This window comes from Pseudomonas sp. FG47, from assembly GCF_057809115.1.
Genome location: NZ_JBMDJI010000002.1, coordinates 1 through 57,092, shown reverse-complemented (window position 1 = coordinate 57,092; position 57,092 = coordinate 1). Strand labels below are relative to the sequence as shown.

53 protein-coding genes and 1 pseudogene (1 of these 54 running past the window's edge) are annotated in these 57,092 nt (G+C 64.5%); 35 read left to right on the top strand and 19 right to left on the bottom strand.

Features of this window, described 5'->3' with window-relative positions:
* The 4 genes from ACODS5_RS03010 to ACODS5_RS02995 form a co-directional block, all read right to left on the bottom strand.
* On the bottom strand, positions 1–381 hold the 5' end (the start) of the coding sequence (locus ACODS5_RS03010; protein ID WP_489107868.1) for an OmpA family protein. 390 nt of this gene lie to the left of the window's left edge; the window shows 381 of its 771 coding nt (coding positions 1–381); it begins with the start codon at positions 379–381; its stop codon lies beyond the left edge, outside the window.
* Positions 382–391: 10 nt separating this feature from the next.
* Positions 392–787 (bottom strand): DUF4398 domain-containing protein, encoded by a 396-nt coding sequence (locus ACODS5_RS03005; protein WP_489107867.1) that lies wholly within the window; start codon positions 785–787, stop codon positions 392–394.
* Positions 788–1,069: 282 nt separating this feature from the next.
* Entirely contained in the window at positions 1,070–1,558 is a 489-nt protein-coding gene (locus ACODS5_RS03000) for a PaaI family thioesterase (protein ID WP_134693180.1), read from the bottom strand.
* A gap of 130 nt (positions 1,559–1,688) precedes the next feature.
* On the bottom strand, positions 1,689–3,074 hold the full coding sequence (locus tag ACODS5_RS02995; protein ID WP_489107866.1) for an amino acid permease: 1,386 nt from the start codon (positions 3,072–3,074) through the stop codon (positions 1,689–1,691).
* 253 nt (positions 3,075–3,327) lie between these two features.
* Between ACODS5_RS02995 and gcvA the strand changes: the two genes are divergently transcribed.
* Together gcvA and ACODS5_RS02985 are read left to right on the top strand one after the other, a co-directional pair.
* Entirely contained in the window at positions 3,328–4,224 is an 897-nt protein-coding gene (gene gcvA, locus ACODS5_RS02990) for a transcriptional regulator GcvA (RefSeq protein ID WP_134693182.1), read from the top strand.
* A 123-nt stretch (positions 4,225–4,347) separates the two neighbouring features.
* A complete protein-coding gene (locus ACODS5_RS02985; RefSeq protein WP_489107865.1) occupies positions 4,348–5,598 on the top strand; it encodes a 2-aminoadipate transaminase in 1,251 nt (416 codons plus the stop codon).
* 3 nt (positions 5,599–5,601) lie between these two features.
* On the opposite strand, the gene ACODS5_RS02980 is transcribed toward ACODS5_RS02985, so the two are convergent.
* Entirely contained in the window at positions 5,602–5,904 is a 303-nt protein-coding gene (locus ACODS5_RS02980) for a hypothetical protein (RefSeq protein WP_489107864.1), read from the bottom strand.
* Positions 5,905–6,062: 158 nt separating this feature from the next.
* Here ACODS5_RS02980 and ACODS5_RS02975 point away from each other — a divergent pair, with 158 nt between their 5' ends.
* Positions 6,063–6,491 (top strand): hypothetical protein, encoded by a 429-nt coding sequence (locus tag ACODS5_RS02975; protein WP_134693184.1) that lies wholly within the window; start codon positions 6,063–6,065, stop codon positions 6,489–6,491.
* 67 nt (positions 6,492–6,558) lie between these two features.
* Positions 6,559–8,670, top strand: coding sequence for an elongation factor G (gene fusA / locus ACODS5_RS02970; RefSeq protein WP_489107863.1), 2,112 nt, complete (start codon positions 6,559–6,561; stop codon positions 8,668–8,670).
* Between the two features lie 130 nt (positions 8,671–8,800).
* On the opposite strand, the gene ACODS5_RS02965 is transcribed toward fusA, so the two are convergent.
* Positions 8,801–10,243, bottom strand: a complete 1,443-nt coding sequence (locus ACODS5_RS02965) for a SulP family inorganic anion transporter (RefSeq protein WP_489107862.1) — start codon at positions 10,241–10,243, stop codon at positions 8,801–8,803.
* 155 nt (positions 10,244–10,398) lie between these two features.
* Between ACODS5_RS02965 and ACODS5_RS02960 the strand changes: the two genes are divergently transcribed.
* From ACODS5_RS02960 to ACODS5_RS02865, 20 genes are all read left to right on the top strand, one after another.
* Positions 10,399–11,163, top strand: coding sequence for a secretin N-terminal domain-containing protein (locus tag ACODS5_RS02960; protein ID WP_256660306.1), 765 nt, complete (start codon positions 10,399–10,401; stop codon positions 11,161–11,163).
* A 490-nt stretch (positions 11,164–11,653) separates the two neighbouring features.
* A complete protein-coding gene (gene aceA / locus ACODS5_RS02955; protein WP_134693187.1) occupies positions 11,654–12,979 on the top strand; it encodes an isocitrate lyase in 1,326 nt (441 codons plus the stop codon).
* Positions 12,980–13,244: 265 nt separating this feature from the next.
* Positions 13,245–13,907 (top strand): lysoplasmalogenase, encoded by a 663-nt coding sequence (locus ACODS5_RS02950; RefSeq protein ID WP_134693188.1) that lies wholly within the window; start codon positions 13,245–13,247, stop codon positions 13,905–13,907.
* Between the two features lie 381 nt (positions 13,908–14,288).
* Complete coding sequence (locus ACODS5_RS02945; RefSeq protein WP_043209159.1) at positions 14,289–14,702, top strand: NADH-quinone oxidoreductase subunit A; 414 nt, start codon at positions 14,289–14,291, stop codon at positions 14,700–14,702.
* A gap of 9 nt (positions 14,703–14,711) precedes the next feature.
* Positions 14,712–15,389 (top strand): NuoB/complex I 20 kDa subunit family protein, encoded by a 678-nt coding sequence (locus ACODS5_RS02940; protein ID WP_008096180.1) that lies wholly within the window; start codon positions 14,712–14,714, stop codon positions 15,387–15,389.
* A gap of 79 nt (positions 15,390–15,468) precedes the next feature.
* Positions 15,469–17,250 (top strand): NADH-quinone oxidoreductase subunit C/D, encoded by a 1,782-nt coding sequence (gene nuoC, locus ACODS5_RS02935; protein ID WP_023630474.1) that lies wholly within the window; start codon positions 15,469–15,471, stop codon positions 17,248–17,250.
* A 2-nt stretch (positions 17,251–17,252) separates the two neighbouring features.
* Entirely contained in the window at positions 17,253–17,750 is a 498-nt protein-coding gene (gene nuoE, locus ACODS5_RS02930) for an NADH-quinone oxidoreductase subunit NuoE (RefSeq protein ID WP_012313767.1), read from the top strand.
* The gene (gene nuoF, locus ACODS5_RS02925; protein ID WP_134693189.1) at positions 17,747–19,108 is read left to right on the top strand and encodes an NADH-quinone oxidoreductase subunit NuoF; all 1,362 of its coding nucleotides are present in this window, start codon (positions 17,747–17,749) and stop codon (positions 19,106–19,108) included. The genes nuoE and nuoF overlap by 4 nt, the downstream gene beginning before the upstream one ends.
* A gap of 132 nt (positions 19,109–19,240) precedes the next feature.
* Positions 19,241–21,955, top strand: a complete 2,715-nt coding sequence (nuoG, locus tag ACODS5_RS02920) for an NADH-quinone oxidoreductase subunit NuoG (RefSeq protein WP_489107861.1) — start codon at positions 19,241–19,243, stop codon at positions 21,953–21,955.
* Positions 21,952–22,959, top strand: a complete 1,008-nt coding sequence (gene nuoH / locus ACODS5_RS02915) for an NADH-quinone oxidoreductase subunit NuoH (protein ID WP_134693191.1) — start codon at positions 21,952–21,954, stop codon at positions 22,957–22,959. Before nuoG ends, nuoH begins: the two co-directional genes overlap by 4 nt.
* A gap of 11 nt (positions 22,960–22,970) precedes the next feature.
* Positions 22,971–23,519, top strand: a complete 549-nt coding sequence (gene nuoI, locus ACODS5_RS02910) for an NADH-quinone oxidoreductase subunit NuoI (RefSeq protein ID WP_003251442.1) — start codon at positions 22,971–22,973, stop codon at positions 23,517–23,519.
* 10 nt (positions 23,520–23,529) lie between these two features.
* Entirely contained in the window at positions 23,530–24,030 is a 501-nt protein-coding gene (gene nuoJ / locus ACODS5_RS02905) for an NADH-quinone oxidoreductase subunit J (RefSeq protein ID WP_023631348.1), read from the top strand.
* 3 nt (positions 24,031–24,033) lie between these two features.
* A complete protein-coding gene (gene nuoK, locus ACODS5_RS02900) occupies positions 24,034–24,342 on the top strand; it encodes an NADH-quinone oxidoreductase subunit NuoK (protein ID WP_023631349.1) in 309 nt (102 codons plus the stop codon).
* Positions 24,339–26,192: an NADH-quinone oxidoreductase subunit L gene (gene nuoL, locus ACODS5_RS02895; RefSeq protein ID WP_489107860.1), complete on the top strand. Its 1,854-nt coding sequence runs from the start codon at positions 24,339–24,341 to the stop codon at positions 26,190–26,192. Before nuoK ends, nuoL begins: the two co-directional genes overlap by 4 nt.
* A gap of 40 nt (positions 26,193–26,232) precedes the next feature.
* Positions 26,233–27,765 carry an NADH-quinone oxidoreductase subunit M gene (nuoM, locus tag ACODS5_RS02890; protein ID WP_134693193.1) on the top strand — a complete coding sequence of 511 codons (1,533 nt, stop codon included), beginning with the start codon at positions 26,233–26,235 and terminating at the stop codon, positions 27,763–27,765.
* A 7-nt stretch (positions 27,766–27,772) separates the two neighbouring features.
* Positions 27,773–29,242 (top strand): NADH-quinone oxidoreductase subunit NuoN, encoded by a 1,470-nt coding sequence (nuoN, locus tag ACODS5_RS02885; protein ID WP_102685131.1) that lies wholly within the window; start codon positions 27,773–27,775, stop codon positions 29,240–29,242.
* Positions 29,243–29,372: 130 nt separating this feature from the next.
* Positions 29,373–31,424 carry a TonB-dependent receptor family protein gene (locus ACODS5_RS02880; protein WP_489107859.1) on the top strand — a complete coding sequence of 684 codons (2,052 nt, stop codon included), beginning with the start codon at positions 29,373–29,375 and terminating at the stop codon, positions 31,422–31,424.
* Positions 31,425–31,841: 417 nt separating this feature from the next.
* Positions 31,842–31,988, top strand: coding sequence for a hypothetical protein (locus ACODS5_RS02875; RefSeq protein ID WP_167659509.1), 147 nt, complete (start codon positions 31,842–31,844; stop codon positions 31,986–31,988).
* A gap of 51 nt (positions 31,989–32,039) precedes the next feature.
* The gene (locus ACODS5_RS02870) at positions 32,040–33,035 is read left to right on the top strand and encodes a class I SAM-dependent methyltransferase (RefSeq protein ID WP_489107858.1); all 996 of its coding nucleotides are present in this window, start codon (positions 32,040–32,042) and stop codon (positions 33,033–33,035) included.
* Positions 33,032–34,246 (top strand): YcaO-like family protein, encoded by a 1,215-nt coding sequence (locus ACODS5_RS02865; RefSeq protein WP_489107857.1) that lies wholly within the window; start codon positions 33,032–33,034, stop codon positions 34,244–34,246. Before ACODS5_RS02870 ends, ACODS5_RS02865 begins: the two co-directional genes overlap by 4 nt.
* A gap of 1 nt (position 34,247) precedes the next feature.
* Here the strand turns inward: ACODS5_RS02865 and ACODS5_RS02860 are convergent, their stop codons facing one another.
* Positions 34,248–35,309, bottom strand: a complete 1,062-nt coding sequence (locus tag ACODS5_RS02860) for an AI-2E family transporter (RefSeq protein ID WP_489107856.1) — start codon at positions 35,307–35,309, stop codon at positions 34,248–34,250.
* A 123-nt stretch (positions 35,310–35,432) separates the two neighbouring features.
* Here ACODS5_RS02860 and trhP point away from each other — a divergent pair, with 123 nt between their 5' ends.
* The 6 genes from trhP to ACODS5_RS02830 all read left to right on the top strand — a co-directional run bounded on the left by trhP (position 35,433) and on the right by ACODS5_RS02830 (position 41,417).
* Positions 35,433–36,767, top strand: coding sequence for a prephenate-dependent tRNA uridine(34) hydroxylase TrhP (gene trhP / locus ACODS5_RS02855; protein ID WP_489107855.1), 1,335 nt, complete (start codon positions 35,433–35,435; stop codon positions 36,765–36,767).
* Positions 36,768–36,846: 79 nt separating this feature from the next.
* Positions 36,847–38,574, top strand: coding sequence for a copper resistance system multicopper oxidase (locus ACODS5_RS02850; protein ID WP_489107854.1), 1,728 nt, complete (start codon positions 36,847–36,849; stop codon positions 38,572–38,574).
* Positions 38,567–39,454 (top strand): copper resistance protein B, encoded by an 888-nt coding sequence (locus tag ACODS5_RS02845; RefSeq protein ID WP_489107853.1) that lies wholly within the window; start codon positions 38,567–38,569, stop codon positions 39,452–39,454. Before ACODS5_RS02850 ends, ACODS5_RS02845 begins: the two co-directional genes overlap by 8 nt.
* Positions 39,455–39,477: 23 nt before the next feature.
* On the top strand, positions 39,478–39,906 hold the full coding sequence (locus ACODS5_RS02840; RefSeq protein WP_134693201.1) for a DUF411 domain-containing protein: 429 nt from the start codon (positions 39,478–39,480) through the stop codon (positions 39,904–39,906).
* Complete coding sequence (locus tag ACODS5_RS02835; RefSeq protein WP_134693202.1) at positions 39,906–40,343, top strand: YqaA family protein; 438 nt, start codon at positions 39,906–39,908, stop codon at positions 40,341–40,343. The genes ACODS5_RS02840 and ACODS5_RS02835 overlap by 1 nt, the downstream gene beginning before the upstream one ends.
* A gap of 75 nt (positions 40,344–40,418) precedes the next feature.
* Positions 40,419–41,417, top strand: a complete 999-nt coding sequence (locus ACODS5_RS02830; protein ID WP_134693203.1) for an alpha/beta fold hydrolase — start codon at positions 40,419–40,421, stop codon at positions 41,415–41,417.
* A 36-nt stretch (positions 41,418–41,453) separates the two neighbouring features.
* Here the strand turns inward: ACODS5_RS02830 and ACODS5_RS02825 are convergent, their stop codons facing one another.
* From ACODS5_RS02825 to ACODS5_RS02800, 6 genes are all read right to left on the bottom strand, one after another.
* Complete coding sequence (locus ACODS5_RS02825; RefSeq protein ID WP_134693204.1) at positions 41,454–42,032, bottom strand: DinB family protein; 579 nt, start codon at positions 42,030–42,032, stop codon at positions 41,454–41,456.
* Between the two features lie 11 nt (positions 42,033–42,043).
* Complete coding sequence (zapE, locus tag ACODS5_RS02820; RefSeq protein WP_489107852.1) at positions 42,044–43,135, bottom strand: cell division protein ZapE; 1,092 nt, start codon at positions 43,133–43,135, stop codon at positions 42,044–42,046.
* 106 nt (positions 43,136–43,241) lie between these two features.
* Positions 43,242–44,390, bottom strand: a complete 1,149-nt coding sequence (locus tag ACODS5_RS02815; RefSeq protein WP_489107851.1) for a PQQ-dependent sugar dehydrogenase — start codon at positions 44,388–44,390, stop codon at positions 43,242–43,244.
* A gap of 21 nt (positions 44,391–44,411) precedes the next feature.
* Positions 44,412–44,726 (bottom strand): hypothetical protein, encoded by a 315-nt coding sequence (locus tag ACODS5_RS02810; RefSeq protein ID WP_134693206.1) that lies wholly within the window; start codon positions 44,724–44,726, stop codon positions 44,412–44,414.
* Positions 44,727–44,917: 191 nt separating this feature from the next.
* Positions 44,918–45,892, bottom strand: coding sequence for an agmatinase (speB, locus tag ACODS5_RS02805; protein ID WP_134693207.1), 975 nt, complete (start codon positions 45,890–45,892; stop codon positions 44,918–44,920).
* 19 nt (positions 45,893–45,911) lie between these two features.
* Positions 45,912–46,991, bottom strand: coding sequence for an extracellular solute-binding protein (locus tag ACODS5_RS02800; protein WP_134693208.1), 1,080 nt, complete (start codon positions 46,989–46,991; stop codon positions 45,912–45,914).
* Between the two features lie 102 nt (positions 46,992–47,093).
* Between ACODS5_RS02800 and ACODS5_RS02795 the strand changes: the two genes are divergently transcribed.
* Positions 47,094–47,996 (top strand): LysR family transcriptional regulator, encoded by a 903-nt coding sequence (locus ACODS5_RS02795; protein ID WP_489107850.1) that lies wholly within the window; start codon positions 47,094–47,096, stop codon positions 47,994–47,996.
* A 36-nt stretch (positions 47,997–48,032) separates the two neighbouring features.
* On the opposite strand, the gene ACODS5_RS02790 is transcribed toward ACODS5_RS02795, so the two are convergent.
* From ACODS5_RS02790 to ACODS5_RS02780, 3 genes and pseudogenes are all read right to left on the bottom strand, one after another.
* Entirely contained in the window at positions 48,033–50,447 is a 2,415-nt protein-coding gene (locus ACODS5_RS02790) for a TonB-dependent receptor (protein WP_489107849.1), read from the bottom strand.
* Between the two features lie 120 nt (positions 50,448–50,567).
* Positions 50,568–51,443, bottom strand: coding sequence for a FecR family protein (locus ACODS5_RS02785; protein WP_256660308.1), 876 nt, complete (start codon positions 51,441–51,443; stop codon positions 50,568–50,570).
* Positions 51,444–51,447: 4 nt separating this feature from the next.
* Positions 51,448–51,954, bottom strand: a pseudogene (locus ACODS5_RS02780) (RNA polymerase sigma factor); the annotation flags it as partial.
* A 128-nt stretch (positions 51,955–52,082) separates the two neighbouring features.
* Between ACODS5_RS02780 and ACODS5_RS02775 the strand changes: the two are divergent.
* On the top strand, positions 52,083–52,553 hold the full coding sequence (locus ACODS5_RS02775) for an LEA/WHy family protein (protein ID WP_489107848.1): 471 nt from the start codon (positions 52,083–52,085) through the stop codon (positions 52,551–52,553).
* 3 nt (positions 52,554–52,556) lie between these two features.
* Here ACODS5_RS02775 and ACODS5_RS02770 read toward each other — a convergent pair whose 3' ends face one another.
* The gene (locus tag ACODS5_RS02770; protein ID WP_489107847.1) at positions 52,557–53,483 is read right to left on the bottom strand and encodes a carbon-nitrogen hydrolase family protein; all 927 of its coding nucleotides are present in this window, start codon (positions 53,481–53,483) and stop codon (positions 52,557–52,559) included.
* A gap of 87 nt (positions 53,484–53,570) precedes the next feature.
* Between ACODS5_RS02770 and ACODS5_RS02765 the strand changes: the two genes are divergently transcribed.
* Positions 53,571–54,479, top strand: a complete 909-nt coding sequence (locus tag ACODS5_RS02765; RefSeq protein ID WP_489108021.1) for a LysR substrate-binding domain-containing protein — start codon at positions 53,571–53,573, stop codon at positions 54,477–54,479.
* A gap of 1 nt (position 54,480) precedes the next feature.
* On the opposite strand, the gene ACODS5_RS02760 is transcribed toward ACODS5_RS02765, so the two are convergent.
* A complete protein-coding gene (locus tag ACODS5_RS02760) occupies positions 54,481–54,744 on the bottom strand; it encodes a hypothetical protein (protein WP_134693215.1) in 264 nt (87 codons plus the stop codon).
* Between the two features lie 131 nt (positions 54,745–54,875).
* Between ACODS5_RS02760 and ACODS5_RS02755 the strand changes: the two genes are divergently transcribed.
* The gene (locus ACODS5_RS02755) at positions 54,876–55,196 is read left to right on the top strand and encodes an ElaB/YgaM/YqjD family protein (RefSeq protein WP_134693216.1); all 321 of its coding nucleotides are present in this window, start codon (positions 54,876–54,878) and stop codon (positions 55,194–55,196) included.
* A 4-nt stretch (positions 55,197–55,200) separates the two neighbouring features.
* Here ACODS5_RS02755 and ACODS5_RS02750 read toward each other — a convergent pair whose 3' ends face one another.
* The gene (locus tag ACODS5_RS02750; protein ID WP_134693217.1) at positions 55,201–55,818 is read right to left on the bottom strand and encodes a MiaE family protein; all 618 of its coding nucleotides are present in this window, start codon (positions 55,816–55,818) and stop codon (positions 55,201–55,203) included.
* Between the two features lie 156 nt (positions 55,819–55,974).
* Here ACODS5_RS02750 and ACODS5_RS02745 point away from each other — a divergent pair, with 156 nt between their 5' ends.
* Positions 55,975–56,838 (top strand): universal stress protein, encoded by an 864-nt coding sequence (locus tag ACODS5_RS02745; protein ID WP_489107846.1) that lies wholly within the window; start codon positions 55,975–55,977, stop codon positions 56,836–56,838.
* The last annotated feature ends 254 nt before the right edge of the window (positions 56,839–57,092 follow it).

Below are 57,092 nucleotides of genomic sequence, written 5' to 3'. Positions count from 1 at the left end.
GGCCTTGAGCGCATTGAGCTGGGCGGTACGCACCTGCAGACGTGCTTCGGCGCGACGGGCCTCGATCCCGCGCATGCCGGCCTCGGCCTGGCGCAGGCGGATGGTGGCTTCGGCCGTCTCGATCTGGCGTTTGGCCAGGTAGGCCAATTGCCCGACCTCGGGCGCCTTGCGATCGCTCAGCGAGACCGCCTCGGCCTTGCCCAGCGCGGCTTGCGCCTGCTGGGTCTCGAGGGCAGCCATGCGGTGCGCCTGCGGTTTGCCCTGCAACGCCGTGAAGGCTTCACGGGCCTGCACCAGGTCTGGATTTTCCGGAGTGGCGGCGCAACCGCCGACCACCAGGGCAAGCACGGTCATGGCCGGCAACAGATAACGTTTCGACATGTTCGGCTCCTTATTGGCCAGGCTGGGTCGGCACGGCATTCGGCTCGCTCAGCAATTCATGCTTGAGCACATCGATGCCTTTTTCCGCCGTGTTCAACTGCTCTTCGGTACGCGACGCCCGGGCCTTGGTTTCCGCCAGGCGGGCATCGGCCTCGGCCTGCTGGGCCAAGGTCCGCACCTGTTCGTAGTGTTTTTCGCCCAGGGCGCGGTCCATCGCACCGAGCTTGTCCTGGGCAGCGCGCATCTCTAGCGGCGCGTACTGGGTTGCATCGGCGGCGACGGCGCGGTGGACGGCGCTGCGGGTGAGTTCGACCTGTTCGGTGGGTACCACCACGCTGGCACAGCCGCCCATGATCATGAGCACACCGACCAGCGGCAACGTCTTGCGATTGAAACGGACACGCATGGAAAAGCTCCTTGGCTGCGCTCGCGCTCAGGGTGATCGGCGAACATCGCTGATCACGGCAAAGCACGGGAAATGTCTGAGCGGCTCATCAAGAAAGCGACCGCACTCGTATGTCGAATGCGTTCGCACTAAGGAAATCGAGAGCGCTCATGACAGACTGCTGCAAAAGCTGGGTAAGACTATTCCCAGCGAACAGCCAGCCGAATAGGACTTTTCAACAGTGGGCTATAAGGATTTTCAACAAGGGGAGCGGCGCTGGAGCACCGCTCGATGACCTGACGCTCAGCGCTGGCCATGGGCCTGAAGCTTGAGTTGTTCGGTATCGACCCGCACGAACACCGAGTCGGCGCGCACGGTCAGCACATCGCCGGCCCAGACCTCGCAGATCACCCGGCTCTTGCGCCCGAGCTCGCCCTCGACACGCGCCTTGAGCAGCAGCTCGACGCCCATCGGCGTGGGCTTTAGGTAGCTCAACCCGAGTTGACCGGTAACGCAGTCGATGCGCGGCAGGCTGCCCGGCTCGCGGCCTTCGGCGCGGTAGTGGTAGGCCATGGCGGCCCAGTTGGAGTGGCAGTCGACCAGCATCGCCAGCAGACCGCCGTAGACCAGCCCGGGCCAGCCGGTGAAGGTCGCGTCCGGGGTGTGCCGGCACAGCAGGTGGATACCGTCGGCGTCCCAGTGGCTCTGCACATGCAGGCCGCTGGGGTGGGCACAGCCGCAGCCATAGCAGATACCGTCGGGAGCGGCGCGGTGTTGCAGGGAGTCGGTCATGGGCGTCCTTTGCTTGTTGGTGTTGGGGCAGGTAGCGCAGACCGATGGTAGCGCCCCGCCCCACCTGCGCCAATGAGCAATGTAGGAGCCAGCTTGCTGGCGAACCAGGCAACGCGGTGCACGGCAGCTTTCAGGCGTTGAGCAACACGCCGACCCGGTTGCGCCGCTGGGTCAGCGACACCAGCAAGATGAACAAGGTAACCCCGGCCGTCATCAAGGTTTCGTAGCGATAGGCGTCGCTGAACAGCATGTAGCCCAGCACCATCAGGATGGTGCCGATCACCAACCAGGTCAGCCAGGGGAACAGCCACATTTTCAACTCCAGCGCGCGCCCTTCACGCTCGGCGCGGGCGCGCATGCGCAACTGCGACACGGCGATCACCAGGTATACCAGCAAGGCGATGGCGCCGGTGGTGGACAGCAAAAAGCCGAAGACCTTGCCGGGAAACACATAGTTGACCAGGCATCCGGCAAAACCGGCGAGGGTCGAGAGGATCACCGCCACGGTCGGTACGCCGGCGCCGGAAATGCGCTTGGTCATTTGCAGCGCCTGGCCACGCGCGCCCAGCGAATAGAGCATCCGCGAAGCCGTGTACAAGCCGGAGTTCATGCAACTGGTGACCGCCACCAGCACCACCAGGTCTACCAGCAGCTTGGCGCCAGGCACGTTGAGCACTTCCAGCACCCGCTGGAACGACCCCACCGCCTTGAGCCCCGGGTCGTTCCACGCCACCAGCGACACCACCAGGAAGATCGACGCCAGGTAGAAGATGGCGATGCGGTACACCACCAGGTTGGTGGCGCGGCGGATCTTGTCCTTGGGGTTGGCGGTCTCGTCGGCAGCGATGGTGACGATCTCCGCGCCGAAGAACGAGAAGATGGTGATCAGCACACCGCCCAGCACAGTGCCAAAGCCGTTGGGCATGAAGCCGCCGTTGTCCCACAGGCGGCTGACCCCGGACACCTCGGCCAACGGCCAGGCACCGAACACCGCCAGGCTGCAGACCAAGATGAAGGCGATGATCGCCACCACCTTGACCAGGGCGAACCAGTATTCGAAGGCGCCGAAGTTCTTCACGCTGACCAGGTTGGTAGCCGACAGCAACAGCATGATCAGGAAGGCGAACAGCCAGGACGGCACGCCAGGGAAGTAGGCATGCAGGATATCCGCGCCGGCAATCGCCTCGACCGGGATGATCAGCACCCAGAACCACCAGTACAGCCAGCCGATGGTGAAGCCCGCCCATGGCCCGATGGCCTGCGAGGCGTAGGTCGAGAATGAGCCGCTGTTGGGGTTGGCGATGGCCATTTCACCTAGCATGCGCATCACCAGCAGCACCAAAAGGCCGGTCATGGCGTAGGAAATGAGGATGGCAGGGCCTGCGGTGGCAATGGCGTTGGAGGAGCCGATGAACAGCCCCGCGCCGATGATGCCGGCAATCGAGATCATCGACACCTGGCGCGAGGTCAGGCCGTGTTGCAGGGCGCGCTGTTTCTTGTTGTCTGGCGATGCCATGGGGAACCCTCGAGTGGGTCGGCCGCCGCGGGGGCGACTGAAGTTGGAGCAACATTCAAGACTGTTTGAGTTGCACGTTGTTGTTCTTGTCAAACGCCGGCAATGGGCCAAGCCGCCTTTGCAAATAACCAGTTGTCAGCGTTGATGCAGGTCAGTATTAATCTATAGGCACGCGCCAACAAACGACCTTTTCGAAGCACATCATTCCCTTAAAGAATGAATTCCTTCCGTTTTTGCAGGGTAACGCCTCGTCATGTCCAAACGCCTGATGCCTTCGACCACCGCCCTGCAATGCTTCGAGGCGGCCGCCCGCCATCTGAGCTTCACCCGCGCGGCGCAGGAACTGCACCTGACCCAGAGCGCCGTCAGCAAGCAGGTGGCGCAGCTCGAGGACATGCTTGCCCACCCATTGTTCCAGCGTATTCGCCGGCGCCTGCAACTGACCCCCGCGGGCGCGCTGTACCTCACCGAGGTGCACAAGATCCTCACCCAGATCGACATCTCCAGCCGCTACATCCTCAGCTACGGCGACGAGACCGAGGTGCTGCGCATCGCCACCCAGCCGACCTTCGGTGCGCGCTGGCTGGTGCCCAGGCTCAAGGGTTTCGGCGACCGCCACCCGCGCATCCACCTGGACATCCGCAACGAGCTGGAACCTTTCGACCTGGTGCAGGCCAAGGCCGATGTCGCGTTCTTCTTCGGCCAGGGCACCTGGCCGGGGGCGACCTGCATCGAGCTGTTCAGCGAGGCGGTGATACCGGTATGTGCCCCAACGCTGCTGGCGCAGCGGCGCTTTGCCAGCGCTGGCGAGCTGGCCGAACACCGCCTGCTGCAATGCGCATCGCGCCCGGAGGCCTGGCATGAATGGTTCCTCGGCCTGGGGCTGCACAGCCAGAACAGCTACCACGGACCACGCTTCGACACGTTCTACCTGTGCATTCGCGCCGCCATCGCCGGTTGCGGCGTCGCCCTGATCCCGCGCTACCTGGTGGCCGAGGAGCTGGCCGAGGGCAAGTTGGTGGTGGCCTGGGACCACCCGCTGGCGAGCAACGGCCGGCATTTCATGGCCCATGCCGAGCATGCCGCCGAGGTGCCCAAGGTGCGGGCGTTCGTCGAATGGATTCGCGAGCGAGTGGCGCAGGCCGATTGAAAGCCGTCGCGGGACACGAAATATCATGAATTTAAGGAATGACCGCAATCCAATAATTCGTTTGCGCAATATATCCGCGGCACGCTTGGATATTAATCAACTCGAACAACAGGCCACTCGCGCATGTACCAGGAAAGTATCAGCCAGTCCATTGCCATCGTTCATCCGATCACACTTTCCCATGGCCGTAATGCCGAAGTCTGGGATACCGAAGGCAAGCGTTATATCGACTTCGTCGGCGGTATCGGCGTACTCAACCTGGGCCATTGCAACCCTGCGGTGGTCGCGGCCATCCAGCAGCAAGCCACGCGCCTGACCCATTACGCCTTCAACGCCGCCCCCCATGGTCCCTACCTGGAACTGATGGCATGCCTGAGCACGTTCGTGCCGCTCAGCTACCCGCTGGCCGGCATGCTCACCAACAGCGGCGCGGAAGCGGCCGAGAATGCCTTGAAAGTTGCCCGCGGCGCCACCGGCAAGCGGGCCATCGTCGCCTTCGACGGCGCTTTCCATGGCCGCACCCTGGCCACCCTCAACCTCAACGGCAAGGTCGCCCCGTACAAGCAGCGGGTTGGCGAACTGCCCGGCCCGGTGTACCACCTGCCCTACCCCAGCGCCGACACCGGGGTGACCTGCGAACAGGCACTCAAGGCCATGGAGCGGCTGTTCAGCGTCGAGCTGGCGGTGGAAGACGTGGCCGCGTTCATCTTCGAGCCGGTGCAGGGCGAAGGCGGCTTCCTCGCCCTCGACCCAGCCTTCGCCCAGGCCCTGCGCCGCTTCTGTGACGAGCACGCAATCCTGATCATCATCGACGAGATCCAGTCCGGCTTCGGCCGCACCGGCCAGCGCTTCGCCTTCACCCGCCTGGGGATCGAGCCGGACCTGCTGCTGCTGGCCAAGAGCATTGCCGGCGGCATGCCCCTGGGCGCGGTGGTCGGCCGCCGGGAGATCATGGACTCGCTGCCCAAGGGCGGCCTGGGCGGCACTTATTCGGGCAATCCGATCGCCTGTGCGGCGGCCTTGGCGAGCCTTGCGCAGATGACCGACGACAACCTCGCCACCTGGGGCGAACGCCAGGAGCAGGCCATCGTCGCACGCCATGCACGCTGGAAAGCTGCAGGATTGTCCAGCTCGCTCGGCCGTCTGACCGGCGTCGGCGCCATGCGCGGTCTGGAGCTCGTCAACGGCGATGGCAGCCCAGCACCGGCACAATTGGCCAAGGTGCTGGAGGCAGCGCGTGCCAAGGGGTTGTTGTTGATGCCCAGTGGCAAGGCGCGGCATATCATCCGCCTGCTGGCGCCGCTGACCATCGAGGCCGAGGTGTTCGAGGAAGGGCTGGATATCCTCGAGCAGTGCCTGGCTGAACTGGGGTAAGGCTTACAGGCCCAGCTCTTCGGGGGTGGGCATGTCGCATTCGAAGGCGATCCAGCCGCCTTCGAGTTCGGCATGGCCGTTGACGATCAGGCCGTAGTAAGTAAGGCCATTTTCCAACGTGACGCAGATGTGCGTGGCGCCTTTTTCTGGTGCCGCGAGCGTTCCGACGAAATACACCTTCTTCAGCACTTCGGTTACCGCCTCGAGGCCCACGCGCATGTTGCTGTTTTCCGAAGCCTCGGTGTCGCCCCCACGGTCTTCGGCGCTGACGGTCACGGTGGCGATGTAGGGGTACTTGCTGCTCAAGCGGGGTTACCTCGGGGTAGGGTGCGAAAATTGGCGCTAGGGTACGGCAGACGGTGGTTGTTGTCTCTAGCGGCCTCGTGGAAGGTACGGCATGGCCTCCCCCGCCCCGATCTGTTAGGGTGCCCGCCGATGCACGCCACACCACGCGAGGATACCGAGTGAGCGCAGAACTTCCCCTGATCGCCGACCTGTTCGAGGTCGACAAACGCCTGACCCTCAAACCCGTCGTGGACTTCAACGCCTACCTGCGCAACGCCTTCGGCGACGGCCCCTGCCGCTGCCACCGCTGCGTCGAGGGCAATGCCGACGAGAGCACCTACAGCCACCGCCACAGCTTCGAACTGGAAGGCCGCACCCTGCACCGACGCTTTGCCAGTACTGCCGGCAGCGACGTGTTGATGGTACTGAAGAAGGCGTGGCTGTCCTACACCAAGGCCGAACTGATCACCGTCGGCGCGTTGGACATGACTACCCTCAAGGCCTTCACCGACGTGGCCCTGCACGAACGCCTGCTGGCCCTGTTGCCGGCCAGCGGCCTGGCACGTGAAGCCGAGGGCCAGTGGCAACTGCAGGTACTCGCCGACTGACGGTCACCCCGGCAGGATTCTCCCGCTCTGCTACCTTGGGAGAATCCTCACCCGCAGGTGACCCGCCATGGCCCGCACGACTCCCATCGAGCTGTACCGCAATATCGGCATTGTCGCTCACGTGGATGCCGGCAAGACCACCACCACCGAACGGATCCTGTTCTACACCGGGGTCAACCACAAGATGGGCGAGGTGCACGACGGCGCCGCGACCATGGACTGGATGGCTCAGGAGCAGGAGCGCGGCATCACCATCACCTCGGCGGCCACCACGGCCTTCTGGCAGGGCTCGACCAAGCAGTTCGAGCACAAGTACCGCTTCAATATCATCGACACCCCCGGCCACGTCGACTTCACCATCGAGGTGGAGCGCTCGCTGCGCGTGCTCGATGGCGCGGTGGTGGTGTTCAGCGGCGCCGACGGCGTCGAGCCGCAGTCCGAGACGGTGTGGCGCCAGGCCAACAAGTACCATGTCCCGCGCCTGGCCTATATCAACAAGATGGACCGCCAGGGCGCGGACTTCCTACGCGTTGTGAAGCAGATCGACCAACGCCTGGGCCACCACCCGGTACCGATCCAGCTGGCCATCGGCAGCGAGGAAAACTTCATCGGCCAGATCGACCTGGTGAAGATGAAGGCCATCTACTGGAACGACGCAGACAACGGCACCAGCTACCGCGAAGAAGAGATTCCCGCCGAACTGCAGGCACTGGCGGACGAATGGCGCGCGCACATGATCGAAGCCGCCGCCGAGGCCAATGACGAACTGACCGTGAAGTTCCTCGAAGGTGAAGAGCTGAGCGTCGACGAGATCAAGGCCGCCCTGCGCCAACGCACCATCGCCAACGAAATCGTCCCGACCATCCTCGGCTCGTCATTCAAGAACAAGGGCGTGCCGCTGATGCTCGACGCGGTGATCGACTACCTGCCCGCCCCGTCCGAAATCCCGGCGATCAAGGGCACCGACCCGGACGATGAAGAGAAGCACCTGGAACGCCACGCCGACGACAAGGAGCCTTTCTCGGCCCTGGCCTTCAAGATCGCCACCGATCCGTTCGTCGGCACCCTGACCTTCGCCCGGGTATATTCGGGCGTGCTCAGCTCGGGCAATGCGGTGCTCAACTCGGTCAAGGGCAAAAAGGAGCGCATCGGCCGCATGGTGCAGATGCATGCCAACCAGCGCGCCGAGATCAAGGACGTGTGCGCCGGCGATATCGCCGCACTGATCGGCATGAAGGACGTGACCACCGGCGACACCCTGTGCGACATGGACAAGCCGATCATCCTTGAGCGCATGGATTTCCCCGACCCGGTGATCTCGGTGGCGGTGGAGCCGAAGACCAAGGGCGACCAGGAGAAAATGGGCATCGCCCTGAGCAAGCTGGCCCAGGAGGACCCGTCGTTCCGGGTCAAGACCGACGAGGAAACCGGCCAGACCATCATCTCCGGCATGGGCGAGCTGCACCTGGACATCATCGTCGATCGCATGCGCCGCGAGTTCAACGTCGAGGCCAATATCGGCAAGCCGCAGGTGGCCTACCGCGAAAAGATCCGCAACACCTGCGAGATCGAGGGCCGCTTCGTTCGCCAGTCCGGCGGGCGCGGCCAGTACGGTCACTGCTGGATCCGCTTCGCCCCGGGCGACGAAGGCAAGGAAGGCCTGGAGTTCGTCAACGAGATCGTCGGCGGCGTGGTGCCTCGCGAGTACATCCCGGCGATCCAGAAAGGCATCGAGGAGCAAATGAAGAACGGCGTGCTCGCCGGCTACCCGCTGATCAACCTCAAGGCGGCGGTGTTCGACGGCTCGTACCACGACGTCGACTCCAACGAGATGGCCTACAAGATTGCCGCCTCCATGGCCACCAAGCAGCTTTCGCAGAAAGGTGGCGCGGTGTTGCTGGAGCCGGTGATGAAGGTCGAGGTGGTGACGCCCGAGGAGTACCAGGGCGATATCCTCGGCGACCTGAGCCGGCGCCGGGGCATGATCCAGGATGGCGACGAGACCCCGGCCGGCAAGGTGATCCGTGCCGAGGTGCCGCTGGGCGAAATGTTCGGCTACGCCACCTCGATGCGCTCGATGACCCAGGGCCGGGCGAGTTTCTCGATGGAGTTCACCCGCTACGCCGAGGCGCCGGCGAGCATTGCCGATGCCATCGTCAAGAAAAACCGCGGGGAGTAAGCCTTTCTCCTATAACGGCCCTATCGCCGGCAAGCCGGCTCCCACAGGTACTGCACAGTTCTTGAGTGCAGTGACAATCCTGTGGGAGCCGGCTTGCCGGCGATAGGGCCGGTGCAGGCAACCATTGCGTTCAATGCTGCTCCCCTGCCCGCTTCAACAGCTTCTTGCAGCGCTCGGAAAGATGCACCACCCGCAACTGCTTGCCCGCCTTGGCATAGCGCTCGCGCAGGGTTTTCAGCGCCGCTACCGCCGAATAATCGACAAAACTCAGGTGCTGGCAATCCAGCGTGACCTTTGCCGGGTCGTTGGCCGGGTCGAACTGGTTGAGAAACGGCGTGGTCGAGGCGAAGAACAGCGTGCCGTGCACCTGGTAATGCTTGCTCCCCTCGGCGTCCTGATGACTGTCGGCATACAGCTCGCGCGCGTGCTGCCAGGCAAAATTGATGGCCGCGATGACGATACCGAACAGCACCGCCGTGGCCAGGTCGGTGAACACCGTGACCACGGTCACGGCGATAATCGCCAGCACATCGCTCACCGGCACCTTGTGCAGCACCCGTAGCGACGCCCAGGCGAAGGTCTGCTGGGCCACCACGAACATCACCCCGACCAGCGCCGCCAGCGGAATACGCTCGATCAACGGTGACAGGAACAGCACGAACAGCAGGATCATCACCCCCGCCACCACGCCCGACAGTCGGCCACGGCCATTGGAACTGAGGTTGATCACCGTCTGGCCGATCATCGCGCAGCCGCCCATGCCGCCACACAGACCCGAGACCATGTTGGCCGCGCCCAGGGCCACGCACTCGCGGTCCGGGTAACCGCGGCTTTCGGTGACCTCGTCGGTGAGGTTGAGAGTCAGCAGGGTTTCCAGCAGGCCGACCATGGCCATCAACACCGCATAGGGGGCGATGATCTTCAGGGTCTCGAGGTTCCACGGGATATCCGGCAGGGCCAGCGACGGCAAGCCGCCGGCGATGTGCGCCATGTCGCCGAGGGTGCGCGTTGGCAGCCCCAGCAGGTACACCAGCAGGCCAACACCGAGGATCGCCACCAACGCCGGCGGCACCGCGCGGGTCAGTTTGGGCAGTACGTAGACCACCGCCATGGTCAGCGCCACCAGGCCGATCATCAGGTACAGCGGCGCACCGCTGAGCCAGTGTTCACCGTCCTTGAAATGCTCCAGCTGAGCCAGGGCGATGACGATGGCCAGGCCATTGACGAAGCCAAGCATCACCGGGTACGGCACCAGGCGCACCAGCTTGCCCAGGCGCAGCGCGCCGAACAGGATTATCACCACCCCGCCCAGCAGCACCGTGGCCAGCAGGTACTGGGCACCGTGCTGCACCACCAGGGCGACGATCACCACCGCCATGGAGCCGGCAGCGCCGGAAATCATGCCCGGGCGGCCGCCGAACAGCGCGGTGAGCGTGCAGATGATAAAGGCGCCATACAGGCCCATCAGCGGGTTGAGGTGAGCCACCAGGGCGAAGGCGATGCACTCCGGCACCAAGGCGAACGAAGTGGTGAGGCCGGCGAGCAGGTCGGCGCGTAGGCGTGCGGGTTTCATGGAGATCCTGTAAACAACCCCGCGCAATAGGGCCGCGAGGGGTGAGCTTGAAATCGAGGACCGGGATGTTACGGAATTTGTCTGACAGCAGCCACCGCGCATTAATTCATCCCGCTGTGATTCACACCCGGCAAGATGCCGACAAATTTGCCATCATGTTCACTCCACCCGCGGAGATCATGGACATGCCGCTACGCCCCCTCCTCGCCTCGCTGCTGCTGGCCGCCAGCCTGACCGCCCAGGCCGCCACCGAGGTCATCCCGCTACAGCACCGCAGCAGCGCCGAACTGCTGCCTGCCGCCCAGTCGTTTCTCGGCAAGGATGGCACGGTCAGCACCTTCGAGGACAAGCTGATCGTCAACGCAGCGCAGCAGCGCATCGACGACCTGCGCGCCCTGCTGCAACAACTCGACACCGCGCCCAAGCGCCTACTGATCAGCGTCGACAACAACGACAGCAACTTCCAGGACAACCGCGGCAACGCGCGGGTCATCCGCTACGGCACCGCCAACCGCGAAGGCGGCATGCAGCAGGTGCAGGCTAGCGACGGTCAGCCGGCACTGATCCAGGTGGGCCAGAGCATCCCCGTCACCAGCACCGCCACCGACGGTTACGGGCGCATCCAGAGCAACACCGAATACCGCAATGTCACCCAGGGTTTCTACGTCACGCCACGCCTGAGCGGCGACACGGTTCGTCTGCAAATCAGCACTAATAATGATCGAATGAGCCAGGAACGTGCCGATGTAGTGAAAGTGCAGAGCACCGACACGACCGTCACCGGCAAGCTCGGCGAGTGGATCACCCTGGCCGGGTTCAATCAGCAGAGTCAATCCGAACGCAGCGCGTCAAGCCTCAGTTACAGCACCCAGCGCGGTGAAAACATGACTTTGCGGGTCAAGGTCGACCTGGTCGACTGATCCCAGGCAAATCAAGGCCTCGACCAAGGGCCTTGAAACTGACCGCCAAGTCGCGTTAGACCAAAGATGTAGTAACACAAAAAAAGCACTACAAAACATTTGACAGGCTCTTTTTGGCAAGGGCATGATGGCCTCGCTCCCGCTAATCAGAGGCCCTGGCAAGGGTCTTCGAGGTGCGCTCCTCCCACCGTGGAGGCACCTCGTGTCCATACGGCCCACAAGGCGGTTCGACGGGATTGCGACTGCAACGAAGAAGTTGTCCCGAGGGACGGAAGCGCATCACCGCAGTTCTGGCAATCGCGTCGCACCGCAGCAAGGCATCCACGAGCCAACCTGCAGGGCACACCTTCGCCTGGCCTGCCCACCCTTCCCCTTCGCACTTCCCCGTTCGCCGCCGCACTCCCCCGGACAGCACAGCCTGGCCCTCTGACCCGCGTATCCGAGCATCAGCACAATTACACTCAAGATCGATGCGACGAGGTTTATTTCCATGGCACTGACACGCGAACAGCAAATTGCAGCCCTCGAGAAAGACTGGGCCGAAAACCCGCGCTGGAAAGGCGTGACCCGTACCTACACCGCCGCCGATGTCGTTCGCCTGCGTGGCTCGCTGCAACCGGAGCATACCCTGGCTCGCCAGGGCGCAGAGAAACTGTGGAAGCTGGTCACCCAAGGTGCCCACCCGTCCTTCCGCCCAGAAAAAGATTTCGTCAACTGCATGGGCGCCCTGACCGGCGGCCAGGCAGTGCAGCAGGTCAAAGCCGGCATCCAGGCCATCTACCTGTCCGGCTGGCAGGTTGCCGCCGACAACAACTCGGCCGAGTCGATGTACCCCGACCAGTCGCTGTACCCGGTTGACTCGGTGCCGACCGTGGTCAAGCGCATCAACAACTCGTTCCGTCGCGCCGACCAGATCCAGTGGAAAGCCGGCAAGAACCCGGGCGACGACGGCTACATCGACTACTTCGCGCCGATCGTGGCTGACGCCGAAGCCGGTTTCGGCGGCGTACTGAACGCCTACGAGCTGATGAAGAACATGATCGAAGCAGGCGCCGCCGGCGTGCACTTCGAAGACCAACTGGCCTCGGTGAAAAAATGTGGCCACATGGGCGGCAAGGTCCTGGTACCGACCCAGGAAGCCGTGCAGAAGCTGGTAGCCGCACGCCTGGCCGCCGACGTTGCTGGTGTACCGACCATCATCCTGGCCCGTACCGACGCCAACGCCGCCGACCTGCTGACCAGCGACTGCGACCCGTACGACCAGCCGTTCGTGATCGGCGAGCGTACCCGTGAAGGTTTCTACAAGGTACGCGCCGGCCTCGACCAGGCCATCTCCCGCGGCCTGGCCTACGCCCCGTACGCCGACCTGATCTGGTGCGAAACCGCCAAGCCGGACCTGGACGAAGCCCGTCGCTTCGCCGAGGCGATCAAGAAGGAATACCCGGACCAACTGCTGTCGTACAACTGCTCGCCGTCCTTCAACTGGAAGAAGAACCTGGACGACGCCACCATCGCCAAGTTCCAGCGCGAGCTGTCGGCCATGGGCTACAAGCACCAGTTCATCACCCTGGCTGGCATCCACAACATGTGGCACGGCATGTTCAACCTGGCGCACGACTACGCCCGCAACGACATGACCGCCTACGTCAAGCTGCAGGAGCAGGAGTTCGCCGACGCCAGCAAAGGCTACACCTTCGTGGCGCACCAGCAGGAAGTCGGCACCGGCTACTTCGACGACATGACCACCGTGATCCAGGGTGGTGCTTCGTCGGTTACCGCACTGACTGGTTCGACCGAGGAAGAGCAGTTCCACTGATAGCTGTGAACTGTTGAACAAGGCCCGGAATTCGCGAGAATTCCGGGCCTTTTTCATTTCCAGGCCAAACGCTGCCTCCTGTAGGAGCGGCCTCGTGTCGCGAAAGGGCCGCAAAGCGGCCCCGGCGATCTTTGCATGAAGGCTGAGATCCTAGGTCTGCTGCGCAACCCTTTCGCGGCACAAGGCCGCTCCTACAGGGGTCGCATTACCAGCAAAACCCAGGATCAGGTCTAAGCTTGTGGCTACCCCACAGCAAGGACTGCCCATGCCCCGCCCTGGCCACCTGCTCATCGTCGCCATCGCAGCCGCCGCCTTCTATCTATATGCGCTGGCCAGCGACAACGCCCTGCTTGGCCTGCTGGTCAAACCCATTCCGGTGCTCGCCCTGATTGCCTGGCTGAGCACCTTCCCCGCCACACCCTACCGGCGCTGGATCATGATCGGCCTGGCCTTCTCGGTGCTCGGCGACATCCTCCTGGCCATCCCCCGCGACCTGTTCGTGTTCGGCCTGACCGCGTTCCTTTGCGCCCACCTGGCGTACCTTCGCGGTTACTACAGCCTGACCCAACGCCCGGCCTATCCCTCACTGGCCCTCGCACTGCTGGTAGGCGCCTCGCTGCTCGGCCTGCTCGCCAGCCACGGCCTGGGCCCACTGCTGATCCCGGTGGCGCTGTATGCCCTGGCGATCGGCTGCATGCTCTGGCGCGCCTTGGCCTGTGGCGGACTCGCGGCGCTGGGCGCTTGCGCCTTTGTGTTCTCCGACAGCCTGATCGGCATCGACCGCTTCGTCAGCCCGTTCGCCGCCGCCGAGTACCTGATCATCCTCGCCTACTGGCTTGGGCAGTGGCTGATTGCCACGTCCGTGACCCGCAGCGCAAACGATAAAGTATTGATCCAGGGCGGTGCACCTGGCAGCGCAAAATGCTAGAACGAGGGTTTTTCCCATTGGCAAGGGGGCGCGATTGGCCGACGAACTTTGCAAGGCTCAGAAAGGCTAAAACAATACAGCTCAAGTTAAATGATATTAATTATCATTACACAATTAGCCAGCCGTTACGCCATGCAAGAAACATAATTAACAAAACCGCATGCAATGCCCGAAAATCAAGGCTTTCAGCCAGTTACGAACGATTTTTGTTTTTAAACCTACGAATAAATTTGCAACGGAAATTTTACTTGCTCAGGGTTTACCCATAAAATCAGCGCGATTGATTCAGCTGCGACATTTGGTCACTGCGTCTGCGACACCACGTCGCCGCTCTACTTTTTACAGACTGCAGAGCTGGGTCTCTGTATAAGGATTTCAAGCATGTCAGATTCGGTAGGTCTCATCGCCCACAACTGGGGCTTTGCCATCTTCCTCCTGGGTGTCGTCGGCCTGTGTGCCTTCATGCTCGGCCTGTCCAGCCTGCTCGGTAGCAAGGCCTGGGGTCGCGCCAAGAACGAACCCTTCGAATCCGGCATGCTGCCCGTCGGCAGCGCCCGCCTGCGCCTCTCCGCCAAATTCTATCTGGTCGCGATGCTGTTCGTGATCTTCGATATCGAAGCCCTCTTCCTGTATGCATGGTCTGTGTCCGTCCGCGAAAGCGGCTGGACCGGATTCGTCGAAGCACTCGTTTTCATTGCAATTCTGTTGGCTGGTCTTGTCTACCTATGGCGCGTCGGGGCGCTCGATTGGGCTCCCGAAGGTCGCCGCAAGCGGCAAGCGAAGCTGAAACAATGAGGCTTTGGCATGCAATACAATCTCACCAGAATCGATCCGGATGCACCCAACGAGCAGTACCCGGTCGGTGAACGGGAAACCGTCACCGATCAACTGCTAGAGGACCAGGTCCACAAGAACATCTACATGGGGAAACTCGAGGATGTGCTGCGTGGCGCGGTCAACTGGGGTCGCAAGAACTCCCTCTGGCCGTACAACTTCGGCCTGTCCTGCTGCTACGTGGAAATGACCACGGCCTTCACGGCACCCCACGACATCGCCCGCTTCGGCGCCGAAGTCATCCGGGCCTCGCCGCGTCAGGCCGACTTCATGGTCATCGCCGGTACCTGCTTCGTCAAAATGGCGCCGATCATCCAGCGCCTGTACGAGCAGATGCTCGAGCCGAAGTGGGTCATCTCCATGGGTTCGTGCGCCAACTCCGGTGGCATGTACGACATCTACTCGGTCGTTCAGGGGGTCGACAAGTTCCTCCCCGTGGACGTCTACGTGCCTGGCTGCCCGCCGCGCCCCGAGGCATTCCTGCAAGGCTTGATGCTGCTGCAGGAGTCGATCGGCCAAGAACGACGCCCGCTTTCCTGGGTGGTTGGCGATCAAGGCATCTACCGTGCCGAGATGCCCGCCCAGAAAGACCTGCGTCGCGAACAGCGCATTGCGGTTACCAACCTGCGCAGCCCCGACGAAGTCTGATCCAGCGACCTGCCGCCCGCTCCCGAAGGAGCCGGCGGCCTGGCTTCATTCTTAACGTTGACCCAAAGCGACCGAGACCATGACAGCGGACAACGCTATTTATATTCCGCCTTACAAGGCTGACGACCAGGATGTGGTCGTCGAACTGCACAACCGATTCGGCGCCGACGCTTTCGTCGCCCAGGAAACCCGCACCGGCATGCCGGTACTGTGGGTAAAGCGTGCCCAGCTCAAGGAAATCCTCACCTTCCTGCGCAACGTCGCCAAGCCGTACAGCATGCTGTACGACCTGCACGGCGTCGACGAGCGCCTGCGCACCCAGCGCCGCGGCCTGCCGGCCGCCGACTTCAGCGTGTTCTACCACCTGCTGTCGGTCGAGCGTAACAGCGACGTGATGATCAAGGTGTCGCTGAGCGAAGGCGACCTCAACCTGCCAACCGTCACCGGCATCTGGCCCAACGCCAACTGGTACGAGCGTGAAGTCTGGGACATGTTCGGCATCGACTTCGCCGGCCACCCGCACCTGAGCCGTATCATGATGCCGCCGACCTGGGAAGGTCACCCGCTGCGCAAGGACTACCCGGCCCGCGCCACCGAATTCGACCCCTACAGCCTGACCCTGGCCAAGCAACAGCTTGAAGAGGAATCGGCACGTTTCAACCCGGAAGCCTGGGGCATGAAGCGTTCGGGCGCCAACGAGGACTACATGTTCCTCAACCTCGGCCCCAACCACCCTTCGGCCCACGGTGCCTTCCGTATCGTCCTGCAGTTGGACGGCGAAGAGATCGTCGACTGCGTCCCGGACATCGGCTACCACCACCGTGGCGCCGAGAAGATGGCCGAGCGCCAGTCGTGGCACAGCTTCATCCCCTACACCGACCGTATCGACTACCTCGGCGGGGTGATGAACAACCTGCCGTACGTGCTCGCGGTGGAGAAGCTGGCCGGCATCCAGGTGCCGCAGAAGGTCGACGTGATTCGCATCATGCTCGCCGAATTCTTCCGCATCACCAGCCACCTGTTGTTCCTGGGTACCTATATCCAGGACGTCGGCGCCATGACCCCGGTGTTCTTCACCTTCACCGACCGCCAGCGCGCCTACACCGTGATCGAGGCGATCACCGGTTTCCGCCTGCACCCGGCCTGGTACCGCATCGGTGGCGTCGCCCACGACCTGCCGCGCGGCTGGGACAAGTTGGTCAAGGACTTCGTCGAATGGCTGCCCAAGCGCCTCGACGAATACACCAAGGCCGCCCTGCAGAACAGCATCCTCAAGGGCCGTACCATCGGCGTTGCCGCGTACAACACCAAGGAAGCCCTGGCCTGGGGCACCACCGGTGCCGGGCTGCGTTCCACCGGTTGCGACTTCGACCTGCGTAAAGCCCGCCCGTACTCCGGCTACGAGAACTTCGAGTTCGAAGTACCGCTGGCCCACAACGGCGATGCCTACGATCGCTGCATGGTCCGTGTCGAGGAGATGCGCCAGAGTATCCGCATCATCGACCAGTGCCTGCGCAACATGCCGGAAGGCCCGTACAAGGCGGATCATCCGCTGACCACGCCGCCACCGAAAGAGCGCACCTTGCAGCACATCGAAACCCTGATCACGCACTTCCTGCAAGTCTCGTGGGGCCCGGTCATGCCGGCCAACGAGTCGTTCCAGATGATCGAGGCGACCAAGGGCATCAACAGTTACTACCTGACGAGCGATGGCGGCACCATGAGCTACCGCACCCGGATCCGTACCCCGAGCTACCCGCACCTGCAGCAGATCCCTTCGGTGATCAAAGGCAGCATGGTCGCGGACTTGATCGCGTACCTGGGCAGTATCGACTTCGTTATGGCTGACGTGGACCGCTAAGCATGAACAGCACGCTTATCCAAACCGACCGTTTCGCCCTGAGCGAAACCGAGCGCTCGGCCATCGAGCACGAGATGCACCACTACGAGGACCCGCGCGCGGCGTCCATCGAAGCCCTGAAGATCGTCCAGAAAGAGCGCGGCTGGGTGCCGGACGGCGCCATCTACGCCATCGGCGAAGTGCTGGGCATCCCCGCCAGCGACGTCGAGGGCGTGGCCACCTTCTACAGCCAGATCTTCCGCCAACCCGTTGGCCGCCACATCATCCGCGTGTGCGACAGCATGGTCTGCTACATCGGCGGCCATGAGTCGGTGGTCAGCCAGATCCAGAGCGAGCTGGGCATCGGCCTCGGCCAGACCACCGCGGACGGGCGCTTCACCCTGCTGCCAGTATGCTGCCTGGGTAACTGCGACAAAGCCCCGGCGCTGATGATCGACGACGACACCTTTGGCGACGTACAGCCCGCTGGCGTCTCCAAGCTGCTGGAGGGCTACGTATGACCATCACTTCCTTCGGCCCGGCCAACCGCATTGCGCGCACCGCCGAAACCCACCCGCTGACCTGGCGCCTGCGTGACGACGGCGAGCCGGTCTGGCTGGCCGAGTACGAGTCCAAGAACGGCTATGCCGCCGCGCGCAAGGCGCTGGCCGAGATGTCCGCCGACGACATCGTGCAGAGCGTCAAGGACTCCGGCCTCAAGGGCCGTGGCGGCGCGGGCTTCCCCACTGGCGTGAAGTGGGGCCTGATGCCCAAAGACGAATCCATGAACATCCGCTACCTGCTGTGCAACGCGGATGAAATGGAGCCCAACACCTGGAAGGACCGCATGCTGATGGAGCAACAGCCCCATCTGCTGGTCGAGGGCATGCTGATCAGCGCCCGCGCGCTGAAGGCCTACCGTGGCTACATCTTCCTGCGTGGCGAATACACCACCGCAGCGAAGAACCTCAACCGCGCCATCGATGAAGCCAAGGCAGCGGGCCTCTTGGGCAAGAACATCCTCGGTTCGGGCTTCGACTTCGAGCTGTTCGTGCACACCGGAGCCGGGCGCTACATCTGCGGTGAAGAAACCGCGCTGATCAACTCGCTCGAAGGCCGTCGCGCCAACCCGCGCTCCAAGCCGCCCTTCCCTGCCGCCGTCGGCGTGTGGGGCAAGCCGACTTGCGTGAACAACGTCGAGACCCTGTGCAACGTGCCGGCCATCGTCGCCAACGGCAACGACTGGTACAAGTCGCTGGCCCGCGAAGGCAGCGAAGACCACGGCACCAAGCTGATGGGCTTCTCCGGCAAGGTGAAGAACCCGGGCCTGTGGGAGCTGCCGTTCGGCGTCACCGCCCGCGAGCTGTTCGAAGACTACGCCGGCGGCATGCGCGACGGCTTCAAGCTCAAGTGCTGGCAGCCAGGCGGCGCCGGTACCGGCTTCCTGCTGCCCGAGCACCTCGACGCGCAGATGTACGCCGGTGGCATCGCCAAGGTCGGCACCCGTATGGGTACGGGCCTTGCCATGGCGGTCGACGACAGCATCAACATGGTCTCGCTGCTGCGCAACATGGAAGAGTTCTTCGCCCGCGAGTCGTGCGGCTGGTGCACCCCCTGCCGTGACGGCCTGCCGTGGAGCGTGAAGATGCTCCGCGCCCTGGAGAAAGGCCAGGGCCGCGCCGAAGACATCGAGACGCTGCTGGGGCTGGTCAACTTCCTCGGCCCAGGCCGTACCTTCTGTGCTCACGCACCAGGTGCCGTCGAGCCATTGGGTAGTGCCATCAAGTACTTCCGCTCGGAGTTCGAGGCCGGTGTCGCGCCGCAAAGCGCCGGCGCCCTGCGCCCGGACCTGGCGAAACCGATTGTGGTAGGCGCATAACAAGATAGACCGCGGGTGGTCCGTGCCACCCGCCAGCCTGCCGGCCGGCCCGCATGAAGCGTGGCGTGCCACAGGCTCACCGATTTCCATTAGCCACGCCCGCTCACGCGGGCCAACGAAGAACTTTGAACAATGGCCACTATCCACGTAGACGGCAAAGCGCTCGAAGTCAACGGTGCGGACAACCTGTTACAGGCGTGTCTGTCGCTCGGCCTCGACATCCCCTATTTCTGCTGGCACCCGGCGCTCGGTAGCGTCGGCGCCTGCCGGCAGTGCGCGGTCAAGCAGTACACCGACGAGAACGACACCCGTGGTCGTATCGTCATGTCCTGCATGACCCCTGCCTCCGACGGCACCTGGATCTCCATCGACGATGAAGAGTCCAAGGCGTTCCGCGCCAGCGTCGTCGAATGGCTGATGACCAACCACCCGCACGACTGCCCGGTGTGCGAGGAAGGCGGTCACTGCCACCTGCAGGACATGACGGTAATGACCGGCCACAACGAGCGCCGCTACCGTTTCACCAAGCGTACTCACCAGAACCAGGACCTTGGCCCGTTCATCGCCCATGAGATGAACCGCTGCATCGCCTGCTACCGGTGCGTGCGCTACTACAAGGACTACGCCGGCGGCACCGACCTGGGCGTGTATGGCGCCCACGACAACGTATACTTCGGTCGCGTCGAAGACGGCGTGCTGGAAAGCGAGTTCTCCGGCAACCTCACCGAGGTCTGCCCGACCGGTGTGTTCACCGACAAGACCCACTCCGAGCGCTACAACCGCAAGTGGGACATGCAGTTCGCCCCGAGCATCTGCCATGGCTGCTCCAGCGGCTGCAACATCAGCCCCGGCGAGCGCTATGGCGAACTGCGCCGCATCGAGAACCGCTTCAACGGCTCGGTGAACCAGTACTTCCTGTGCGACCGTGGCCGTTTCGGCTATGGCTACGTCAACCGCAAGGATCGTCCACGCCAGCCACACCTGGCCGATGGCACCAAGCTGTCCCTCGACGCCGCCCTGGACAAGGCCGCCGACCTGCTGCGCGGCCGCACCATCGTCGGCATCGGCTCGCCACGCGCCAGCCTCGAGAGCAACTACGGCCTGCGCGAGCTGGTCGGTGCCGAATACTTCTACTCGGGCATGGAAGCCGGTGAGCTGGCCCGCGTGCGCCTGGCGCTGAACGTGCTGAACAGCAGCCCGCTACCAGTGCCGACCCTGCGCGACATCGAAGACCACGACGCCGTGTTCGTGCTCGGTGAAGACCTGACCCAGACCGCCGCCCGTGTCGCCCTGGCCGTGCGCCAGGCCACCAAGGGCAAGGCCGAGGCCATGGCCGACGCCATGCGCGTGCAGCCTTGGCTGGACGCCGCGGTGAAGAACATCGGCCAGCACGCGCTGTACCCGCTGTTCATCGCTTCGCTGGCTGAAACCAAGCTCGATGACGTGGCCGAAGAGTGTGTGCACGCCGCTCCCGCCGACCTCGCCCGCATCGGTTTCGCCGTGGCCCACGCCATCGACCCAAGCGCCCCAGCCGTCGAAGGCCTGGACGCCGAAGCCAAGGCCTTGGCCCAGCGCATCGCCGACGCCCTGGTCGCGGCCCAGCGCCCACTAGTCGTCGCCGGTACCTCACTGGCCGATCCTGCGCTGATCGAAGCCGCCGCCAACATCGCCAAGGCTCTCAAGCTGCGCGAGAAGAACGGTTCGCTGAGCCTGGTCGTGCCTGAAGCCAACAGCCTCGGTCTGGCGATGATGGGCGGTGAGTCCGTCGATGCGGCGCTGGACGCCGTGATCAGCGGCAAGGCCGACGCCATCGTCGTGCTGGAAAACGACCTGTACGCCCGCGTACCGGCCGCCAAGGTCGAGGCAGCCCTGGCCGCGGCCAAGGTGGTGATCGTTGCCGACCACTCGAAAACCCCGACTGTCGACCGCGCCCACCTGGTACTGCCGGCCGCCTCGTTCGCCGAAGGCGACGGCACCCTGGTCAGCCAGGAAGGCCGTGCCCAGCGCTTCTTCCAGGTGTTCGACCCGCAATATCTGGACAGCAGCATCCAGATCCACGAAGGCTGGCGCTGGATGCACGCCCTGCGTGCCACCCTGCTGAACAAGCCGGTGGACTGGACCCAGCTCGACCACGTCACCAGCGCCTGCGCCGAAGCCACCCCGCAACTGGCCGGCATCGTCAACGCAGCGCCAAGCGCCGCGTTCCGCATCAAGGGCATGAAGCTGGCCCGTGAGCCGCTGCGCTACTCCGGCCGTACCGCCATGCGCGCCAACATCAGCGTGCACGAGCCGCGTACCCCGCAGGACAAGGACACCGCGTTCGCCTTCTCCATGGAAGGTTACTCGGGCTCGGCCGAACCGCGCCAGCAAGTGCCGTTCGCCTGGTCGCCAGGCTGGAACTCGCCACAGGCCTGGAACAAGTTCCAGGACGAGGTCGGTGGCCACCTGCGCGCCGGTGACCCGGGCGTGCGCCTGATCGAATCGCAAGGCGACCGCCTGAGCTGGTTCAGCGCCATTCCGGGCGCGTTCAACCCGGCCCGTGGCACCTGGACCGCGGTACCGTTCTTCCACCTGTTCGGCAGCGAAGAGTCCTCCTCGCGCGCCACCCCGGTGCAGGAGCGCATCCCGGCCGCCTACGTGGCCCTGGCCAAGTCCGAGGCCGACCGCCTGGGCGTCAACGACGGCGCGCTGCTGAGCCTGAACGTGGCTGGCGTGGCCCTGCGTCTGCCGCTGCGTATCAATGAAGAACTGGGCGCTGGCCTGGTTGCGTTGCCCAAAGGCCTGGCCGGCATTCCGCCCGCCATCTTCGGTGCAGCCGTCGAAGGCCTGCAGGAGGCAGCACAATGAGCTGGTTCACCCCCGAAGTGATCGACGTGATCATTCAGGTCGTCAAGGCCATCGTGGTGCTGCTGGCCGTGGTGGTCTGCGGCGCGCTGCTCAGCTTCGTCGAACGTCGCCTGCTGGGCTGGTGGCAGGACCGCTACGGCCCGAACCGCGTCGGCCCGTACGGCATGTTCCAGATCGCCGCCGACATGCTGAAGATGTTCTTCAAGGAAGACTGGAACCCGCCCTTCGTCGACAAGGTGATCTTCACCCTGGCGCCGGTGGTGGCCATGAGCGCCCTGCTGATCGCCTTCTCGATCATCCCGATCACCCCAGGCTGGGGCGTCGCCGACCTGAACATCGGCCTGCTGTTCTTCTTCGCCATGGCCGGTCTTTCGGTGTACGCCGTGCTGTTCGCCGGCTGGTCGTCGAACAACAAGTACGCCCTGCTCGGCAGCCTGCGGGCTTCGGCGCAGACCGTGTCGTACGAAGTGTTCCTGGGCCTGGCGCTGATGGGCGTGGTGGTGCAGGTGGGCTCGTTCAACATGCGCGACATCGTTGAATACCAGGCCAACAACCTGTGGTTCATCATTCCGCAGTTCTTCGGTTTCTGCACCTTCTTCATCGCTGGCGTCGCCGTGACCCACCGTCACCCGTTCGACCAACCAGAAGCGGAACAGGAACTGGCCGACGGCTACCACATCGAATATGCCGGCATGAAATGGGGCATGTTCTTCGTTGGCGAGTACATCGGTATCGTCCTCATCTCGGCGCTGCTGGTCACCTTGTTCTTCGGCGGCTGGCACGGCCCGTTCGGCATCCTGCCGCAGGTGCCGTTCCTGTGGTTCGCCCTGAAGACCGCGTTCTTCATCATGCTGTTCATCCTGCTGCGCGCCTCGATCCCGCGCCCACGCTATGACCAGGTGATGGACTTCAGCTGGAAGTTCTGCCTGCCGCTGACCCTGATCAATTTGCTGGTGACCGCTGCGATCGTGCTCTACAACACGCCAGCCGTCGCGGCCCAGTGAGGATTTGACCCATGTTCAAGTATATCGGCGACATCGTTAAGGGCACCGGCACACAGCTGCGCAGCCTGGCCATGGTGTTCTCCCACGGGTTCCGCAAGCGCGACACCCTGCAGTACCCCGAAGAACCCGTGTACCTGCCGCCGCGCTACCGTGGCCGCATCGTCCTCACCCGCGACCCCGACGGCGAGGAGCGCTGCGTGGCGTGCAACCTCTGCGCGGTGGCCTGCCCGGTCGGCTGCATCTCGTTGCAGAAGGCCGAGACCGAGGACGGCCGTTGGTACCCCGAGTTCTTCCGCATCAACTTCTCGCGCTGCATCTTCTGCGGCCTGTGCGAAGAGGCGTGCCCGACCACCGCGATCCAGCTGACTCCGGATTTCGAAATGGCCGAGTTCAAGCGTCAGGACCTGGTGTACGAGAAAGAAGATCTGCTGATCTCCGGCCCCGGCAAGAACCCTGACTACAACTTCTACCGTGTTGCGGGCATGGCGATCGCTGGCAAGCCGAAGGGCTCCGCACAGAACGAAGCCGAGCCGATCAACGTGAAGAGCTTGCTCCCATAAGGACAGAAAGATGGAATTCGCTTTCTACTTCGCATCCGGTGTCGCCGTTGTCTCCACGCTGCGCGTGGTGACCGGCACCAACCCGGTGCACGCCCTGCTCTACCTGATCATCTCGCTGATTTCCGTGGCGATGATCTTCTTCTCCCTCGGTGCGCCCTTCGCCGGTGCCCTGGAAGTGATCGCCTACGCCGGTGCCATCATGGTGCTGTTCGTGTTCGTGGTGATGATGCTCAACCTCGGGCCGGCCTCGGTCGCCCAGGAGCGTGGCTGGCTCAAGCCGGGCATCTGGGCGGGGCCGGTGATCCTCGCCGCCCTGCTGCTGCTGGAGCTGCTCTACGTGCTGTTCGTCACCCCGTCGGGCGCTGCCATCAGCGGTACCACCGTCAGCGCCAAAGAGGTCGGCATCAGCCTGTTCGGCCCTTACCTGCTGGTGGTCGAACTGGCCTCGATGCTGCTGCTCGCGGCAGCCGTCACCGCCTTCCACCTGGGCCGCAACGAGGCGAAGGAGTAAATCATGGGTGCTATCCCTCTCGAGCATGGTCTGGCGGTCGCCGGCATCCTGTTCTGCTTAGGTCTGGTTGGCCTGATGGTCCGCCGCAACATTCTCTTCGTGCTCATGAGCCTGGAAGTCATGATGAACGCCGCTGCCCTGGCGTTCATCGTCGCCGGTGCCCGTTGGGTCCAGCCCGACGGCCAGGTGATGTTCATTCTGGTGATCAGCCTGGCAGCCGCCGAGGCCAGCATTGGCCTGGCGATCCTGCTGCAGCTGTATCGCCGCTTCCACACTCTCGATATCGATGCTGCCAGTGAGATGCGCGGATGAACCTTATCTTCCTGACGTTCGTATTCCCCCTGATCGGCTTCCTGCTGCTGTCGTTCTCGCGTGGGCGGTTCTCGGAGAACCTGTCCGCGCTGATCGGCGTCGGCTCGGTCGGTCTGTCGGCGGCCACCGCCGCCTACGTGATCTGGCAGTTCAACGTCGCCCCGCCTGAAGGCGGCGCGTACAGCCAGCTGCTGTGGCAGTGGATGTCGGTGGACGGCTTCGCGCCGAACTTCATCCTGTACGTGGATGGCCTGTCGGTCACCATGCTGGGCGTGGTCACCGGCGTCGGCTTCCTGATTCACCTGTTCGCCTCCTGGTACATGCGTGGCGAAGCCGGTTACTCGCGCTTCTTCTCATACACCAACCTGTTCATCGCCAGCATGCTGTTCCTGGTGCTGGGCGACAACCTGCTGTTCATCTACTTCGGCTGGGAAGGCGTGGGCCTGTGCTCGTACCTGTTGATCGGTTTCTACTACAGCAACCGCAACAACGGTAACGCGGCACTCAAGGCGTTCATCGTCACCCGTATCGGCGACGTGTTCATGGCCATCGGCCTGTTCATCCTGTTCGTCCAGCTGGGCACGCTGAACGTGCAGGAACTGCTGGTGCTGGCACCGCAGAAGTTCCAGGCCGGCGACACCTGGATGGTCCTGGCGACCCTGATGCTGCTGGGTGGCGCGGTCGGTAAATCGGCCCAGCTGCCGCTGCAGACCTGGCTGGCCGACGCGATGGCCGGCCCGACCCCGGTTTCGGCGCTGATCCACGCCGCCACCATGGTGACCGCGGGCGTGTACCTGATCGCCCGTACCAACGGCCTGTTCCTGCTGGCGCCGGACGTGCTGCACCTGGTAGGTGTTGTCGGTGGCGTGACCCTGGTCCTGGCCGGCTTCGCCGCCCTGGTACAGACCGACATCAAGCGTATCCTCGCCTACTCGACCATGAGCCAGATCGGCTACATGTTCCTGGCCCTGGGCGTCGGCGCCTGGGACGCGGCGATCTTCCACCTGATGACCCATGCCTTCTTCAAGGCCCTGCTGTTCCTTGCCTCGGGTGCGGTGATCGTTGCCTGCCACCATGAGCAGAACATCTTCAAGATGGGCGGCCTGTGGAAGAAGCTGCCGCTGGCCTATGCCAGCTTCGTGGTCGGTGGCGCCGCCCTGGCCGCCCTGCCGATCCTGACCGTGGGCTTCTACTCCAAGGACGAGATCCTCTGGGAAGCCTTCGCCAGCGGCAACAGCGGCCTGCTGTACGCCGGCCTGGTCGGCGCGTTCATGACCTCGCTGTACACCTTCCGCCTGATCTTCATCGCCTTCCACGGCGAAGCCAAGACCGAAGCCCATGCGGGCCACGGCATCAGCCACTGGCTGCCGCTGGGCGTGCTGATCGTGCTGTCGACCTTCGTTGGCGCCTGGATCCACCCGCCACTGGCCGGTGTGCTGCCTGAAAGCGCCGGCCACGCCGGTGGCGAAGCCAAGCACTCGCTGGAAATCGCCTCGGGCGCCATCGCCATCGCCGGTATCCTGCTGTCGGCCCTGCTGTTCCTGGGCAAGCGTCGCCTGGTCACCGCGATCGCCAACAGTGGTATCGGTCGCGTCCTGTCGGCCTGGTGGTTCGCCGCCTGGGGCTTCGACTGGATCTACGACAAGCTCTTCGTCAAACCTTACCTGCTGATCAGCCACATCCTGCGCAAGGATCCGGTTGACCGCAGCATCGGCCTTATCCCTCGCCTGGCTCGCGGCGGTCACGTCGCCATGAGCAAGACCGAGACCGGCCAGCTGCGCTGGTACACCGCTTCGATCGCCGTCGGTGCCGTACTGGTACTCGGTGCCGTGGTAGTGGCCGCGGTATGACCATGAATCTTGCGACTTTGCCAAAGGAAACCAACCCGTCATGATTTTGCCTTGGCTGATCCTGATCCCCTTCATCGGCGGCTTCCTGTGCTGGCTGGGTGAGCGCTTCGGCGCCACCCTGCCGCGCTGGATCGCGCTGCTGACCATGTCCCTGCTGCTCGGCATCGGCCTGTGGCTGTGGGCGAACGGCAACTACACCCTGGCCCCGGCGCCGGGCGCCGAACCGGCCTGGGCCCTCGAATACAAGGTCGAGTGGATCAAGCGCTTCGGCATCAGCATCCACCTGGCCCTCGACGGCCTGTCGCTGCTGATGATCCTGCTTACCGGCCTGCTCGGCGTGCTGTCGGTGCTGTGCTCGTGGAAAGAGATCCAGCGCCACGTCGGCTTCTTCCACCTCAACCTGATGTGGATCCTCGGTGGCGTGGTCGGTGTGTTCCTGGCGCTCGACCTGTTCCTGTTCTTCTTCTTCTGGGAAATGATGCTGGTGCCGATGTACTTCCTCATCGCGCTCTGGGGTCACAGCTCGGCCGATGGCAAGAAGACGCGGATCTACGCAGCGACCAAGTTCTTCATCTTCACCCAGGCCAGCGGCCTGATCATGCTGGTGGCGATCCTCGGCCTGGTGCTGGTCAACTACAACAGCACCGGGGTGATCACCTTCAACTACAGCGACCTGCTCAAGGCCGAGTTGCCAGCCGGCGTCGAGTACATCCTGATGCTGGGCTTCTTCATCGCCTTCGCGGTGAAGCTGCCGGTGGTACCGTTCCACTCCTGGCTGCCTGATGCCCACGCCCAGGCGCCGACCGCAGGCTCCGTGGACCTGGCCGGTATCCTGCTGAAGACCGCGGCCTACGGCCTGCTGCGCTTCGCCCTGCCGCTGTTCCCGAACGCCTCGGCCGAGTTCGCGCCGATCGCCATGACTCTGGGCCTGATCGGTATCTTCTACGGTGCCTTCCTGGCCTTCGCGCAAACCGACATCAAGCGCCTGATCGCCTTCTCCAGCGTCTCGCACATGGGCTTCGTGCTGATCGGTATCTACTCCGGTAGCCAGCAAGCCCTGCAGGGCGCGGTGATCCAGATGCTGGCCCACGGCCTGTCGGCTGCCGCGCTGTTCATTCTGTCCGGCCAGCTGTACGAGCGCCTGCACACCCGTGACATGCGCCAGATGGGTGGCCTGTGGCACCGCATCGCGTATCTGCCAGCCATCAGCCTGTTCTTCGCCGCCGCCTCGCTGGGCCTGCCAGGCACCGGCAACTTCGTCGGCGAGTTCCTGATCCTGATCGGCAGCTTCGCCCACGTGCCATGGATCACCGTGATCGCCACCACAGGCCTTGTGTTCGGTTCGGTGTACTCGCTGATCATGATCCACCGCGCCTACTTCGGCCCGGCCAAGGCCGACACCGTGCTGGCCGGCATGGACAGTCGCGAGCTGATCATGGTGCTGGGCCTGGCTGGCCTCTTGATCCTGCTGGGCGTGTATCCGCAGCCGTTCCTCGACACCTCTGCCGCCACCATGAGCGGTGTGCAGCAGTGGCTCGGTTCCGCTTTCACTCAACTCGCTTCGGCCCGGTAAGAGCGCTATGGAATTCACCACTCAACACTTCATCGCATTGGCGCCGATGCTGATCACCACCATCACCACGGTGGTGGTGATGCTGGCGATCGCCTGGAAGCGCAACCACTCGCAGACCTTCCTGCTGTCCACCGTGGGCCTGAACCTGGCCTTGCTGTCGATCCTGCCGGCGCTGAAGGTCGCGCCGCTGGCGGTCACCTCACTGGTGACCATCGACAAGTTCGCCTGCCTGTACATGGCGATCATCCTGGTGGCCACCCTGGCCTGCGTCACCCTCGCCCACGCCTACCTCGGCGAAGGCTCCAAAGGCTTCCCGGGCAACCGTGAAGAACTGTACCTGCTGCTGCTGATGTCGGCACTGGGTGGCCTGGTGCTGGTCAGCGCCAACCACCTGGCCGGCCTGTTCATCGGCCTGGAGCTGCTGTCAGTGCCGGTCTACGGCCTGGTGGCGTATGCGTTCTTCAACAAGCGCTCGCTGGAAGCCGGCATCAAGTACATGGTGCTGTCGGCCGCCGGTTCCGCCTTCCTGCTGTTCGGCATGGCGCTGCTGTATGCCGACGCCGGCGCCCTGACCTTCGACCAACTGGGCAAAGCCCTGGCCGCTACCAGCATGCCAAGCCTGCTGGCCCAACTGGGCCTGGGCATGATGCTGGTGGGCCTGGCCTTCAAGCTGTCGCTGGTACCGTTCCACCTGTGGACCCCGGACGTGTACGAAGGCGCCCCGGCGCCGGTCGCCGCGTTCCTGGCCACCGCCAGCAAGGTCGCGGTGTTCGCCGTGGTCGTGCGCCTGTTCATGCTCTCCCCCGCCGCCAGCAGCGGCGTGCTGAGCACCGTGCTGGCAGTCATCGCCGTGGCGTCGATCATCATCGGCAACCTGCTGGCGCTGACCCAGAGCAACCTCAAGCGCCTGCTGGGTTACTCGTCCATCGCCCACTTCGGCTACCTGGTCATCGCCCTGGTCGCCAGCAAGGGCCTGGCCCTGGAAGCCATGGGCGTGTACCTGGTCACCTACGTGATCACCAGCCTCGGCGCCTTCGGCGTGATCACCCTGATGTCCTCGCCGTACGCCGGGCGTGACGCTGATGCCCTGTACGAGTACCGCGGCCTGTTCTGGCGCCGTCCGTACCTCACCGCGGTACTGACCGTGATGATGCTGTCGCTGGCCGGTATCCCACTGACCGCAGGCTTCATCGGCAAGTTCTACATCATCGCCACCGGCGTCGAGTCGCACCTGTGGTGGCTGGTCGGCGCCCTGGTGATCGGCAGCGCCATCGGCGTGTACTACTACCTGCGGGTCATGGTCACCCTGTACCTGGTCGAACCGAACCTGCGTCGCCACGACGCCCCGCTGAAGTGGGAACAGCGCACTGGTGGCGTGATGCTGCTGGCCATCGCGATCCTCGCTTTCGTTCTCGGTGTTTACCCGCAGCCGCTGCTGGAGATGGTGCAGCAGGCTGGATTGCAACTGATCGGCTGATCGGCTGCCAGCGTCACTAGACACCCCGCCTCGGCGGGGTGTTTTTTTTCGGGTCCTACAGATCGTCCCCTGTGCTTCGTCTGCCCTTTGCAGCGTCAGACTCCCGCACCCGATCTGGAACCTCGTCCCCATGCGCCCCACCCTGCCCTACTCTCTGCTGGCCCTGTTCGTCGCCGGCACCGCCCAGGCCGCCAACCGCGTCGAACTCGACCAGATGCTGATCCAGGACCATCAACAGTCCGAGCTGGAAGCCGCCGCCGATCACCTGCGTGAAATCCCCGGCGCCAGCAACCTGGTGGACATGGACAAGGTAGGCCAGGGCCGGGTGGCCAGCAACCAGGATGTGCTGGCCTACCAGCCGGGAGTGTTCGCCCAGTCGGCGGGCAACGACGGCATCAAGCTGTCGATCCGTGGTTCGGGCATCAACCGCGCGCCGGGTGCCCACGGCTCGGGCGTCTACACGATGTTCGACGGCCTGCCGCTGACAGGTCCCGGCGGCACGCCCTATGAGCTGTTCGAACCGCTGTGGCTGAGCCGCGCCGAAGTGCTGCGTGGTGCCAACGGTTTCGACCAGGGCTCACTTGCCCTGGGCGGCGCGATCAACTACGTGACCCACACCGGCTACGATGCCGCACCCTTGCAGGTGCGCTACGAAGTCGGCAGCCGTGGCTACCAGCGCCGGCATGTCAGCAGCGGCCAAGTGCTGGGCAACCTCGACTATTACGTAGCGCTTACCGACGCCGAGTACGACGGCTTCCAGCGGCACAGCAGCGGCAGCGCCAAGGGCATCGCCGCCAACGTCGGCTATCGTTTCAACCCGAATCTGGAAACGCGCTTCTACCTACGCTATCGCGAGACCGAGAACGACCTGGCCGGACGCCTGACCAAGGACCAGATCAAGCACGATCCGCGTGCGGCAAACCCGGCCTACCTGGCCCGCGATGACAGCCGCCCGCAACCGGGCAGCACCTGGGTCGGCAACAAGACCACCTTCTTCCTGGATGACGAATCGCGCCTGGAGGCGGGGCTGGTCTATCACGACTACCCAATGGACCTGCGCGAAGGCCCGATGCGCCTGAAGGTCGCCTACACCGATGTCAGCGGCACGCTGAACTACTTGCGGCGTGACACCCTGTTCGGCCATGAGAGCAAGACCACCCTGGGCTGGCGCACCACCAAGCACCTGCCCAACAGCGGCGCCTCGCAGTTCGCTCGCCCCGACGGCGACAATTTCGGGGCTCGCACCCGCGACTTCAGCTACCAGGGCTCGGACACTGTGTTGCATGCAGGCAACGATCTGGAGCTGATTCCGAACCTGTGGCTGACCACGGGCCTGGCGATGATCTACACCCGCCGTGAAAGCGACGTCACCTATCCAAGCAGTGGCGGCAAGGTCAGCCAGCATGACTGGGATTATGCGCCACGGTTGGGCCTGCGCTACGACATCCGCCCGGACCTGCAGGTCTACGGCAACCTCAGCCGCTCGGTGGAGCCGCCGCACCCGTGGTCACTGGTCTGGAGCGCGCCGGTAAACAACCAGCCAATGAAGATGCAGAACCAGACCGCCACCACCCTTGAACTGGGCGCACGCGGCGATTCTGCGCTGGGCCGTTGGGACCTTGCCTGGTACTACGCCCAGGTACGTCATGAACTGCTGAACGTGGAAGTCGTGCAAGGCTTGCCGTTCAAGGAGTTCAACGCCAGCCCCACCGTGCACCAGGGCATCGAAGCCGGCCTGGACAGCCTCCTCTGGGAACAACCCGGCACCGGCAAGCTAAGCCTGCGCCAGGCCTACACCTTCAGCGACTTCCACTACCGCGATGACGACAAGTTTGGCGACAACCGCCTGCCCGGCATCCCCATGCATTACTACCAGGCCGAGTTGCGTTACGACTGGCCGACGGGGTTCTACGCCGGCGTGAATACGCAGATGGCCTCCAAGGTGCAAGTGGACTACGCCAACAGCAGCCACGCTGACGCCTACGCCCTGCTCGGCGCGCGGCTGGGCTGGGATTCGCCGAAACGTGACTGGCAGACATGGCTGGACCTGCGCAACCTGACCAACCAGCGCTATGCAGCGACGGTGACGCCAGGGTATGACGATGGCGGCAAGGATGTCGCCCGTTCGACGCCGGGGGAAGGTTTCGCAGCTTATCTGGGGGTTTCTTACAGCTTCCGCTAGGCCAACGGTCTGCACTGAATACGTGCCTTGGTAGATTTATTTCACCAAGACGCAGCGCAACCTCTATCGAGTCAGGTTTGACTTACAAGCCTGGATGAATAGCGCCAGCCCGTTTGAGGCCATTCCCGCTTCGGTACTGAATAAAACTTACACGCCTGCGTCAGCAAACCCTGATCCCAAGAAATATTTCATCTGCAATTGCAGCCTCGGCCGTTACAAAACCCTCGCAGGCCGGGGCTTTATCCCACAGCGCGCCTGCTGTTTTACGCCTTCATGCATTCCCCTACTCCATCCGTACTCCTGTCTGGCACCAAGGCAGAGGGAAACGACTCCCATTTAAACAGGCGGTGGTGATTCGCAAGAATTCCAACGGCAACGAAAGTGTCGTTGCACCACTAACTGCAAGGAGAATCAAAGATGGGTATCTACATGGGTTTCCGCGCCAACACCCAAGACGAAGAACTGTCCGAGGCTATCACCCAGGCACCCTCCCAGGTGCAGCCTCAGCAGATCGATGCGCAGCACCTGGCTGAGCACGAGAAGCAGCAACTGAACGACGAGTAACGTGTTTGCGCAAGGTGTGCCTGATGGCACACCTTGCGCTCAGGAGCGCCCATGCCATCACTAGCCGAAAGCCCCTTCCAACACGAATCGTTCGAGGCGCAGGCCAGGCACCTGGCCTGCGTACTTGCCTTGCCCGCCATGGAGCAAGTCGGCATCACATCGAGTGCCCGGATAACCGAGCCAGTCGGCCCCGGGCTCAACAACCTGTTCCTGCTGCGGGTCGACGGTATCGAGCACCTGGGGTGCAGGGTACCGGGCGCCAATGGCGAACTGGATAGCCGCCTGACCCCGGACATGCTGCTGGGCACGCTGCTGGAGGCGCGCTGGGACAAACAGGGCTGGCACTGCCAATACCAACCGTTGACCGACAGCCAATGCTCGGCGCTGTTCCAGCAAGCACTCACGTCTTCAAGCCACAGAATCCATTTTCCCTTTCCGGAACTGGACAGCCAATGCCGAGAGCAGATCGCGCCACCCTGCTTCTGGGATGCCCCGCAAGACCTGGCCAAACGCCTGGACCGCCAGGAGCAGCACTTTCGCGACACCACCATCGCCCTGCTTTCGGGCCGCCTGCGCCCCGGCGCAATCATCCATGATCCGGCGTGCTCCACCGGCACCTTCATCGCCACGCTGGCACGCGCACTGCCAAACAGCCAGTGCATGGGGGCGGATCGTTCGGCGGCGATGATCGACCATGCGACAGCCTGCCATCATTTGCCGAACCTGAGTTTCGAGATCGCCGACGCCCAGGTGCCGGTCATGCCAAAGGGCAGTTGCGACGTGCTGATCCTGCGCTTTCTGAACGCCGAGATGATGACCCGCGCTTGCGCCCTCGCGTTGTTCGAGCAGCTCACCGGCTTGATCCGCCCCGGCGGCATGGCCCTGGTGTTCGGCCAATCGAGTGTGTTGTTCGACGTCGGGCAGCAGGCCCGCCGGCTTGGCCTGCAAGTCGCCAGCAGCCTGGCCGGGGTCCCCGGCTCCTTGCAGTTGTTCCAGTTCTACCAATTGATCTGCCCCAAGCCCCTTCCGGAACAGATACCCTCATGAACAGACCTGCCGAACGCGAATACAGCCTGGCCGTTGCCATGACGCGAGTCGAGGAACAACTGGCATTGCTTGGCTTACGCCTTGAGGAAACAGTCCTGGGCAACGGCCTCTGCTCGGTATTGATGCACCTGACTGACGAGGCAACCGGCAGGATGGCGCACGGCAGCGGCAAGGGCGGGCTCGAGGAAGCCCGCGTAGGCGCACGCTTCGAGGCGCTCGAGCACTACCTCGACGAGCACCAGCCACGCCCGTTGCACCTGCGCAGCACCGCCAGCCTGGCCCGCGAGGCGCACGTGCAGGGCGACTTCCTGCTGCCCTGGCTAGAGGCCCAGCCCGACCGATACCTGGCTTGCCAGCGCTATACCGACATCCACGCCAAGCCGCTGTTCGACTACCCGATTGGCGTCACCCACCCTGATTACGCCGACCAGCCCCTGCCAGGCGACAACTTCGACCACCGTGGGCTCAGGCGCTACAGCAGCAACGATGGCGCGGCAATCGGCGCCAGCCGCGACGAGGCTTTGCTGCACGCGCTGAACCAGATCATCGAGCGCGATGCACTGTCGCTGTTCATGTTGCGCCACGTCTACTACCAGCGCCCCGAACCCGTGCTGCAGGTGCTGCGCCCACCGGCGACCTCGGCCCTGTCACGCCTGTGGGGCGAGGCCGAACGCTGCCTGGACAGCCCTATTGCCGTGCTGGACATCAGCAACGAGTTCGCCAGCCGCAGTTTCCTGGCCCTGTGCCTGTGCCCGGCCTCGCCCTTGCAGGCCAACGTGGTCGGCTGCGGCGCCTCACTCGACCCTTGGCACGGTGTGCAGCGCGCCTTGAGCGAGCTGGTACAGCTGCAACTCAACAGTCGCTTGCCGCAAGCCCGGCAGCAGTTGCAGCAGGCGGCGGGCACACTGGCCGCCTGGCCAAGGCTGCAACGCTGCCAGCAGCGCGATATTGCCGCCCTGCTGGGTAACAGCCGCTACTGCACCTTGCCAGAACCGCTACCCGCACAGACTGTGACCCAGCAACTGCAGGTGCTGCTGGAAGACTTGCAGCGGCACGGCCATCAGGTGGGCATCTGCGAAGTGTTTCGCGGGGCCCAGGGGATCAGCCTGGTCAACGCCCTCGTACCTGGGCTGGAACGCTTCCATCTGGTCTGGAGCGGTAACCTGGTACTACCCGGCCCGCGCGGCCTGCGCCTGGCAGAAAGCGGATGACCTACGGCAACTGCACCTGCGGCTTGGTCGAGGCAAAGATCGCCCAGCTGGACACGAACAGCGCCGCGATCAACGGCCCGATCACAAACCCGTTGAGCCCGAACACCGCCAACCCGCCCAACGTGGACACCAGCACCAGGTAGTCCGGCATGCGCGTGTCCTTGCCCACCAGGATCGGCCGCAACAGGTTGTCCACCAGGCCGATCACCAGTACCCCAAAGGCGCTCAGCACGATGCCCTGCCAGGTCGCCCCGGTCAGGATGAAATAAGCCGCCACTGGCGCCCAGACGATCCCCGCCCCCACCGCTGGCAGCAGCGACAGGAACGCCATCAGCACCGCCCAGATCAGCGCGCTGGGAATGTCCAGCACCCAGAAGATCAACCCACCCAACGCGCCCTGGGTAATCGCCACCAGCAGATTGCCCTTGACCGTGGCCCGTACCACGCGCTTGAACTTCAGCTGCAAGCGGCGCTTCTGCTGCTCGGGCAGCGGCACGGCCTGGCGCACCTTGCGCGCTACCTCCGCCCCTTCGCGCAGGAAGAAGTACAAGAGGTAGAGCATGATGCCGAAGCTCACCAGGAACTCGAAGGTGCCCTGCCCAAAGCTGAACGCCTGGCCTGCAAGGAACTGGCTGCCCTGGGTGGCCCACTTGGTGATCTTGTCGCGCAGGCCGTCGAGGTTGCCCATGCCCATTCGGTCCAGGGCATGCTGGGCGTAGCCTGGAAGCATATCCTTGCCGCGTTCGATATAGCCGGCAATGTCCAGTTGGCCGCTCTCCACGCGCTGGTACAGCGCCGCGCCCTCCTGCACCAGCAGCATGCTGATGATCATCACCGGCAGCACCGCGATCAGCAGGCAGGCCAGCAGCGCCAGTGACGTCGCCAGGTTGCGCCGCCCGCCCAGGCGCAACAACAGACGACGTTGCAACGGCGCGAACAGGATGCCCAGCACCACTGCCCAGAAGATCGCACCGAAGTACGGCAAGAGAATCCAGATGAAGGCAACGGTCACCAGCGCCAGCAGCGCAGTCAGGGCCTTGTTCTGCAACACAGTTTCGTTCATGGGCATTCCTCGAGGGCTCAACAGCTTAGTGCCCGGCGCCGGGGCAAAAGTGCCGTTGATCCAGATCAATACCGGCGCAGCGCCACGCCCTTAGCATCCGCGCCTTTTGCCCCGGTGCGCACCATGACCCCACTCGCCACGCCCGAACTGCTCGCCCCCGCCGGCACCCTCAAGACCATGCGCTACGCCTTCGCCTATGGCGCCGATGCGGTCTACGCCGGCCAGCCGCGCTACAGCCTGCGGGTGCGCAACAACGAATTCGACCACGCCCACCTGGCGCTCGGCATCCAGGAGGCCCATGCCCTGGGCAAGCGCTTCTACGTGGTGGTCAACATCGCCCCGCACAACGCCAAGCTCAAGACCTTTCTCAAGGATCTGGCTCCCGTCATCGCAATGGGCCCCGACGCACTGATCATGTCCGACCCGGGCTTGATCATGCTGGTGCGCGAGCTCTTCCCGCAGGTGCCCATCCACCTCTCGGTGCAGGCCAACACGGTGAACTGGGCCGCAGCAAGGTTCTGGCAGGGCCTGGGCCTGTCGCGAGTGATCCTGTCCCGCGAGCTGTCGCTGGAAGAGATCGAAGAGATTCGTCAGCAGGTGCCGGACATGGAGCTGGAGGTGTTCGTCCATGGCGCGCTGTGCATGGCCTACTCCGGACGCTGCCTGTTGTCCGGCTACCTGAACAAGCGCGATGCCAACCAGGGCACCTGCACCAACGCCTGCCGCTGGAAGTACGACAGCACCCCCGCCACCGAGAATCTCACCGGTGATATCGTCCGCGAGGTCGAGCCGACCCTGGGCCTGGGCGCCCCCACCGCGCAGGTGTTCCTGCTCCAGGAAAGCAACCGTCCAGGCGAAGAGATGCCCGCCTTCGAGGACGAGCACGGCACCTACATCATGAACGCCAAGGACCTGCGCGCCATCCAGCACGTCGAGCGCCTGGCACATATGGGTGTGCATTCGCTGAAGATCGAAGGCCGTACCAAATCGCACTTCTACTGCGCCCGCGCCGTGCAGTCGTACCGCCAGGCCATCGACGACGCCGTGGCCGGTCGGCCATTCGACCGCGGCCTGATGGACAACCTCGAGTCCCTCGCCCAGCGCGGCTACACCGAAGGTTTCCTGCGCCGCCATGTGCATGATGAGTATCAGAATTACCAGCGCGGCAACTCAGTGTCCGAGCGCCAGCAGTTCGTCGGCGAGCTGACCGGGGTGCGCGTGGACGGCCTGGCCGAAGTGAAGGTGAAGAACCGTTTCGCCGTGGGCGACCATCTGGAACTGATGACTCCGCGCGGCAACTACCACTTCGACCTGCACCGCCTGTGCGACCGTCAGCAGCAGGCCATCGAGGTGGCGCCGGGCGATGGCCATGTGGTCTACCTGCCGATTCCCGAGCAGGTGTCCCTGGAGTTCGGCCTGCTGATGCGCGACCTGGAAGGCGCCGAGACCGCTGCCTGACAAATCTGTAATCCGCGCCTCAGGTGGCTGACAGGCGCTGGCGGCAAGGATGGTGGCAATTTCGTAGCGAGAGCACGCCATGCCACCGACTCCAACCCGCCGCACCTTCGTCAAGGGCCTGGGCGCCGCCACCGCCCTGGCCGGCCTTGGTCTGTGGCGCCCGCTGGCCCAGGCAGCAGAGGGGCGCTTGCCGCTGCACGACCTGAGTGGCCAGCAGTTCGAGCTGTTCATCGGCCAGACCCCGGTCAACATCACCGGTCGCCCGCGCACCGCGCAGACCGTCAACGCCAGCCTGCCCGGCCCGCAGCTGCGCTGGCGCGAGGGCGACACGGTGACCCTGCGCGTGCGCAACCGCCTGAACCAGCCCACCTCGATCCACTGGCACGGCATCATCCTGCCGGCCAACATGGACGGCGTGCCGGGCCTTAGCTTCGCCGGCATCGAACCGGGCGGCGACTACCTCTACCAGTTCACCCTGCGCCAGAGCGGCACCTACTGGTACCACAGTCATTCCGGGCTGCAGGAACAGGCCGGCGTGTACGGGGCCATCGTCATCGAACCCCGTGAACCTGAACCGCATAACTACCAGCGCGACCATGTGCTGCTGTTCAGTGACTGGTCGGACCAGGCGCCGGAAGCGCTGATGGCTACGCTGAAGAAACAGTCCGACGCCTTCAACTACCACAAGCGCACGGTGGGTGACTTCATAAACGATGTCGCCGAAAGCGGCTGGCGCAACACCCTCGACAACCGCTGGGCCTGGGCGAAGATGCGCATGAGCCCCACCGACCTCGCCGACATCAGCGCCGCCGGCTACACCTACCTGCTCAATGGCCAGCCACCGGACGGTAACTTCACCTGCCTGTTCCAGCCCGGCGAGACCGTGCGCCTGCGCCTGATCAACGCCTCGGCGATGACCTATTTCGACTTCCGCATTCCCGGCCTGAAACTCACGGTGATCGCCGCCGATGGCCTGCCGGTGACCCCGGTGACCGTGGACGAACTGCGTATCGCCGTGGCCGAAACCTATGACGTGCTGGTCACCGTGGGCGACCTGCCCGCCTACACCCTGTTCGCCCAGAGCATGGACCGTACCGGCTTCGCCCGTGGCACCCTGGCCCGCACCGCTGGATTGCAAGCTCCAGTACCCGAGCCGGATCCACGCCCGGTGCTGAGCATGGACGACATGGGGCATGGCGGCATGGGCGAGATGGACCATTCGAACATGCCGGCGATGGACCACGGCAGCATGGCGGGCATGGACCACTCGGCCATGGCCATGATGCAAAGCCACCCCAGCAGCGAGACCGACAACCCGCTGGTAGACATGCAGACCATGGCCCCGCGCGCCAACCTGGCCGATCCCGGTATCGGCCTGCGCGGCAATGGCCGCCGGGTGCTGACCTACGCCGACCTGCGCAGCCCCTACCCCGACCCGGACGGGCGCGAACCGTCGCGGGACATCGAGCTGCACCTGACCGGCCACATGGAGCGTTTCGCCTGGTCGTTCGATGGCATCAAGTTCAGCGACGCCGAGCCTCTGCGCCTGAAGTACGGCGAACGGGTACGCATCACCCTGGTCAACGACACCATGATGACCCACCCCATCCATCTGCATGGCATGTGGAGCGACCTGGAAGATGAACAAGGCCGCTTTCTGGTACGCAAGCACACCCTCGACATGCCCCCCGGCAGCCGACGCAGCTACCGTGTGACCGCCGACGCCCTGGGCCGCTGGGCCTATCACTGCCACCTGCTCTACCACATGGAGACCGGCATGTTCCGCGAGGTACGGGTCGATGAATGAGATCAGCAGCCGCCGCATCGTCACCGGCGTCGCCTTTGTCGCCTTGCTGGCCAGCGAGCGTGCCCTGGCCGCCAGCATGCCGGGCATGGACCACAGCCAGATGAACCATGGCGCCATGCCGACGATGGATCACAGCCAGATGAACCACGCCACGCCCACCACCGCGCAACCGCGCACGCCCCTGGCGAACATCACCGATGCCGACCGGCGCGCCGCGTTCCCGTCGCTGCCAGGGCACCAGGTGCATGACCGCGCGATCAACTGGGCGGTGATCGTCGACCAGCTGGAATACCAGAACTTCGAAAGCAGCGGCGCGGTGAGCTGGAACGCCACCGCATGGGTCGGCGGCGATGTCGACCGGCTGTGGCTGCGCAGCGAGGGTGAGCGGGAACAGGGCAAGACTCACAAGGCCGAGTTGCAGGCGCTGTGGGGCCATGCCATCAGCCCCTGGTGGGAACTGGTCGGCGGTGTGCGCCAGGACTTCAAGCCAGCCAGCGGCCAGACTTGGGCCGCCTTTGGCATCCAGGGCGCGCCGCTGTACGGCCTGGAACTGGAGGCCACCGCCTATGCTGGCGAGCGCCAACAGACCGCGCTGCGCCTGGAAGCCGGTTACGCTATGCTGCTGACCAACCGCTGGATCCTCGAACCCACCGTTGAAGTGAACCTCTTCGCTCGCAACGACGCCGACCGCGAACAGGCCTCGGGGCTGGCTGAAAGCGAAGTGGGGCTGCGCCTGCGTTACGAGATCAGCCGTGGTTTCGCGCCCTATGTCGGGGTCAGCTTCAACCGCCTGCACGGCAACCGCGCCAACCAAGCCCGGGAGGATGGCGAGGACATCGGCCAGACCCGGCTGGTGGCCGGGGTCCGCCTGCGCTTTTAAATCTGCGTCACAGGAGCTTCACCATGCTGCGCAAACACCTGCTCACCCTCGGCCTGCTGGCCATCACCGGCCTGGCCCAGGCCGCCGAGACCATCGACGTCTACCGCGACCCCAACTGCGGTTGCTGCAAGGAATGGATCAAGCACCTGAGCGACAATGGCTTCACCGTCAACGACCATGTCGAACCGAACATGAGCGCGGTCAAGCAGCGCCTGGGCGTGGCGCCGGGCCTGGCCTCGTGCCACACCGCGGTGATCGACGGCAAGTTCGTCGAAGGCCATGTGCCGGCCGAGCAAGTGCGCCTGCTGGCCAAGCGCGACGACCTCAAGGGCCTTGCCGTGCCAGGCATGCCCATGGGCTCGCCGGGCATGGAAATGGGTGACCACAAGGACGCCTACCAGGTCATCGGCGTGACCCGGGATGGCCGGGACACCGTGGTCGCCAACTACTGATGCTCAGCCTCGCGGCGCTGTTCCTCAGCGCCTTTGGCGCCGCCACACTGCTACCCTTGCAGTCCGAGGCCGTGCTGGTCGGCCTGCTGCTGCGCGAGCCCCAGGCCTGGGCGCTGCTATTGCTGGTGGCCACCCTGGGCAATGTGCTGGGTTCGCTGGTCAACTGGCTGCTGGGCCGGGCCATCGAGCAACTGCGCGACAAGCGCTGGTTCCCGTTCAGCGCCAGCCAGTTGCAACGCGCCCAGCAGCGTTACCAGCGCTGGGGGCAATGGTCGCTGCTGCTGAGCTGGATGCCGGTGATCGGTGATCCACTCACGCTGATCGCCGGGATCATGCGCGAACCCTTCTGGCGCTTCTTGCTGCTGGTCACCCTGGCCAAGGGCGGGCGCTACATCGTGGTGGCGCTGATCACCCTGGGCTGGTTTCACAGCGGGTAACACCTTTGCTGCTCGGCCAGGGTCAGTGGCTGCTACAGTCGCCTTTCCTTATCTGGTCCTACAGGGAGTGCTCCCATGCTGCGCGCCACCGCCATCGCCCTCACCTGCCTCGCCTCGGGTGGCGCCATCGCTGCCGCCCCCTCCACCTATGGCGAGCAGCTCGAAGGCTTCACCTACCCGTACCCGCTGCGCCACTTCGACTTCCAGTCCCAGGGCCAGGCGCTGCAAATGGGCTATATGGACGTACCCGCGAAGGGCAAGGCCAACGGCCACAGCGTGGTGCTGATGCATGGTAAGAACTTCTGCGCCGGCACCTGGGAAACCACCCTCGATGCCTTGAGCCAAGCCGGCTACCGGGTAATCGCGCCTGACCAGGTCGGTTTCTGCACCTCGAGCAAGCCGGCGCACTACCAGTACAGCTTCCAGCAACTGGCCGACAACACCCACGCCCTGCTGGCGCAACTGGGCGTGGACCGGGCCATCATCCTTGGCCATTCCACCGGCGGCATGCTCGCCACTCGCTACGCACTGATGTATCCCCGGCAGGTGGAGCGCCTGGCCATGGTCAACCCTATCGGCCTGGAGGACTGGAAAGCCTTGGGCGTGCCGTATCGCACCGTCGACCAGTGGTACGCCCGGGAACTCAAGCTCGATGCCGAAGGCGTGCGCAACTACGAACGCAACACCTACTACGCCGGGCGCTGGAAACCCGAGTACGAGCGCTGGGTGCAGATGCTGGCGGGGTTGAACCAGGGCCCTGGGCACAAGCTGGTGGCATGGAACTCGGCGCTGATCTACGACATGATCTTCACCCAGCCGGTGGTCCATGAGTTCAAGGACCTGAAAATGCCAACCCTGCTGCTGATCGGCGATCAGGACAGCACGGCGATCGGCAGCGATATCGCCCCGCCCGAGGTCAAGGCCCGGCTAGGCCAGTACAAGATGCTCGGACCGCAGGTGGCGAAGCTGATTCCCCGAGGCGAGCTGGTCACCTTCGAGGGCCTGGGGCATGCGCCACAAATCGAGGAGCCGGGCAAGTTCCACCAGGCATTGCTTGGCTGGTTGCAACGCTGACGGTACTCGGGCTACCGCTGAACCGGCGGCTTGCACTCACTTCCAGATCATCGCCTCGGTCCAGCCCAGCTCGGCGAAATCCACCGCGCGCAAATGCGCTTCCTCCCCGCAGAAGAACTCATCCAGTTGTGGCGGCTGTACCTGGGTGTCACTGAGCATCGCATGCACCTGGCCACGGTGGTGGATCTGGTGTTCGAACAGGTGCGACAACAAGCGCAGGCGCTGTTCGCGCTGCACCCGATCGGGCCGCACGATGCTCACGTAGCGCCCCAGTTGCTCATCGCGCAAGCCCCGGCAATAGGCGATCAGCCGCTGGTCGGCCTGGGCCTGCTGGGCCTGCAGGTCGGTGCAGGTGCAAAACGGTTGCTCGGGCTGGAAGAAGCGCTCGCCGTCCGGGTCGGGAGCCGCGCCGCGCTGCTCGCATTCCAGGGCGTCAAGGTAGAACCAGTCCACCGTCAGCAGGTGGTTGAGGGTGGCCTTGATCGACGGGAAGAAGCTGCAACGCGGGGCGACGAACTCGTCCTGGGTCAGTTGCAGGCAAGCCTTGTACAGGCGGTGGTTGGCCCAGCCATTGTTGTAGGCCTGGGTCAGCAGGTGATGCGACAGCGGCTCCATGGTCGGCTCCTTCAGGCGAAGCGTTGCAGTTGCATCTCCCGTAGCCGGCTGAGGGTGCGCTGGTACGGGAACGCCAGATACCCTTGAGTGTAGAGCGCTTCCAGGGGCACCTCGGCTTCCAGGTACAAGGCCACGCGCCGGTCGTAGCATTCATCGACCAGGGTGATGAAGCGGCGCACGCTGTCGTCCTTGGGCGCCAGGGTCGGTAGCTCACGATCGCCGGCCAGCACCCGCGCGGCGCCGTCCTCGGTGCCACGCGCGATGCGACCAGCCCGTTGCTCGCCGCCCAATTGCGGGATACCGCCCAGCAAAATCGCCGGGAAGCGGTCGCACAGGGCCATGAAGTCCATGGCCGCCAGCGGTTGTTCGCACAGGTCGCGGTACTGGCACCAAAGCGCCTGGGTGCTGTGGCGCACCACACGAACCTGCCGGGACCCGAGTTGCAGGGGCTGCTCGCTGCCTGGCTCAGTCGGGCTCAGCTGCTGGAACACCGCGTCCAGTGCATCGGGCTGCGCGACCCAATAGCGCTGCTGCGCGACCCCCGGGTGCAGCCGGTGATCCAGCTCGCCCGCCACTGCCAGTACGCCCATGTGCCGCTCGATGGCAGCGATGGCCGGCACAAAGCGCTCGCGGTTGAAGCCGTCGCGATACAGCTGACCGGGGGGCTGGTTGGAGGTGGCGACCACCACCACCCCCTGGTCGAACAGCACCTGGAACAGGCGCCCGAGGATGACCGCATCGCCAATATCGCTGACGAACAGCTCGTCGAAGCACAGCACGCGGATCTCGCTGGCCAGCGCTCGGGCCAAGGCCTGGAGCGGGTCGGCGGTGCCACCCAGCTGGAACAGACGACGGTGAACCCAGGCCATGAAATGGTGGAAGTGCTGGCGCCGGGACGGCACTGTCAGGCAACGGTGGAACAGGTCCATCAGCCAGGTCTTGCCACGCCCCACCGGGCCCCAAAGGTACAGGCCCTGGGTTGGCTTACCCTGGCACAGGGCATCGAAACAGGCTTGCAACGCAGCGACGGCCACCGCCTGGGCGGGGTCGGTGACGAAGCCGCGCTCGCCAAGGGCCTGATGGTAGAGAGATTCGGGAGTCATGCCGTGCATGGTACGCCATTCCGGCATCAAGCCGCGCCCCCACGCACCGCAGGAGCCAGCCTCGCTGGCGAACCAGGCAACACCAGCGCCTGGAGTTACGACCCCATCAGCCCTGTTTCAATCCCACCTTCAACAACACCCCATCCTTGTCATCGGTCAGCACATACAGATACCCGTCCGGCCCCACCCGCACATCGCGGATGCGCGCTTTCAGCTCACCCAGCAGGCGCTCTTCATGCACCACCTTGTCGCCCTCGAGCTGCAGGCGAATCAGCTCCTGGGTGGCCAGGGCGCCGATGAACAGGTTATGGTCCCACGCCTTGAACGTCGGGCTGTCGTAGAACGCCATGCCACTGATGCCCGGCGACTTCTCCCATACATGGTGCGGGTCGACCATGCCCTGGACATGCTTGCCCTTGGCCTCGGGGATCGGCAGCAACGAGTAGTTGATGCCATGGGTGGCGATCGGCCAACCGTAGTTCTTGCCCGGTGCCGGGATGTTGATCTCGTCGCCGCCACGCGGGCCGTGCTCATGGGTCCACAGCTTGCCGGTCCAGGGGTTGAGCGCCGCGCCCTGCTGGTTGCGATGACCGAGCGACCAGATCTCGGGGCGCACCTGGTCGCGGCCAACGAAGGGATTGTCCTTGGGCACTTCGCCATCGGGCAGGATCCGCACGATCTTGCCCTGCAGCTTGTCCAGGTCCTGGGCGGTGGCGCGCTGATTGTTCTCGCCCAGGGCGATGAACAGGTAACCCTCACGGTCGAACACCAGGCGCGAGCCGAAATGGTTACCCTCGGAAAGCTTGGGCAACTGGCGGAAGATCACCGTGAAGTTCTCCAGCCGTGCCTGGTCCTGGGACAGCTGCCCACGGCCCACGGCAGTTCCGGCCTTGCCATCCTCGCCCGCCTCGGCGAACGACAGGTACACCGTGCGGTCCTGGGCGAACTCTGGCGACAGCACCACATCGAGCAAGCCGCCCTGCCTTTCGGCCCATACTTTGGGCACGCCAGACAGTGGCGGGCCGACCTTGCCCTCGGCGCTGACGATGCGCAGGTTGCCTGGGCGCTCGGTCACCAGGATGGACTTGCCATCCGGCAGGAACGCCAGGGCCCAAGGGTTGCGCAGGCCATTGGCGAGGGTGCTGACGCTCAGCTGGCCCTCCTCGCTGGGCAAGGTCTGCTCGGGGGCGGCCTGGGCCAGCAGTGGCAACAGGCCGGCGGCAGCCAGGGTGATCAACCAGGTGCGTGGCGTCATGCTCGGATCCTTCGCAGGGGCTCACGGCACGCGTTGCGAGTCGCGCGGTGGCCGGGTGGGTTGCAGGTTCGGGGTCTGTTGCTCGCGGCGCAGGTTTTCGCCGTTGCCGATGCCGCGGTTGTCCAGGGTAGGTGGGCGCGGGTTGGGCTGGGTGGACGGGCCGCGCACGGGCGGCGCAGCCGGCACGCTGCCCTGACGGCTGTTGGGGTTGGCCCGCATGATCGGGCTGTTGTAGGGGTTGTTGCTGTCGTTGGCGGCCAATGGTGGCAACGGCGCAGCCTGGAGCGGCAGGGCCAGCAACAGGCCGAGGGCCAGGGTTGGCAGTGTGGCGTTCATGCTTCACCTCCGGTACGAAAAGGCGCGCTCCAGGGTTGGATAGCCTAAGGCGCGCAGGGTTCGACGCAAAGGTGGCAATCCGCGTGGAGATGATTCCTGATGTTTCAGTATGGCTCCTCGTAGTGCTTGGAGCGGGCGTTCCCCGCGATGACCCAGGCCCAATCGGGCCTTGTCGCGGGGCAAGTCACCTCTCACCCTTGCGCTAGGTGCTTGTCGACCTTGTGCCGGGCGGCATACAGGCACAGCATCTCCATTGCCAAGGTCGCCCCGGCCAGCGCGGTGATATCGGCATGGTCGTAGGCCGGCGCCACCTCCACCAGGTCCATGCCCACCAGGTTGATCCCGCGCAGGCCGCCGAGGATCTCCAGCGCCTGCACCGTGCTCAGCCCGCCGCACACCGGCGTGCCGGTACCTGGGGCGAAGGCTGGGTCGAGACAGTCGATATCGAAGGTCAGGTACACCGGCATGTCCCCCACCCGCGCGCGGATCGCCGCGATGATCGCCTCGGTGCCCTGGCGGTGCACCTGGCGCGCATCGAGGACGGCGAAGCCCTGGCTGTCGTCGTTGGTGGTGCGCAGGCCGATCTGCACCGAGCGTGCCGGGTCCACCAAACCTTCGCGCGCGGCATGCCAGAACATGGTGCCGTGGTCGATGCGCTGGCCCTCCTCGTCCGGCCAGGTATCGCTGTGGGCGTCGAAGTGGATCAGCGCCAGCGGGCCGTGGCGCCGGGCGTGGGCCTTGAGCAGCGGGTAGCTGATGAAGTGATCGCCACCGAGGGTGAGCATCGCGCAGCCGGCCTCGAGGATGCGCTCGGCATGGGCCTCGATGCTGGCTGGGACCGAGGCCGGGGTACCGCTGTCGAAGGCGCAGTCGCCGTAATCAATCACCGCCAGTTGGTCGAACGGGTCGAATGTCCACGGCCAATGGCGGGCCCAGGCCTGTTGCACCGAGGCGGCGCGGATCGCCCGCGGCCCGAAGCGCGCGCCCGGGCGGTTGCTGGTGGCGGTGTCGAACGGCACGCCGCTGACCACCACGTCGACACCGCGCAGATCGCGGCTATAACGGCGCCGGGAAAAACTGGTGATGCCAGCGTAGGTGCTCTCGGCGGCGGTGCCGTAGAGGCTGTCACGGGTGATGGCCTGGTCGTTGTTTTGGGCGAGGTCCACGGTTGCGCTCCTGTGGTGGTCATTGGCGGCTGCGGAAAGTGGTCCACAGGCGATTGCGCTGGCGCAGGTCGGCCAGCGCCATGCTGCGGTCGGCGAACAGGCGCTGGCGCACCGTGGCCGGGGGGTAGATGTCCGGGTCGTCGCGGATGGCCTCGTCCACCAGCGGCGTGGCCGCCTGGTTGGCATTGGCGAAGAACAGCGTGTTGGTCAGTGCCGCCACCGATTCGGGGCGCAGCATGAAGGCGATGAAGGCCCGGGCAGCCTCGGGATGCGGGGCGTCCTTGGGGATCACCAGGTTGTCCTGCCAGACCAGGGTGCCTTCGCGGGGAATGCGGTAGATCAGCGCGAACGGCTTGCCGGCGCGGCGCGCCTGGTCGGCGGCCATGGCGGCGTCGCCGTTGTAGGTCAACGCCAGGCACACGCTGCCATTGGCCAGGTCGTTGATCTGCCGGCCGTTGGCCACGTAGCTGATCGACGGCTGCAGTTGCATCAGCAGTTGCTGCGCCGCATCCAGGTCAGCCTTGCTCTGGCTGTACGGGTCCTTGCCCAGGTAGTTCAGGGCCACCCCAATCACCTCCTGGGGCGAGTCGGGCATGGCGATGCCGCAATCTTTCAGACGGCTGGCATATTCAGGCTTGAACAACAGGTCGAGGCTGTCCAGTGGCACTTCGCCCAGGCGCTGGCGCACCGCCTCGACGTTAACCCCCAGGCCCAGGGTGCCCCAGGTGTAGGGCACGGCATGGCGATTGCCCGGGTCGGCCTCGGCCAGCTTGGCCAGCAGGTCAGGGTCGAGGTTGGCATAGCCTGCCATCGCCTGTGCCTGCAGCGGCTGCAAGGCGCCGGCCTTGAGCGCGCGGGCCAGCACCGTGGCCGAGGGTACCACCACGTCATAGCCGCTGCCGCCGGTCAGCAGCTTGGTTTCCAGCACCTCGGTGGTGTCAAAGGTGTCGTAGCGGACCTTGTAGCCGGTTTCCTGCTCGAAGCGCTCGAGGGTCTGCGGGGCGACATAGTCGGCCCAGCTGTACAGGTTGACGACTTTCTCCTCGGCCTGCAGCGGCAGGGCGATCAGCAGTGGCAGCAGGCACAACGTTCGACGCATGGCGGGCACCTCGGTTTGGGGGTGGGTGCCGCCAGCATGCCGGCCGGGTTACATTGCAAAAATGGCAACTTTGCAAAGCTGACATTCATCGGGAGCAATGTGATGCTGGGACAACTGCACGACCTCGACCTACACCTGCTGCGGCTGTTCGTCACTGTAGTCGAGGCCGGCGGCTTCAGCGCAGCCCAGGGCGTGCTGGGGCTCAGCCAGCCGAGCATCAGCCAGCAGATGGCCAATCTGGAGACACGCCTGGGCTATCGCCTGTGCAGCCGCGGTAAAGGTGGCTTTCGCCTGACGGAAAAGGGCGCGCAGTTATTGCAGGCGACCCGTGGCCTGTTGCTGCAGATCGAGCAGTTCCGCCAGCAGGCCAACGGCGTGGCCGGGCGCCTGCTGGGCACGTTGCGCATCGGCCTGGCGGAGAACCAGGATGGGCCTGTGACCCTGTGTATCGCCCAGGCCATAGCACGGTTTCGCCAGCGCGAGGAGTCGGTACAGCTGGAGCTGACCTGCGCCCCGCCCGCCGAGTTGGAACGCCTGTTGTTGGAGCAGCGCCTGGATTGCGCCATCAGCTATTTTTCCGGTAACCAGGCGGCGTTCGACTACCGGCCGTTGTTCGAGGAGCGCCAACGCCTGTACTGCGGCAAGGGCCACGCGCTGTTCCAGGCCGCCGAGGTGAGCCGCGCGCAATTGCTCGATGCCGACCAAGTGCGCCATCCCTACCGCTTTCTGAAACAGGGTGAACCCTTCCAGAGCCGGCGCAGCATGGCCTTGGCCGAGCAGATCGACAGCGCCTTGACCTTCATCCTCTCTGGCCGGCACATCGGTTACCTACCCTGCCACTGCGCCGCGCCATGGGAGGCCCAGGGCTGGTTGCGGGCGTTGGACCCCGCGCTGGATTTCAGCGTGCCCTTCACCCTGGCCCGACACCGCGGCCAGGCGCCCGGGGAAGCCATGCTGGCGTTCATCGAGGACCTGGGCGCAGCATTTGCCGAGCGTGGGCGTTAGCTTGGGGCAAGCCCGCCGATCAACCCGCGCCCATGCTCAATAGACGAGGTTCCAGGTCAAGGTGTAGGTCCGCCCACGGCCCTGGTAGTCGTACAGGTAAGCCGGCCCGTAAGTCGGCGCGTAGAACAGCGTCGCCCGTTGGCCCCACACCGTGCTGTACTGCTTGTCGAACAGGTTTTGCACACCGGCGCTGAAGGTGCCGAAGCCGGTCTCCTGACTGCCCAGCAGATCAAAGGTGGTGTAGCCGTCGATCTGGTGATGGGCATCGTCGCGCAGGGTGAAGGCATGATTGGCCTGCAACCGCGCCGTGCGGCCATCGCCCTTCCAGCCGACGAAGGCGGTGGCCTTGGACAGCGAGGCATAGCGGGCGTCGCGCTTGATCCAGTCGCCGTCGGCGTCCTCCTCTTGCGAGCGCACCAGGTGCATGGTGCCTCCGGCCTCCCAACCGTTGTGCAAATAGCGAGTCAATGCCCCTTCGAAGCCGAAATCACGACGTTTCTGCTCCTCGACATCGATGGTCAGGGTGGCGGAATCGACATTGATGACCTTGTCCGACCAGATGTAGTACAGCGCCGCCTGGGCGTTCCAGTCCAGGTCGGCATAGCGCCAGCCCAGCTCCACCTGGCGGCTCTTGATCCCGGCCAGCGGGTTGTCGCCCACCGATAGGCCCGGCTTGCCGTAGTACTTGGCCGGGTCGGGCAATTCGAAGCCTTCGCCGTAGTTGCTCCATACCTGGTGACCGTTCTTGAAGTCGTAGATGGCGCCGAGGTTGTACAGGTTCACCTGGTAGTCGTTGCTGCCGCCTGGCACGCTCTTGAAGTCGCTGACCTGGACATCCATCTGCTGGCGGCGGGCGCCACCGGACAGGGTCAGGTTGTCGGTGGCGTGCCAGTCGAGCTGGCTGTAGAACGACACGCCATCGACCCGGTAGCTGGGGTAGCGCGGCGCCTTGCTGGCCTTGTCCAGGTCCAGGCCGCCGCTTGCAGACGAGACTCGTGCATCGAAGGTGGTCTGCTCGGCGTTGAAGCGCTCGCGGTCGAAGTCGACACCGTAGGTCAGCTTGAGGGTATCCCACTGCTTGGCGAACAGTGCCTTGAGGCTGGAAACCTCGAAGTTCTGCTGCGACGCGGCGAAGTACACGCCGCGCGAACCGGTAGGCTTGCCGGTGTTGTAGTAGGGGAACGGGTAGAAGTTGTCGTTTTCCTTGCGGTACGAGGCCTGCAGGTAGAAGTCCTGGCCGAGCAGGTCGCGGTGGTGGTAATTGGCGTTGAGCAGCAAGCGTCGGGTACGCGGCTGCAGGTCGGATGAATAACCGCCGCGCAGCTCGGCGTTTTCAAGGTCCGAGGGCGCGTTGTGACGCAGGTTGGGGAAGTAGATGCCGGTGCTGCCATGGTTGCCGGAGTCGTAGTACTGGGCCAGCAGGTCCAGGCTCTGTTCATCGCTCAGGGTCAGGCCCAGGGTACCGAGCAGGTCGAGGCTGCGGTTGTACTGCAGGTCGGTCTGGGTGTTGTCGATGAAGATCTGCTCGCCGGCACCGTCGTAGAACGCCTCGTTCTGCTCGCCGGAAATCCCCAGGCGGGCATTGATCCGCTCGTTGCCGCCGCTGATCGACTGGGCGATACGGGTCGACAGGTCATCGCTGTTGTTGAAACCACTGCTGGCGCCCAACTGGGTTTCGAAACGTAGCGGGCCCGCCTCGCCCTTCTTGGTGACGATGTTGATGATCCCGCCGGTGGCGCCACCACCGTAGATGGCGCTGGCCCCGGACAGCACCTCGACCCGCTCGACGTTGAACGGGGAAATGCTGTCGAACTGCCGCGACAGGCCGCGGGAGCTGTTCTGGCTCACACCGTCGATCATCACCAGCACTTCACGACCGCGCATGTTCTGGCCGTAGTTGGTACGCCCTTCCGGCGCCAGGTCCAGGCCTGGCACCAGCTTGCCGATAGCCTCCTTGAGGCTGACGCCGCTGTCGATCTGCTCGCGCAACTGCTGCTGGTCGACCACCCAGACCGTACCGGGGATCTCGCTGATCGCGGTGCTGGTGCGCGATGCCACGCTGACCTCGATAGGCTTGAGGTTGACACTCTGCGGCGGCGCGACGCGGCGCAGGGTGACCGTGCGCGCGTCGTTGAACTGGTAGCTGACGCCGCTGCCAGCCAGCAAGGATTGCAACGCCTGCTCCAGGCTGTAGCTGCCGCTGAGCGCCGGCGCCTGCAGGTCGGCCACGTCCGAGGTGGTGTAGAGCAGGTGCAGCCCGGCCTGGTCGGCGAATGTGGTGAGGGCCTGGTCCAGCGGCTGAGCCGGCAGCTCGAGCCTGACCTGGCGGGCCTGGGCGCTGCCAGCGGGGGCGTCGGTGGCGGCCTCGACCAGCGGCGGCCCGGCCAGGGAGGCCAGGGCAGTGCAGGACAGCAAGGCATGTTTGAAGCGGTGCGGGAGCGTAGCCTTCACGAAAGAGCTTCCAGACAGTCGGAGGAAAGAGGGTTGGCTGATCAGTGCCCCTACGACGATCTGGCTGAGATGAACTTGCAGTGGTAAATGAAAAAAATTTCGATTGCCGACTCGCAGGGCTCAGTACACCACCGCCAGGAACGGCAGGTAGGTGACTTTCAACCCGTAGCGTTGTTCGAGGGTGCGCAACAGCGCATGGGGGTCGTCGAGATCGAACACGCCGCTGACTTCCAGGGCCGCGAGCTGATGGTCGGGAATCACGATACGGCCATGCTGGTAGCGCTCAAGCTCCGCCAGCACCTGGCCTAGCGGCTTGCCGTTGAAGATCAGCTTGCCGCGCTGCCAGGCCGTGCGGGTACCGGCATCCGGCGCAGGTTGCAGGGCTTGGCCGGCCACTTGCGCCTGGCCTTCGGCCAACAGTACCTGGTCACCGCCGGGTTGCCGGCGCACGCTGAACACTGCAGCGTTGCCGGTCACCGGCGCGCCTGCGGCCTGCACCACGAACGGGCGTGGGTCGGCGACCGTCTCGAACAGCGCCTCGCCCGCCTCCAGCACGACCTTGCGCTCATGTTCGCTGTAAACCACCGACAAGGCGCTGGCGCTGTTGAGCGTGACCCGCGAACCGTCGGCCAGGGTCAGGCTGTAACGCTGGCCGACAGCCGTGTGGTAATCCGCCCGCCAGGCTGGCACCTGCTGCCAGGCTACATAGCCGGCCATGCACAGCACCAGCGACGCGGCAATCGCCGATAGCCGCCGCCACGGCCGCGCTGGTGCCGGGCGAGCCTTGGCGGTCGAGGTGTGGCCCAGGTCTCGCCACAGCGCCTCGGCCTCAGCCGCCGCCTCTGCATGCGCCCGGCTCAACTGGCACCAGCGCTGGTAGCGCGCGCGATCGGCGGCCGTGGCATTGCCCGCGTGCAGCAACACCTGCCAGTCGAGGGCATCGTCGGACAGCGCACTGAGGGGTTGGCAGTTGGGCATGGCGTGGGCTTCAGTCATGGTTGTGCTTGAGCCAGTCACGGCAATGGCGCAGGGCCTGGCCGATGTATTTTGCCACCATGCTCTCGGAAACGCCCAGCCGTTGCGCGATCTGCGCCTGGGTCAGGCCTTCGACACGGTTGAGCAACAGCGCCTGGCGGGCATTGCGGGGCAGTTGCAACAACGCCTCGTCGAGGATCTGCAGGCGCTCATGGGCCAGCAACGCGGCCTCTGGCGGTGGCGCCGGGCAGGCCAACGCGGTAGCGCCATCGCTGTCCTCGTGGCTGGCCGCCAGGCGCTGCTCGCGGCGCAGGGCATCGATGGCCAGGTTGCCGGCCACGCGGAAGATGAAGCTGCGCGCATGCAGCACCTGCACCGCCTGGCCGTCGACCTTGACCAGCTTGAGGTAGGTTTCCTGGGCGACATCGGCGGCGCGCTGGCGGTCGCTCATGCGCCGGGTCAGGAACTGCAACAGGTCGTCGTAGTGCTCCTGGAAACTGGCCAGCAGCCCGGACACGGGAGAGATCGCCATGGGTAGAGATCGGGAAGAGTTATCGGTCGTTAATGAGAAACAGTATCTTTCATATAGGGCCATACTTTCAACGCCGCTGGGTATTTGCCACACTGCCAGCTCGCCCGTGAGCCGAGACCGTCATCGCCATGTTCGTCCGCTGCTGCCTGATCCTGCTGTTGTGCCTGGGCTTGAACGCCTGCGCGCTGTTCCACAACCGCGATCCGCTGACGATCAGCGTGATCGGCATCGATCCCCTGCCCGGCCAGGACCTGGAGCTGCGCATGGCGGTGAAGATCCGCGTGCAGAACCCCAACGAGGCGCCCGTGGATTTCAACGGCATCGCCTTGAACCTGGAGGTCAACGATCAACCCCTGGCCGCCGGCGTGAGCGACCAGCGCGGGCACATCGGCCGTTACGACGAGGCGGTGCTCGTGGTGCCGGTGAGCATCACCGCCTTCGCCTTCCTGCGCCAGGCCTATGGCCTGAGCCGGGTCGAGTCGCTACAAGGCCTGCCTTATGTGCTGCGCGGCAAGCTTGCCGGTGGCCCGCTGGGCACGGTGCGCTTCACCGACAAGGGCAAGCTCGACCTGCCCGGCCCGACACAGGCCGGCTGGTAGCGGTCAGTCGGCGACGAAACGCACGCCCGGGCGGGCGCGCTCGTCCACGCACAGCTCGAACACATCTGGCCGCGCATAGTGGCCGACCACGTCGAAATCGTAGCGGGCCTGCACCAGTTGCGCGGTATCGACCTCGGCGGTCAATAGCCCGCGCGTGGCCACCAGGGGCCCTGCCAATACCTCGCCCAGCGGGCCGACGATCACGCTGCCGCCATTGATCAGCGGCCGCTCGGCGGGCCAATTGGGCACGTCCAGGCCCAGGACCACCGGCGAGTCCTGCACCTGGCAGGCGCTGATGACGAAACAGCGCCCTTCAGCGGCGATGTGGCGCATGCTCACCTGCCACAGGTCCCGCTCGTCGACGGTCGGCGCACACCACAGCTGCACGCCCTTGGCGTACATCGCGGTACGCAGCAGCGGCATGTAGTTCTCCCAGCACACCGCGGCGCCGAGACGCCCGGCGCGGCTGTCCACCACCGCCAGCGTCGAGCCGTCGCCCTTGCCCCAGATCAACCGCTCGGTACCGGTGGGCATCAGCTTGCGGTGCTTGGCCACCAGACCTGCCTCCGGCTCGAAGAACAGCACAGTGCAATACAAGGTGTTGCCACTGCGCTCGATGACCCCGAGTACCAGGCTTGCGCCGGTCCGTGCCGAAAGCTGCGCCAGTGCGTCGGTCTCGGCGCCTGGTACGTCGATGGCGTTGGCAAAGTAGCGGGCAAAGGCCTCGCGGCCCTCGGGCAGGCGATAGCCCAGTTGCGTGCCGAAACCCTCGCCTTTCGGGTACCCCCCCAGCAACGCTTCGGGCATCACCACCAGGCTGGCGCCGCTGTCGCGAATGGCCTGTTCATAGCCAATGATCTGTTCCAGGGTGGCGGCCTTGCCTTCAGGCAACGAGCCGATCTGCAGCGCGGCGACGATGGACTTGGGCATTTCTCGAGACTCCAGTCAGGGTAAAGGTCTGGTAGATTCTCCAGCGCGCTGCACTCATGAATAAAGCCCACTTCACTACTGAATGATATTGACCTTATGAATATCATCGACATCGACCTGAACCTGCTGAAAGTCTTCGAAGCACTGCATGACGAAGGGGGCGCAAGCCGCGCCGCCTTGCGCCTGGGCCTGACCCAGTCAGCGGTCAGTGCCGCCCTGCGCCGCCTGCGCCAGGTGTATGACGACCCGCTGTTCGTGCGCACCGGCCGCGGCCTGAGCCCGACCCTGCGCGCCAACCAGCTCAAGCCGCTGATCAGCGAGGCTTTGGGCAAGTGCAGGCAAAGCCTGGCGTTGCTCGACCCCGAAGCCAATCACTTCGAGGGCCGGTCGCTGAGCCTGGGGCTATCGGACGATTTCGAAATCGCCTACGGCCAGGCCCTGATCGCCGCGGTACGCCGGCAGGCCCCGGGGCTGCGCCTGATCTTTCGCCAGACCCACAGCCAGATCGTCGCGCAGGGCTTGCTGGAGCGCAGCCTGGACCTGGCGCTGACCTCGGGCGGCTTTGCCCAGCGCCTGCTCAGCCGCGTGGTGCTCGGCGACGGTGACTACCAGTGCCTGGTCGATCCGACTAGCCTGGCGCCCGGTCAGGCACAGCTGAGCCTCGACGCCTTCGTCGAACGGGAACAGATCCTGGTGTCGTCTGGTGGTTTCGTGGGGATTGTCGACGAAGCCCTGGCCGCCGTGGGCAAGCATCGCACGATTTGCGCGGCCACCAGCCATTTTGCCGCGCTAGGGCACTTGCTCAAGGGCACCCGTTATCTGGCCACCCTGCCCAGCCATGCGGCCAGGGCGATTGCCGCCAATGCCGGGCTGCGGGTACTGCCCTGCCCACTGGCGCTGCCACGCTACCCGATCGAGCTGGGCTGGCGCAGCAGCGGGCCGCTGGACCCGCTGGTGGAGCGAGTGCGTGCGGCGGTGCTGGAGGTGTTCGCCTGACTCAGCGGTTGTTGCTGGCGGCGGCCATCATCTTGTTGACCTCGCTGCGCACCAGATTGGTGAACTCTGGTGGCGACATGCCCTCGAGTTCGGCGCGCACCCATTCCGCCCATTTGCCTTTGCGCCGCGGCTTCTCGGCGATCAAGCGCGCCGCCTCGCCCTTGGCCTTGCCCAGGTTGCTCTGCCAAAACTCGAACAAGCGGGACTTCTCCGCCTCGATCTGCGCCCGTTCCTGGAAGCTCAAATTGGCCAGATTGAAACTCATGGGGGTAATACCTGCCGCTGGAAATGGCCGCTATCTTACACTGTAGGGCCAGGCCACCGGAACGCCGCTGCAACTTTCCCGGCGCCGTGGCATCCACTGTTCAACTCCCTACCCTTCACGAGGATGTGTACATGGCCAGGAAAAACGCCGCGCAAGCCGACAGCGACCAGATCAAGGACCAGGTGTTCAGCGAACTGCAGGCATTGATCGAGGAGTCGGAACGGCTGCTCAGCGACAGCGCTTCATTGGTCGGCGAGGATGCCGATACTCTGCGCGCGCAACTGGGCCTGAAGCTGCGCCAGGCCCGCGACGCCACCAGTCGCCTGGGCCAGAAGGCCCAGCCTGTAGTCGAGGCGACCCAGCAATACATCGGCGGGCACCCCTGGCAGACCGTGGCAGTGTCCGCCGGTTTCGGCCTGGTGGTTGGCCTGCTGCTGGGGCGTCGCCAGTAATCAGCTAGGCGGCCAGGGCCTGCGGAATACCGCTGTGGAAACGCAGTTCCTGGTCGGGTGAGCTGATCAGCTCGGCCTCCGCTTCACGCACCAAGTCGACGACCCGGGCGATATCCGCTACATCACCGTACTGGTGGGCCAGCTTCAGGTAGCCCTGGTAATGCCGCGCCTCGCTCTTGAGCAGGCCGTGGTAGAAGGTGCCGAGCTCTTCGTCCAAATGCGGTACCAGGGCGGCGAAGCGCTCGCAGCTGCGCGCCTCGATGAAGGCGCCGACCACCAAGGTGTCCACCAGCTTGACCGGCTCATGGGCCCGCACCAGACGTCGCAGGCCTGAGGCATAGCGCCCGGCCGACACCGGCCGCAGCGGCACGCCACGGCGCTTCATCAGGCGCAGCACCTGCTCATGGTGCACCAGCTCTTCACGGGCCAGGCGCGACATCATGTTGATCAGATCGAGGTGGGTGTTGTACTTGGCGATCAGGCTCAGCGCCGTGCTGGCGGCCTTGAACTCGCAATTCTTGTGATCGATCAACAGGGTTTCCTGGTCGGCCAGGGCGGCCTCGATCCAGGCATCGGGGGTACGGCAACCCAGGAAGGCGTCGATTTCAGGAATCAGGGACATGACACTCGCAACCACACAGGACATCGGCAGGGTCGGCGATTATACCGGCGACGGCGCCCTGTGCCAGTGGCTATGCTTGATACATATCAAGCGGCAGGCGGAGCAGCGCCGTCTATAGTCAGGCATTGGCCGCCATTCTGAAGGGAGTTCATGCCCATGCAAGCCGTTCGCAGCATCCTTGTCGTCCTCGACCCCGAGCATGCCCACAGCCGCGCCCTGACCCGGGCCAAGCTGATTGCCGGGGTGACCGGCGCGCGCCTGCACCTGCTGATGTGCGACAAGAAGCAGGACCATGATGCGCTGCTCAGCTTGCTCAGCAGCCAGTTGCACGACGATGGCTACGACAACGTCACCCATCAGCAGCATTGGGAGGACAACCTGCACAAATCGATCATCCATGTGCAGCAGGCCGAGGGTTGTGAGCTGGTGATCAAGGAGCATCGCCCCGACAACCCGCTGCGCAAGGCATTGTTGACGCCCAGTGACTGGAAACTGCTGCGCGAATGCCCTTGCGCAGTGCTGATGGTCAAGAGCGAACGGCCCTGGACGGGAGGCAAGATCCTGGCCGCTGTGGATGTCGGTAACCAGGACGAAGCCCATCGCCTGTTGCATGCCAGTATCATCGACCATGGCTATGACATTGCCAGCCTGGCCAAAGGCGAGCTGCATGTGATCAGTGCCCACCCCTCGCCCATGCTGTCGGCGGCTGACCCGGTCTACCAGCTCACGGAGACCATCGAACAACGCTATCGAGAGGCCTGCAAGGCGTTCCAGGCGGAGTTCGATATCAGTGATGATCGCCTGCACATCGCTGAAGGGCCGGCAGATGTGTTGATTCCGCATACCGAGAAGAAACTCGATGCCGCTGTGACCATTGTCGGCACTGTGGCGCGGACCGGCATCTCTGGGGCGCTGATCGGCAATACCGCAGAGGTGGTGCTGGACTCGCTGGAAAGCGATGTGCTGGTGCTCAAGAGCGAAGAGGCCAAGGTGCATCTGGCCGAGTTGGCGCGGGGCTGAAAGTCACGACGCGTCCCTCTGTAGGCGGCCTCGTGTCGCGATCGGGCGCGCAGCGGCCGTAGTCCAGGCCACGCGAATTTCCTGGAGGACCGAGGCTGCAGGTTTTGCGGCCGCTGCGCGCCCGATCGCGACACAAGGCCGCTCCTACAGGGAGCGCACAGTATTTTTGCGCCACAAAGACAAAACCCCTACCTGCTCGCGCAGATAGGGGTTTTGCGAAATGAATCTTGACGATGACCTACTCTCACATGGGG

Coding starts and splice junctions, on each gene's coding strand:
- ACODS5_RS02810 (WP_134693206.1), bottom strand. CDS start 44,726: ATGAACGCCACACTGCCAACCCTGGCCCTCGGCCTGTTGCTGGCCCTG.
- nuoL (WP_489107860.1), top strand. CDS start 24,339: ATGAACCTTATCTTCCTGACGTTCGTATTCCCCCTGATCGGCTTCCTG.
- gcvA (WP_134693182.1), top strand. CDS start 3,328: ATGTCCAAACGCCTGATGCCTTCGACCACCGCCCTGCAATGCTTCGAG.
- ACODS5_RS02845 (WP_489107853.1), top strand. CDS start 38,567: ATGAATGAGATCAGCAGCCGCCGCATCGTCACCGGCGTCGCCTTTGTC.
- aceA (WP_134693187.1), top strand. CDS start 11,654: ATGGCACTGACACGCGAACAGCAAATTGCAGCCCTCGAGAAAGACTGG.
- ACODS5_RS02800 (WP_134693208.1), bottom strand. CDS start 46,991: ATGCGTCGAACGTTGTGCCTGCTGCCACTGCTGATCGCCCTGCCGCTG.
- ACODS5_RS02835 (WP_134693202.1), top strand. CDS start 39,906: ATGCTCAGCCTCGCGGCGCTGTTCCTCAGCGCCTTTGGCGCCGCCACA.
- ACODS5_RS02750 (WP_134693217.1), bottom strand. CDS start 55,818: ATGTCCCTGATTCCTGAAATCGACGCCTTCCTGGGTTGCCGTACCCCC.
- zapE (WP_489107852.1), bottom strand. CDS start 43,135: ATGACTCCCGAATCTCTCTACCATCAGGCCCTTGGCGAGCGCGGCTTC.
- ACODS5_RS02940 (WP_008096180.1), top strand. CDS start 14,712: ATGCAATACAATCTCACCAGAATCGATCCGGATGCACCCAACGAGCAG.
- ACODS5_RS02755 (WP_134693216.1), top strand. CDS start 54,876: ATGGCCAGGAAAAACGCCGCGCAAGCCGACAGCGACCAGATCAAGGAC.
- ACODS5_RS02865 (WP_489107857.1), top strand. CDS start 33,032: ATGAACAGACCTGCCGAACGCGAATACAGCCTGGCCGTTGCCATGACG.
- ACODS5_RS02795 (WP_489107850.1), top strand. CDS start 47,094: ATGCTGGGACAACTGCACGACCTCGACCTACACCTGCTGCGGCTGTTC.
- ACODS5_RS02880 (WP_489107859.1), top strand. CDS start 29,373: ATGCGCCCCACCCTGCCCTACTCTCTGCTGGCCCTGTTCGTCGCCGGC.
- ACODS5_RS02830 (WP_134693203.1), top strand. CDS start 40,419: ATGCTGCGCGCCACCGCCATCGCCCTCACCTGCCTCGCCTCGGGTGGC.
- ACODS5_RS03000 (WP_134693180.1), bottom strand. CDS start 1,558: ATGACCGACTCCCTGCAACACCGCGCCGCTCCCGACGGTATCTGCTAT.
- ACODS5_RS02785 (WP_256660308.1), bottom strand. CDS start 51,443: ATGACTGAAGCCCACGCCATGCCCAACTGCCAACCCCTCAGTGCGCTG.
- nuoG (WP_489107861.1), top strand. CDS start 19,241: ATGGCCACTATCCACGTAGACGGCAAAGCGCTCGAAGTCAACGGTGCG.
- ACODS5_RS02965 (WP_489107862.1), bottom strand. CDS start 10,243: ATGAAACCCGCACGCCTACGCGCCGACCTGCTCGCCGGCCTCACCACT.
- ACODS5_RS02985 (WP_489107865.1), top strand. CDS start 4,348: ATGTACCAGGAAAGTATCAGCCAGTCCATTGCCATCGTTCATCCGATC.
- ACODS5_RS03005 (WP_489107867.1), bottom strand. CDS start 787: ATGCGTGTCCGTTTCAATCGCAAGACGTTGCCGCTGGTCGGTGTGCTC.
- trhP (WP_489107855.1), top strand. CDS start 35,433: ATGACCCCACTCGCCACGCCCGAACTGCTCGCCCCCGCCGGCACCCTC.
- ACODS5_RS02775 (WP_489107848.1), top strand. CDS start 52,083: ATGTTCGTCCGCTGCTGCCTGATCCTGCTGTTGTGCCTGGGCTTGAAC.
- nuoN (WP_102685131.1), top strand. CDS start 27,773: ATGGAATTCACCACTCAACACTTCATCGCATTGGCGCCGATGCTGATC.
- ACODS5_RS02875 (WP_167659509.1), top strand. CDS start 31,842: ATGGGTATCTACATGGGTTTCCGCGCCAACACCCAAGACGAAGAACTG.
- ACODS5_RS02950 (WP_134693188.1), top strand. CDS start 13,245: ATGCCCCGCCCTGGCCACCTGCTCATCGTCGCCATCGCAGCCGCCGCC.
- ACODS5_RS02745 (WP_489107846.1), top strand. CDS start 55,975: ATGCAAGCCGTTCGCAGCATCCTTGTCGTCCTCGACCCCGAGCATGCC.
- ACODS5_RS02815 (WP_489107851.1), bottom strand. CDS start 44,390: ATGACGCCACGCACCTGGTTGATCACCCTGGCTGCCGCCGGCCTGTTG.
- nuoH (WP_134693191.1), top strand. CDS start 21,952: ATGAGCTGGTTCACCCCCGAAGTGATCGACGTGATCATTCAGGTCGTC.
- ACODS5_RS02770 (WP_489107847.1), bottom strand. CDS start 53,483: ATGCCCAAGTCCATCGTCGCCGCGCTGCAGATCGGCTCGTTGCCTGAA.
- nuoK (WP_023631349.1), top strand. CDS start 24,034: ATGGGTGCTATCCCTCTCGAGCATGGTCTGGCGGTCGCCGGCATCCTG.
- ACODS5_RS02945 (WP_043209159.1), top strand. CDS start 14,289: ATGTCAGATTCGGTAGGTCTCATCGCCCACAACTGGGGCTTTGCCATC.
- nuoC (WP_023630474.1), top strand. CDS start 15,469: ATGACAGCGGACAACGCTATTTATATTCCGCCTTACAAGGCTGACGAC.
- nuoE (WP_012313767.1), top strand. CDS start 17,253: ATGAACAGCACGCTTATCCAAACCGACCGTTTCGCCCTGAGCGAAACC.
- ACODS5_RS02860 (WP_489107856.1), bottom strand. CDS start 35,309: ATGAACGAAACTGTGTTGCAGAACAAGGCCCTGACTGCGCTGCTGGCG.
- ACODS5_RS02995 (WP_489107866.1), bottom strand. CDS start 3,074: ATGGCATCGCCAGACAACAAGAAACAGCGCGCCCTGCAACACGGCCTG.
- ACODS5_RS02840 (WP_134693201.1), top strand. CDS start 39,478: ATGCTGCGCAAACACCTGCTCACCCTCGGCCTGCTGGCCATCACCGGC.
- nuoJ (WP_023631348.1), top strand. CDS start 23,530: ATGGAATTCGCTTTCTACTTCGCATCCGGTGTCGCCGTTGTCTCCACG.
- nuoM (WP_134693193.1), top strand. CDS start 26,233: ATGATTTTGCCTTGGCTGATCCTGATCCCCTTCATCGGCGGCTTCCTG.
- ACODS5_RS02760 (WP_134693215.1), bottom strand. CDS start 54,744: ATGAGTTTCAATCTGGCCAATTTGAGCTTCCAGGAACGGGCGCAGATC.
- fusA (WP_489107863.1), top strand. CDS start 6,559: ATGGCCCGCACGACTCCCATCGAGCTGTACCGCAATATCGGCATTGTC.
- nuoI (WP_003251442.1), top strand. CDS start 22,971: ATGTTCAAGTATATCGGCGACATCGTTAAGGGCACCGGCACACAGCTG.
- ACODS5_RS02825 (WP_134693204.1), bottom strand. CDS start 42,032: ATGGAGCCGCTGTCGCATCACCTGCTGACCCAGGCCTACAACAATGGC.
- ACODS5_RS02960 (WP_256660306.1), top strand. CDS start 10,399: ATGTTCACTCCACCCGCGGAGATCATGGACATGCCGCTACGCCCCCTC.
- nuoF (WP_134693189.1), top strand. CDS start 17,747: ATGACCATCACTTCCTTCGGCCCGGCCAACCGCATTGCGCGCACCGCC.
- ACODS5_RS02850 (WP_489107854.1), top strand. CDS start 36,847: ATGCCACCGACTCCAACCCGCCGCACCTTCGTCAAGGGCCTGGGCGCC.
- ACODS5_RS02870 (WP_489107858.1), top strand. CDS start 32,040: ATGCCATCACTAGCCGAAAGCCCCTTCCAACACGAATCGTTCGAGGCG.